54 protein-coding genes and 2 pseudogenes are annotated in these 55,779 nt (G+C 71.4%); 33 read left to right on the forward strand and 23 right to left on the reverse strand.

The window, feature by feature from the left end; all coding sequences use genetic code 11:
• Window positions 1-144 precede the first annotated feature (144 nt).
• From ACFVH0_RS30225 to ACFVH0_RS30245, 5 genes are all read right to left on the reverse strand, one after another.
• Window positions 145-1,080, reverse strand: a complete 936-nt coding sequence (locus ACFVH0_RS30225; protein WP_385825327.1) for a dihydrodipicolinate synthase family protein — start codon at window positions 1,078-1,080, stop codon at window positions 145-147.
• The gene (locus ACFVH0_RS30230; protein ID WP_385825329.1) at window positions 1,077-2,066 is read right to left on the reverse strand and encodes an ABC transporter ATP-binding protein; all 990 of its coding nucleotides are present in this window, start codon (window positions 2,064-2,066) and stop codon (window positions 1,077-1,079) included. Before ACFVH0_RS30230 ends, ACFVH0_RS30225 begins: the two co-directional genes overlap by 4 nt.
• Complete coding sequence (locus ACFVH0_RS30235) at window positions 2,063-4,030, reverse strand: dipeptide/oligopeptide/nickel ABC transporter permease/ATP-binding protein (protein ID WP_385825331.1); 1,968 nt, start codon at window positions 4,028-4,030, stop codon at window positions 2,063-2,065. The genes ACFVH0_RS30230 and ACFVH0_RS30235 overlap by 4 nt, the downstream gene beginning before the upstream one ends.
• 1 nt (window position 4,031) lies before the next feature.
• A complete protein-coding gene (locus tag ACFVH0_RS30240) occupies window positions 4,032-4,982 on the reverse strand; it encodes an ABC transporter permease (RefSeq protein ID WP_124721262.1) in 951 nt (316 codons plus the stop codon).
• A 186-nt stretch (window positions 4,983-5,168) separates the two neighbouring features.
• Entirely contained in the window at window positions 5,169-6,764 is a 1,596-nt protein-coding gene (locus ACFVH0_RS30245) for an ABC transporter substrate-binding protein (RefSeq protein ID WP_385825333.1), read from the reverse strand.
• Window positions 6,765-6,946: 182 nt separating this feature from the next.
• On the opposite strand from ACFVH0_RS30245, the gene ACFVH0_RS30250 reads away from it, so the two are divergent.
• The 5 genes from ACFVH0_RS30250 to ACFVH0_RS30270 all read left to right on the forward strand — a co-directional run bounded on the left by ACFVH0_RS30250 (window position 6,947) and on the right by ACFVH0_RS30270 (window position 13,000).
• Entirely contained in the window at window positions 6,947-7,678 is a 732-nt protein-coding gene (locus ACFVH0_RS30250) for a FadR/GntR family transcriptional regulator (protein ID WP_385825335.1), read from the forward strand.
• Between the two features lie 161 nt (window positions 7,679-7,839).
• Window positions 7,840-8,847, forward strand: coding sequence for an acetylxylan esterase (locus ACFVH0_RS30255; RefSeq protein WP_385825337.1), 1,008 nt, complete (start codon window positions 7,840-7,842; stop codon window positions 8,845-8,847).
• Between the two features lie 15 nt (window positions 8,848-8,862).
• Window positions 8,863-10,161: a GDSL-type esterase/lipase family protein gene (locus ACFVH0_RS30260; RefSeq protein ID WP_385825339.1), complete on the forward strand. Its 1,299-nt coding sequence runs from the start codon at window positions 8,863-8,865 to the stop codon at window positions 10,159-10,161.
• 108 nt (window positions 10,162-10,269) lie between these two features.
• Entirely contained in the window at window positions 10,270-11,709 is a 1,440-nt protein-coding gene (locus ACFVH0_RS30265) for an exo-alpha-sialidase (RefSeq protein ID WP_385825341.1), read from the forward strand.
• Between the two features lie 61 nt (window positions 11,710-11,770).
• Window positions 11,771-13,000 carry an FAD-dependent monooxygenase gene (locus ACFVH0_RS30270; protein WP_385825343.1) on the forward strand — a complete coding sequence of 410 codons (1,230 nt, stop codon included), beginning with the start codon at window positions 11,771-11,773 and terminating at the stop codon, window positions 12,998-13,000.
• 10 nt (window positions 13,001-13,010) lie between these two features.
• On the opposite strand, the gene ACFVH0_RS30275 is transcribed toward ACFVH0_RS30270, so the two are convergent.
• Both ACFVH0_RS30275 and ACFVH0_RS30280 read right to left on the reverse strand, forming a co-directional pair.
• Entirely contained in the window at window positions 13,011-13,703 is a 693-nt protein-coding gene (locus ACFVH0_RS30275) for an ABC transporter ATP-binding protein (RefSeq protein WP_385825346.1), read from the reverse strand.
• Window positions 13,700-14,824: an ABC transporter permease gene (locus tag ACFVH0_RS30280; RefSeq protein WP_385825348.1), complete on the reverse strand. Its 1,125-nt coding sequence runs from the start codon at window positions 14,822-14,824 to the stop codon at window positions 13,700-13,702. Before ACFVH0_RS30280 ends, ACFVH0_RS30275 begins: the two co-directional genes overlap by 4 nt.
• Window positions 14,825-14,931: 107 nt before the next feature.
• Here ACFVH0_RS30280 and ACFVH0_RS30285 point away from each other — a divergent pair, with 107 nt between their 5' ends.
• On the forward strand, window positions 14,932-15,522 hold the full coding sequence (locus tag ACFVH0_RS30285) for a TetR/AcrR family transcriptional regulator (protein WP_385825350.1): 591 nt from the start codon (window positions 14,932-14,934) through the stop codon (window positions 15,520-15,522).
• A 22-nt stretch (window positions 15,523-15,544) separates the two neighbouring features.
• Here ACFVH0_RS30285 and ACFVH0_RS30290 read toward each other — a convergent pair whose 3' ends face one another.
• On the reverse strand, window positions 15,545-16,243 hold the full coding sequence (locus ACFVH0_RS30290; protein WP_385825352.1) for a FadR/GntR family transcriptional regulator: 699 nt from the start codon (window positions 16,241-16,243) through the stop codon (window positions 15,545-15,547).
• A gap of 165 nt (window positions 16,244-16,408) precedes the next feature.
• Between ACFVH0_RS30290 and ACFVH0_RS30295 the strand changes: the two genes are divergently transcribed.
• The 4 genes from ACFVH0_RS30295 (at window position 16,409) to ACFVH0_RS30310 (ending at window position 20,546) form a co-directional block, all read left to right on the forward strand.
• On the forward strand, window positions 16,409-17,368 hold the full coding sequence (locus tag ACFVH0_RS30295; RefSeq protein ID WP_385825354.1) for a dihydrodipicolinate synthase family protein: 960 nt from the start codon (window positions 16,409-16,411) through the stop codon (window positions 17,366-17,368).
• Window positions 17,365-18,339: an ROK family protein gene (locus ACFVH0_RS30300; protein WP_385825356.1), complete on the forward strand. Its 975-nt coding sequence runs from the start codon at window positions 17,365-17,367 to the stop codon at window positions 18,337-18,339. The genes ACFVH0_RS30295 and ACFVH0_RS30300 overlap by 4 nt, the downstream gene beginning before the upstream one ends.
• Window positions 18,336-19,016: an N-acetylmannosamine-6-phosphate 2-epimerase gene (locus tag ACFVH0_RS30305; RefSeq protein ID WP_385825358.1), complete on the forward strand. Its 681-nt coding sequence runs from the start codon at window positions 18,336-18,338 to the stop codon at window positions 19,014-19,016. Before ACFVH0_RS30300 ends, ACFVH0_RS30305 begins: the two co-directional genes overlap by 4 nt.
• A 63-nt stretch (window positions 19,017-19,079) precedes the next feature.
• Window positions 19,080-20,546, forward strand: a complete 1,467-nt coding sequence (locus ACFVH0_RS30310) for a sialate:H+ symport family MFS transporter (RefSeq protein ID WP_385825360.1) — start codon at window positions 19,080-19,082, stop codon at window positions 20,544-20,546.
• Window positions 20,547-20,650: 104 nt separating this feature from the next.
• On the opposite strand, the gene ACFVH0_RS30315 is transcribed toward ACFVH0_RS30310, so the two are convergent.
• The 4 genes from ACFVH0_RS30315 to ACFVH0_RS30330 all read right to left on the reverse strand — a co-directional run bounded on the left by ACFVH0_RS30315 (window position 20,651) and on the right by ACFVH0_RS30330 (window position 25,040).
• Window positions 20,651-21,109: a MaoC family dehydratase gene (locus ACFVH0_RS30315; RefSeq protein WP_385825362.1), complete on the reverse strand. Its 459-nt coding sequence runs from the start codon at window positions 21,107-21,109 to the stop codon at window positions 20,651-20,653.
• A 37-nt stretch (window positions 21,110-21,146) separates the two neighbouring features.
• Window positions 21,147-22,490 (reverse strand): MFS transporter, encoded by a 1,344-nt coding sequence (locus tag ACFVH0_RS30320; protein ID WP_385825364.1) that lies wholly within the window; start codon window positions 22,488-22,490, stop codon window positions 21,147-21,149.
• A 283-nt stretch (window positions 22,491-22,773) separates the two neighbouring features.
• The gene (locus tag ACFVH0_RS30325; RefSeq protein ID WP_385825366.1) at window positions 22,774-24,003 is read right to left on the reverse strand and encodes an acetyl-CoA C-acetyltransferase; all 1,230 of its coding nucleotides are present in this window, start codon (window positions 24,001-24,003) and stop codon (window positions 22,774-22,776) included.
• 128 nt (window positions 24,004-24,131) lie between these two features.
• Window positions 24,132-25,040 (reverse strand): LysR family transcriptional regulator, encoded by a 909-nt coding sequence (locus tag ACFVH0_RS30330; RefSeq protein WP_385825368.1) that lies wholly within the window; start codon window positions 25,038-25,040, stop codon window positions 24,132-24,134.
• Window positions 25,041-25,278: 238 nt separating this feature from the next.
• On the opposite strand from ACFVH0_RS30330, the gene ACFVH0_RS30335 reads away from it, so the two are divergent.
• The 4 genes from ACFVH0_RS30335 to ACFVH0_RS30350 all read left to right on the forward strand — a co-directional run bounded on the left by ACFVH0_RS30335 (window position 25,279) and on the right by ACFVH0_RS30350 (window position 29,238).
• A complete protein-coding gene (locus ACFVH0_RS30335; protein WP_385825432.1) occupies window positions 25,279-26,196 on the forward strand; it encodes a CoA transferase subunit A in 918 nt (305 codons plus the stop codon).
• Window positions 26,197-26,246: 50 nt separating this feature from the next.
• Window positions 26,247-27,050 carry a CoA-transferase subunit beta gene (locus ACFVH0_RS30340; protein WP_385825370.1) on the forward strand — a complete coding sequence of 268 codons (804 nt, stop codon included), beginning with the start codon at window positions 26,247-26,249 and terminating at the stop codon, window positions 27,048-27,050.
• 130 nt (window positions 27,051-27,180) lie between these two features.
• Window positions 27,181-28,734: a 3-hydroxyacyl-CoA dehydrogenase gene (locus ACFVH0_RS30345; RefSeq protein ID WP_385825372.1), complete on the forward strand. Its 1,554-nt coding sequence runs from the start codon at window positions 27,181-27,183 to the stop codon at window positions 28,732-28,734.
• Window positions 28,735-28,845: 111 nt separating this feature from the next.
• On the forward strand, window positions 28,846-29,238 hold the full coding sequence (locus ACFVH0_RS30350) for a VOC family protein (protein WP_385825374.1): 393 nt from the start codon (window positions 28,846-28,848) through the stop codon (window positions 29,236-29,238).
• 38 nt (window positions 29,239-29,276) lie between these two features.
• Here ACFVH0_RS30350 and ACFVH0_RS30355 read toward each other — a convergent pair.
• Window positions 29,277-29,969, reverse strand: a pseudogene (locus ACFVH0_RS30355) (helix-turn-helix domain-containing protein); the annotation flags it as partial.
• 52 nt (window positions 29,970-30,021) lie between these two features.
• On the opposite strand from ACFVH0_RS30355, the gene ACFVH0_RS30360 reads away from it, so the two are divergent.
• Window positions 30,022-30,450, forward strand: a complete 429-nt coding sequence (locus ACFVH0_RS30360; RefSeq protein ID WP_385825433.1) for a CU044_2847 family protein — start codon at window positions 30,022-30,024, stop codon at window positions 30,448-30,450.
• Window positions 30,451-30,457: 7 nt separating this feature from the next.
• Here ACFVH0_RS30360 and ACFVH0_RS30365 read toward each other — a convergent pair whose 3' ends face one another.
• The gene (locus tag ACFVH0_RS30365; RefSeq protein ID WP_385825435.1) at window positions 30,458-31,561 is read right to left on the reverse strand and encodes a YihY/virulence factor BrkB family protein; all 1,104 of its coding nucleotides are present in this window, start codon (window positions 31,559-31,561) and stop codon (window positions 30,458-30,460) included.
• A gap of 104 nt (window positions 31,562-31,665) precedes the next feature.
• Here ACFVH0_RS30365 and ACFVH0_RS30370 point away from each other — a divergent pair, with 104 nt between their 5' ends.
• From ACFVH0_RS30370 to ACFVH0_RS30435, 14 genes are all read left to right on the forward strand, one after another.
• Window positions 31,666-33,303 (forward strand): acyl-CoA dehydrogenase family protein, encoded by a 1,638-nt coding sequence (locus tag ACFVH0_RS30370; RefSeq protein ID WP_385825376.1) that lies wholly within the window; start codon window positions 31,666-31,668, stop codon window positions 33,301-33,303.
• 235 nt (window positions 33,304-33,538) lie between these two features.
• Complete coding sequence (locus tag ACFVH0_RS30375; RefSeq protein ID WP_385825438.1) at window positions 33,539-34,837, forward strand: GAF domain-containing protein; 1,299 nt, start codon at window positions 33,539-33,541, stop codon at window positions 34,835-34,837.
• 101 nt (window positions 34,838-34,938) lie between these two features.
• Window positions 34,939-35,532: a GNAT family N-acetyltransferase gene (locus ACFVH0_RS30380; protein WP_385825378.1), complete on the forward strand. Its 594-nt coding sequence runs from the start codon at window positions 34,939-34,941 to the stop codon at window positions 35,530-35,532.
• 227 nt (window positions 35,533-35,759) lie between these two features.
• Window positions 35,760-35,843 (forward strand): putative leader peptide, encoded by an 84-nt coding sequence (locus ACFVH0_RS30385; RefSeq protein ID WP_317864749.1) that lies wholly within the window; start codon window positions 35,760-35,762, stop codon window positions 35,841-35,843.
• Between the two features lie 114 nt (window positions 35,844-35,957).
• Entirely contained in the window at window positions 35,958-37,655 is a 1,698-nt protein-coding gene (locus ACFVH0_RS30390; RefSeq protein WP_385825380.1) for a nitrite/sulfite reductase, read from the forward strand.
• A complete protein-coding gene (locus ACFVH0_RS30395; RefSeq protein WP_124721237.1) occupies window positions 37,652-37,831 on the forward strand; it encodes a hypothetical protein in 180 nt (59 codons plus the stop codon). The genes ACFVH0_RS30390 and ACFVH0_RS30395 overlap by 4 nt, the downstream gene beginning before the upstream one ends.
• Entirely contained in the window at window positions 37,828-38,529 is a 702-nt protein-coding gene (locus ACFVH0_RS30400; RefSeq protein WP_385825382.1) for a phosphoadenylyl-sulfate reductase, read from the forward strand. Before ACFVH0_RS30395 ends, ACFVH0_RS30400 begins: the two co-directional genes overlap by 4 nt.
• Window positions 38,529-39,098: an adenylyl-sulfate kinase gene (gene cysC / locus ACFVH0_RS30405; protein WP_356481176.1), complete on the forward strand. Its 570-nt coding sequence runs from the start codon at window positions 38,529-38,531 to the stop codon at window positions 39,096-39,098. Before ACFVH0_RS30400 ends, cysC begins: the two co-directional genes overlap by 1 nt.
• Window positions 39,095-40,030, forward strand: coding sequence for a sulfate adenylyltransferase subunit CysD (gene cysD, locus ACFVH0_RS30410; protein ID WP_385825384.1), 936 nt, complete (start codon window positions 39,095-39,097; stop codon window positions 40,028-40,030). The genes cysC and cysD overlap by 4 nt, the downstream gene beginning before the upstream one ends.
• Window positions 40,031-41,374, forward strand: a complete 1,344-nt coding sequence (locus ACFVH0_RS30415; RefSeq protein WP_385825386.1) for a sulfate adenylyltransferase subunit 1 — start codon at window positions 40,031-40,033, stop codon at window positions 41,372-41,374.
• Between the two features lie 244 nt (window positions 41,375-41,618).
• Window positions 41,619-42,734 (forward strand): aliphatic sulfonate ABC transporter substrate-binding protein, encoded by a 1,116-nt coding sequence (locus ACFVH0_RS30420; RefSeq protein ID WP_385825388.1) that lies wholly within the window; start codon window positions 41,619-41,621, stop codon window positions 42,732-42,734.
• A 42-nt stretch (window positions 42,735-42,776) separates the two neighbouring features.
• Entirely contained in the window at window positions 42,777-43,568 is a 792-nt protein-coding gene (locus ACFVH0_RS30425) for an ABC transporter ATP-binding protein (RefSeq protein ID WP_385825390.1), read from the forward strand.
• Entirely contained in the window at window positions 43,555-44,445 is an 891-nt protein-coding gene (locus tag ACFVH0_RS30430; RefSeq protein ID WP_385825392.1) for an ABC transporter permease, read from the forward strand. The genes ACFVH0_RS30425 and ACFVH0_RS30430 overlap by 14 nt, the downstream gene beginning before the upstream one ends.
• A gap of 8 nt (window positions 44,446-44,453) precedes the next feature.
• Window positions 44,454-45,218 (forward strand): sirohydrochlorin chelatase, encoded by a 765-nt coding sequence (locus tag ACFVH0_RS30435; protein WP_385825394.1) that lies wholly within the window; start codon window positions 44,454-44,456, stop codon window positions 45,216-45,218.
• 12 nt (window positions 45,219-45,230) lie between these two features.
• On the opposite strand, the gene ACFVH0_RS30440 is transcribed toward ACFVH0_RS30435, so the two are convergent.
• On the reverse strand, window positions 45,231-45,836 hold the full coding sequence (locus ACFVH0_RS30440; RefSeq protein WP_385825396.1) for a DsbA family protein: 606 nt from the start codon (window positions 45,834-45,836) through the stop codon (window positions 45,231-45,233).
• 101 nt (window positions 45,837-45,937) lie between these two features.
• Between ACFVH0_RS30440 and ACFVH0_RS30445 the strand changes: the two genes are divergently transcribed.
• On the forward strand, window positions 45,938-47,158 hold the full coding sequence (locus tag ACFVH0_RS30445) for a hypothetical protein (RefSeq protein WP_385825398.1): 1,221 nt from the start codon (window positions 45,938-45,940) through the stop codon (window positions 47,156-47,158).
• A gap of 84 nt (window positions 47,159-47,242) precedes the next feature.
• Here ACFVH0_RS30445 and ACFVH0_RS30450 read toward each other — a convergent pair whose 3' ends face one another.
• From ACFVH0_RS30450 to ACFVH0_RS30460, 3 genes and pseudogenes are all read right to left on the reverse strand, one after another.
• Window positions 47,243-47,836: a TIGR03086 family metal-binding protein gene (locus ACFVH0_RS30450; protein ID WP_385825400.1), complete on the reverse strand. Its 594-nt coding sequence runs from the start codon at window positions 47,834-47,836 to the stop codon at window positions 47,243-47,245.
• Window positions 47,837-48,007: 171 nt separating this feature from the next.
• Entirely contained in the window at window positions 48,008-48,202 is a 195-nt protein-coding gene (locus ACFVH0_RS30455; protein WP_385825402.1) for a hypothetical protein, read from the reverse strand.
• Between the two features lie 547 nt (window positions 48,203-48,749).
• Window positions 48,750-49,385 (reverse strand): annotated as a pseudogene (locus tag ACFVH0_RS30460) (FAD-dependent monooxygenase); the annotation flags it as partial.
• A 125-nt stretch (window positions 49,386-49,510) separates the two neighbouring features.
• Between ACFVH0_RS30460 and ACFVH0_RS30465 the strand changes: the two are divergent.
• The 3 genes from ACFVH0_RS30465 to ACFVH0_RS30475 all read left to right on the forward strand — a co-directional run bounded on the left by ACFVH0_RS30465 (window position 49,511) and on the right by ACFVH0_RS30475 (window position 51,817).
• Window positions 49,511-49,927: a hypothetical protein gene (locus ACFVH0_RS30465; protein ID WP_385825404.1), complete on the forward strand. Its 417-nt coding sequence runs from the start codon at window positions 49,511-49,513 to the stop codon at window positions 49,925-49,927.
• Between the two features lie 112 nt (window positions 49,928-50,039).
• Complete coding sequence (locus ACFVH0_RS30470) at window positions 50,040-50,909, forward strand: aldo/keto reductase (RefSeq protein ID WP_385825406.1); 870 nt, start codon at window positions 50,040-50,042, stop codon at window positions 50,907-50,909.
• Window positions 50,910-50,926: 17 nt separating this feature from the next.
• Window positions 50,927-51,817, forward strand: a complete 891-nt coding sequence (locus tag ACFVH0_RS30475; RefSeq protein WP_385825408.1) for an ABC transporter ATP-binding protein — start codon at window positions 50,927-50,929, stop codon at window positions 51,815-51,817.
• Window positions 51,818-51,820: 3 nt separating this feature from the next.
• On the opposite strand, the gene ACFVH0_RS30480 is transcribed toward ACFVH0_RS30475, so the two are convergent.
• The 5 genes from ACFVH0_RS30480 to ACFVH0_RS30500 all read right to left on the reverse strand — a co-directional run bounded on the left by ACFVH0_RS30480 (window position 51,821) and on the right by ACFVH0_RS30500 (window position 55,756).
• A complete protein-coding gene (locus ACFVH0_RS30480) occupies window positions 51,821-52,222 on the reverse strand; it encodes a DUF4440 domain-containing protein (protein ID WP_385825410.1) in 402 nt (133 codons plus the stop codon).
• Window positions 52,219-52,824, reverse strand: coding sequence for a DUF1697 domain-containing protein (locus ACFVH0_RS30485; RefSeq protein ID WP_385825412.1), 606 nt, complete (start codon window positions 52,822-52,824; stop codon window positions 52,219-52,221). Before ACFVH0_RS30485 ends, ACFVH0_RS30480 begins: the two co-directional genes overlap by 4 nt.
• A gap of 121 nt (window positions 52,825-52,945) precedes the next feature.
• A complete protein-coding gene (locus tag ACFVH0_RS30490; RefSeq protein WP_385825414.1) occupies window positions 52,946-54,148 on the reverse strand; it encodes a S8 family serine peptidase in 1,203 nt (400 codons plus the stop codon).
• Window positions 54,149-54,517: 369 nt separating this feature from the next.
• Window positions 54,518-55,561, reverse strand: coding sequence for a cytochrome P450 (locus ACFVH0_RS30495; protein ID WP_385825416.1), 1,044 nt, complete (start codon window positions 55,559-55,561; stop codon window positions 54,518-54,520).
• Between the two features lie 114 nt (window positions 55,562-55,675).
• Window positions 55,676-55,756, reverse strand: a complete 81-nt coding sequence (locus ACFVH0_RS30500) for a tryptorubin family RiPP precursor (protein ID WP_350985409.1) — start codon at window positions 55,754-55,756, stop codon at window positions 55,676-55,678.
• Window positions 55,757-55,779 lie beyond the last annotated feature (23 nt).

Here is a 55,779-nt window from a genome sequence, read left to right on the forward strand (position 1 = left end):
GGCCGGCCCCCCCCCCCCCCCCCCCAAAACACTCCTCCGCCGGGGGGTGTTTTCCACCCACTCCTCGTCTTTCAACCCTACCCCGGCTCACCCTCCCTCGGCTCGCTCCCCCCGCCCCACCGCTGTTCTTCGGTTCGGGCGGGTTCACACCCGGCTGAGACCCGCCCGGTCCAGGCAGGCCGCGATCTCGGCGGTCTCCGCCGCGTCCAGGCGACGCATCGGCGCACTCATCGTGTTCGTCCCGATGATCCCGCGCAGCATCAGTGCCGTCTTGAAGGCGCCGAGGCCCGCAGCGGTGGCGGACGCCGTGCCGGGACGGGCCGCGCGGATGATGTCGAAGAGCTCGACCAGGCGGTCCTGTTCGGCCCTGGCGGCGGACCAGTCGCCCCGTACCGCCGCCTCGTGCAGTCGTACGTAACCGTGCGGATCCACATTGCCGAGCCCGGGGACCGAGCCGTCCGCCCCGGCCAGCATCATCGCGTCGACCACCAGTTCATGCCCGGTGAGCACGGAGAACTCCGGGAGTTCACGGGCTCCCATGGCCAGGCGGCGGAACGATCCGTCGTCGCCGCTGGAGTCCTTCACCCCGGCCAGCACGCCGTCCGCGGCGAGCGGCAGCAGCAGTTCGGGGTCGAGCTTGCTGTGTACGCAGACCGGTACGTCGTACGCCAGGACCGGCAGGTCGAGGGCGGCGGCGATGTCGCGGAAGTGGCGGTCGATCTCGGTGGGGTGCGTGCGTGTGTAGAAGGGGGCGGTGACGACCACGGCGTCGGCGCCGAGTCCTTCGGCGGCGCGGGCCCGCTCGATCGCCCGGCCGGTGGTGGTCTCGATCGCTCCGACGAGCACCGGGACCTGGCTGGCACAGGCGGAGGTGATGACCTCGATGACCTCGTCCTGCCGGCCGGGCGTCAGATAGGCGGTCTCGCCCGAGCTGCCGAGCGCGAACAGGCCGCTGACGCCGCCGTCGAGCAGATGCCCCACGACCCGCTCCAGGGAGGGGCGGTCGATCTCGCCGTCCGCGGTGAGCGGGGTGACGACGGGCGGGATCACGCCGGTCCAGCGGGGGTTCCGGGCGGTCATACGGTGCTCCTTGCGGATGGTACGGAGGGGGCGGGGCTCTGGGGGTGGACGCAGTGCCGGCGGTGTCCGTCCGGGCCCGACGTCGCGGCGGGGAAAGCCGTGGCGCAGGCGTCGTCCGCCTTCCAGCAGCGGGTGCGGAACGGGCAGCCGGACGGCGGGTTGGTGGCGGAGGGGACGGGGCCGGTGAGCACGATGCGCTCGGTGGTCTCCAGCAGGCTCGGGGTCGCGGAGAGCAGTGCCTCGGTATAGGGGTGCGCCGGAGCGCCCGCCACATCGGCCGCCCGCCCTTCCTCGACGATCCGGCCGAGGTAGAGGACGGCGAGGCGGTCGGCGAGGTAGCGCACCGTCTGGATGTCGTGCGAGATGAACACCATGCCGAGCCCGAGGCGTTCCCGCAGGTCGACCAGGAGGTTGAGGACCTGGGCGCGTACGGAGACGTCGAGGGCGGAGGTCGGTTCGTCGGCGACGATCAGTTCCGGTTCGAGGGCCAGGGCGCGGGCGATGGCGACGCGCTGGCGCTGGCCGCCGGAGAGCTGTCCGGGAAGGGCGCCGAGGGTGTGGCCGGGCAGGCCGACCAGGTCCAGGAGCTCCTCGACGCGGGCCTCGCGCGCCTCGCGGGTGCCCCGTCCGTGCACGTCGAGCGGGTCGCGGAGGATCCGGCGGACCGTGAGCCGGGGGTTGAGGGCGGTGGACGGGTCCTGGAAGACGACTCCGACGGCGGAGCCGAAGTCGTCGCGGCGCTCGGCCGCCGACATCGCCCACAGGTCGCGGCCGTGGAAGCGGACCTCGCCCTCGGTGGGCTTCTGGAGTCCGGTCAGCACCCGGGCCAGGGTGGACTTGCCGCAGCCGGACTCGCCGACCAGGCCGACGATCTCGCCGCGCCGGACCTCCAGGGTGGCGTCGGTGAGGGCGTGCACGGCGTCCCGGCGGAAGAGCCCGCCGCTGCGTGCCTTGTGGCGTACGTGGACGCCGTCGATCCGGATCACCGGGCGCTCCCTTCCAGTTGTGCGGCCTTCGCGGGGTGGTGGCAGGCGAAGCCGTGGTCCTTCGTGGTGTCGGGTGCGGTGAGTTCGGGCGCGGTGGTGCGGCACAGGTCGGTGGCGGCGTCGCAGCGCGAGGCGAAGCGGCAGCCGGTGCCGAAGCCCTGGGGCGCGGGGACGATGCCGCGGATCTGGTGCAGCCGGTCGGCGCCGGCCTCCAGGGAGACGACCGAGCCGAGCAGGCCGCGGCTGTAGTGGTGGGTGGGGCCGGTGAGTACGGAGCGGGTGGCGCCGATCTCGGCGAGGCGGCCCGCGTACATCACGGCGACGCGGTGCGAGAGGTCGCCGACGAGGGCGAGGTCGTGAGAGACGAGGACCATGGCGAAGCCGAGTTCGTCGCGCAGTTCCATGAGGAGTTCGACGACCTGGGCCTGGACGGTGACGTCGAGGGCGGTGGTCGGTTCGTCGGCGATGAGCAGGCGGGGGTCGCGGGAGAGTGCCATGGCGATCAGGACGCGCTGGCGCTGGCCGCCGGAGAGCTCGTGGGGGTAGCTGCGCAGGGTGCGTTCGGGGGCGAGGCCGACCAGTTCCAGGAGTTCGGCCGGGGTCTTCGTGCCGCCGCGTGAGGTGAGCTGCCTCAGCTGGGTGCCGACGAGGACGGACGGGTTGAGGGAGGAGAGCGCGTCCTGGTAGACCATCGCGATCTCCGGGCCCATCAGTGCGCGGCGTTCCTTGGGAGGGAGTTCCAGGAGGTTCTGGCCGCGGTACAGGATCTCGCCGCCGACCTCGGCGTTGCGGGCGAGCAGGCCCATGACGGCGAGGCTGGTGATGGACTTGCCGCAGCCGGACTCGCCGACCAGGCCGAGGGTCTCGCCCTCGTGGACGGTGAAGTCGAGCGAGTCGACGACGGGGATCTGCCCGTAGCGGTCGGGGAAGCGGATCGACAGGTCCCGTACGACGAGCAGTTCGGCGGCGTCGTCCGGTACGGGGGTGATGGCCGGTCCGGTGGCGCCGATGCGGTCGGCGAGCCTGGTGAGGGCGGCGTCGATGTCCGCGGTGGAGGTGGCCTCGACCGGGTCGGGGGCGGTGGAATCGGTGGGGTCGGCGGCTGCCTTGGCGCTGCTGGGCGCGGCGGAGGCGTCGGTGAGGCCCTCGGAGAGGATGTTGAGGGCGAGGACGGTGATCAGCAGGGCGAGGCCGGGGAAGAAGGTGGCCCACCAGCCGCCGGCGAGGAGGATCTGCCGGCCGTAGGCGAGGACGCTGCCCCAGCTGGGGTCGGGGTCCTGCACTCCGGCGCCGATGAAGGAGAGGCTGGCCTCGAAGATGATCGCCTCGGCGACCATGACGGTGGCGAACACCATGACCGGGGCCATGCAGTTGACGGCGACGTGGCGGAGCACGATGTAGCCGCGCCGGGCGCCGATGACCTTCTCGGCGGCGACGTAGTCCTCGCCGTACTGGGAGAGCACATTGGCGCGGACCACGCGGGCCAGTGACGGTGTGTAGACGAAGGCGATGGTGAAGATGATCACCGGGACGCTGGTTCCGAAGACCGCGACGAGGACGGCGGCCAGCGCGATCGGCGGGAACGACATCACGACGTCGAGGGTCCGCATCACGGACTCGTCGCCGAGCTTGCGCGACGTGGCGGCGATCGAGCCGAGCAGCGCACCGGCGATCAGCGCCACGGCGGTCGCGCCGAGGCCGATGACCAGCGAGTAGCGGGAGCCGTGCACGACGCGGGCGAAGACGTCGCGGCCGGCCCGGTCGGTGCCGAACCAGTGGGCGCCGCTGGGTGCCTGCACCGGGGTGCCGGTGGTCAGCGGGTCCTGGGTGAACAGTGGGGCGAGCACGGCGCCGAGTACGACGACGATCAGTACGCCGAGGGCGATGCGGGAGGTGACCGGGAGGGAGCGGAACGCGATGCCCGGTCGGGACAGTTTGTTGGCCAGACGGCCGGTGGCGAACATGTCACACCGTCCTGATGCGCGGGTTGACCAGCAGATAGAGCAGGTCGACGATGACGTTGACCACCAGGAACGCGATGGCGATGGTCAGTACGGTGCCCTGGACCAGGGCGACATCGCCGCCGGTGACACCTTCGAGGATGAGCTTGCCCATGCCGGGCAGGTCGAAGATCGCTTCGATGACGACGGCGCCGCTGAGCATGTAGCCGACCTTGATGCCGAGCACGGTCAGCGGGGTGACGAGCGCGTTGCGCAGCACCGAGCGGATCACCAGCAGCGGGGGGAGGCCGTTGCCACGGGCGGTGCGTACGTAGTCGCGGTCGAGTTCGGCGACCATCGAGGTCCGTACGAGACGGGCGAGGGACGCGGAGACCGGGAGTGCGAGCGAGATCGCGGGCAGGGCCATGGTGGTGAGCCAGCCGCTGAAGGAGTCGGCCGGATTGGTGTAGCCGCCGGTCGGGAAGATCCGGGTGTTCAGCGCGAACTGCTGGATGAGGAGCACCCCGAGCCAGAAGGACGGGATGGCGACCCCGGCCATGGAGACGACCCGGAACAGCTGGTCGGGCCAGCGGTCCCGGTACATCGCGCCGACCACTCCGAACAGCACGGCGAGCACGACCGCGAGGAGCAGTCCGAGCAGGGTCAGCTGGAGGGTGAGCGGGAAGGCGGCCGTGATCCGGTCGGCCACGGGCTGGCTCGGCGGGACGGTCATCCCGAGGTCGAGGTGGAGCAGTTGGCCGAGGAAGTGGAAGTACCTGACCGGGAGCGGGTCGTTGAGGCCGTTGGCCTCGGCGAAGGCCGCACGGGCCTCGGGGGTGGCGCTCTCCCCGAGCGCGTTGAAGGCCGGGTCGACCGGCGAGAACTGCAGCACCACGAAGACGAGCAGCGCGATGCCGAGGATCATCACCGGCATCATCGCGACGCGGCGCAGCGCGAGCCGGAGAAAAGCAACCATCGTCGGGTTCCTTGCGGTTGGGCGGTCTGGCGGTCCTGGCACGGGGCCGGGGGCGCGGGGTGCCGGACCTGTCTGTCGGCCACCTGTGACATGTCACGGGATCGGTGTCCGCTGTCGGGCGGCTCGGTGACATGTCACAGGTGGCCTGCCACAGGTGGCCTGTCACGAGTGGCCTGTGCGCTTCGGTCAGGCGCGGCTGACGTCGAGGAAGGAGAGGCCCGTCGTGGGCAGCGGCTTGAAGCCGGGGAGGGCCTTCTCGTTCCATGCGGTGGGCAGCTTGCGGTGGAGGATCGGGTACAGCGCGGCCTCGTCGGCGACGATGTCGGTGACCTCGCCCCACAGCTCCTTGCGCTTGGCCTCGTCGGCGGCCCGGGCGGCCTTGTCGAGGGTCTGCCTGACCTTCTTGTACGCCGCGGACTTGCCCCAGCCGTAGCGGCTCTCGGGCCAGAATCCGTAGTAGAACCAGCGCAGCAGGAGGTCGGCGTCGTTGCCGAAGACGGACGGGTCGCCGGGGGCGACCAGCACCTCGAAGGCGCCCTTGTCGACCTTGGCGTACTGGGCCGGGGACTGGGCGATGTCGAGGGTGACCTTGACGCCGGCCGCCTCCCAGCTCTCCTTCAGCAGCGGGGCGATGTCCTTGACCCAGCCGGTGTCGGTGGTGAGGACGGTGAAGGAGAGGTTCTCGACGCCCGCGTCGGCGAGCAGCTTCTTGGCCTTCGTCACGTCGTGGGTGTAGACGGTGGCGGCCTTGCGGTAGTCGGGGTGGGTGGCGGGAACGTACCCGGTGGCGGCTGCCGCGTTGCCCACCATCGCCGTCGAGATGATCTTCTCGGTGTCCAGTGCGTAGTGCAGCGCCTGGCGCACGCGCTTGTCCGCGAACCGCTTGTCGGCGGTGTTGAACATCAGGAAGAGCAGGCCGAAGGACTGCACGGACTCGGTCTTCGAGGCGCCGGCGAGGCGCTTGACGTCGATGTAGGGGACGTCCTCGATGGCCTGGACCCGGCCGGACTCCATGGCGCTGACGCGGGCGGACTGGTCGGACATCAGCCGCCAGATCATCTTCTTCGCCTTGGCCGGGTGGGGGCCGTTGTACTTGTCGTACGCCTCGAAGACGATCTTGTCCTCGCGGGTCGCCTCGATGAACCGGTACGGTCCCGAGCCGACCGGCTTGGCGTCGAACGCCTTGGGGTCCGGCTCGACGATCTTCTTCGGAACGATCCGGGCCACGGCGATGCGGGACGGGAAGAGCGCGAAGGGGTACTTCAGCTTGAACTCGACCGTGCCGGCGTCGATGGCCTTCACCGTGTCGACGAAGGGCACGAACTGCGCCATGAGCGAGGCGTTCTTCGGCTCCAGGATGCGTTCGAAGCTGAACACCACGTCGTCGGCGGTGACCGGCGATCCGTCGTGGAAGGTCGCGCCCTTGCGGAGCGTGGCCCGGTAGGTGGTGGCGTTGATCTTCTTCGGCAGCTCGGTGGCAAGTGCGGGACGGGCCACGAGTGTTGCCGGATCGAGATCCACGAGGCCCTCGAAGATGTGCATATTGGCGGCGTACGGAGTCGCGCCCGAGGTGATCATCGGGTCGAAACCGGTCGACAGGGGGTACGAGAGACCGGCCTCGATCAGGTCGCTGCCGCTGCCCTTGTCCGCCGTGCCGTCGGCGGTCGATGACGGGCCGCCGCAGGCGGACAGGCTCGCCGTGATGGCGGCTGCGGCACCGATGGCGCCGGTGTATCGCAGGAAGGTGCGGCGCTCGACACCGGCTGGTCTCAGCTCGGGCACGGGTCCTCCAGGGACGTCGAAGGTGGAACGTGAGGGGGTTCTGGCGGGGAAGCGATGGGGGCGGGACGCAGGATCGCGAGGGATCAGGAACCCTGGGCATCGGACGTCAGATGTCTGATGCCTTGATAGCGTGGGAACGTAGCTGGACAATCGAGAGGGGTCAAGAGGTGGGGAGTTCACATATGTCCGGTGCGAAGCCCGGCCGGCAGCTGCTCCGGCAGGAAGTGGTCGAGGGCATCAAGCGCTACATCCTCGAAGAGCGCCTCCGCCCCGGGGATCCGCTGCCCACCGAACCGGCCCTGTGCGAGGCGCTCGGCGCCAGCCGCTCCAGCGTCCGCGAGGCGGTCAAGATCCTCGCCGCGCTGGACATCGTGGAGGTGCGGCACGGACACGGCACGTACGTGGGCAGGCTGAGCCTGTCGGCCCTGGTGGAGAGCCTGACCTTCCGCGGACTGCTCTCCCCCGACGACGACTTCCAGGTGATGGCCGACCTCGTCGACGTACGCGAGCTCTTCGAGCGCGGGATGGCCGACCGGATCGTCTCGCTGCTCAGCGAGGAGCAGCTCGACAGGCTGGACGGCCTGGTCACCACGATGCGCAGGACCGGCGCCCAGGACGGGCACGGCTTCGTCGAAGCGGACCGGGCGTTCCACGCCCTGCTGGTGGCACCGCTCGGCAATGAACTGATCGGCCAGCTCTCGATGGCCTTCTGGGACGTGTACGCGATCGTCGCGCCGCATCTCGACGGGTTCACGCACGCCGACGAGATGGCGACGATCGCGGCCCACCAGAACATCGTGGACGCCGCACGGGCCGGGGACATCACCGGTTTCATGAAGGCGCTGGGCGAGCACTACGCCCCGGTCAGGCGCCGGATCTCCGAGGCCCGCGCCCGCGACAGCGCCCTGGACTGACCGGCGGATCGGTGCCACCGGCCCCGGCCCGTGATCCGCCGGCCGGGCCCTTGACGGCCGTCGCGATGACTGCCTAGGGTCCGTGTGCCGCCAGGACATCTGACGTCTTCTGTCTCGATGCCCGGCGTTCACACCCCGGCGCTTCCCAGGAGGGCACCTCCATGCCGTTGACGGACCTCTCGCTCGCGGACTGCCGCGAATACCGGCCCGAACTGCCGGTTCCGGACGGCTTCGACGCCTTCTGGTCGAGCACCCTGAGCGAGGCGCCCGCCGCCGGCGGTCCGGTGCCGAAGCCGGTGTTCGCGCCCGTGGACACCGGGCTCACCCAGATCCGTACCTACGATGTGACATTGCCCGGCTTCGCCGGACGTCCGGTCCACGGCTGGCTGCACCTGCCGGCCGGGGCCACCGAACCCCTCGGCTGCGTGGTCGAGTTCCTCGGGTACGGGCGTGGGCGCGGCCTCGCGCACGAGAACACGCTCTGGGCGTCCGCCGGTCACGCACACCTGATCATGGACACCCGCGGCCAGGGCTGGTCGGCCGCGGGCGGCTCCACCGCCGATACGGACGCCGGTGCGGCCGGCACCGTACCCGGCTTCCTCACCCGCGGCATCGAGAGCCCCGAAACGTACTACTACCGGCGGGTGTTCACCGACGCGGTGCGCTGTGTCGAGGCGGTGCGCGAGCACCCCGCGGTCGATCCGGACCGGATCGTCGTGACCGGGGTCAGCCAGGGCGGCGGGATTGCCCTGGCGGTGTCGGGGCTGGTGCCGGGGCTGGCCGGGGTGATGCCGGATGTGCCGTTCCTCTGCGATTTCCGGCGCGGCGCGGAGATTTCGGGCCGGCCGCCGTACACCGAGATCGCCGAGTATCTGAAGCTCCACCGCGACCGCACCGGGACGGTGTTCACCACCCTGTCGTACTTCGACGCGGCGCTGCTCGCCACCCGTGCCACCGCTCCCGCGCTGTTCTCGATCGCGATGATGGACGAGATCTGTCCGCCCTCCACCTGCTTCACCGCGTACAACCACTACGCGGGGCCCAAGGACGTACGCGTCTACGAGTTCAACGGGCACGAGGGCGGCACGGCGTATCAGCAGCGGGAGCAACTGGCCTGGGTGCGCTCCCTGTTCGCAGGCCCGCCGTCGGGGCGGGCCGGCCACTCCTGACCGGAGGCACCTTCCGTGCGCAGACGATCCATGCTTCTCGCCGCCGGCACGGCAGCCCTGAGCGCACCGTTCGGCGGCCACGCCTTCGCCGCCGCTCCGGGCGGCGGCCCGCTCCTGGACCACGACACCCCCGTGGACCTGGACGGCAGCGAGTATGTCGACCTGTCGAACCGGGTCGGCGCACTCGCCCCGCTCACCGCGGGGACCATCCTCGTCACCTTCCGCACCACCAGCCACAACGAGGCGATGACCCTGCTCAGCGCCTCCGATCCGACCGAGCCCTCCTCCAACATCACACTGAACCTGAGCGGCGGCGCCCTTCAGTTCTCCGTGCGCGAGAAGGGTGCGGTGCTGGTCAATGTCATGACCAGGACACGCTATGACGACGGTCTGCTTCATACCGCCGCCGTCACCGTCGACTCCTCCGGCACCCGGCTCCACGCCGGCGGACGCACCGTCCTTGAGACAGCGAGGCACCCCTTCTTCGCCGCCGTCCCGGGTCTGGGCGCACTCGCCCTGGGCCGCAATCTCGACAGCGACCACCCCGGCGGCGAATGGTTCTGCACCGGCACCATCGAGCGGGCCGCGGTCTGGGACCGGGTGCTGGGCGAGGCCGAACTGGTAGCGCACAGCCCCCGTCCCGACCTCGCCGATCTGGGCAGGATCTCCACGGTCCTGAACAGCGACACGCCCGCCACCTGGGTCGTCACCGGTGACAGCATCACCCATGGCGCCCTGCACACCAACGGCTGGCGCAGCTACCCGGAGCACTGGACGGAACGGGTCCGCTGGGAGCTGGGCGAGCCGAAGAACCGTGACTTCGTGATCGATTCCGGCGTGAGCGGCGCCACCAGCGCCGAACTCGTCGCCATGTTCGGGGAGCGGGTCGCCGCCTTCTCGCCGCGGGTGGTCTCGATCATGATCGGTACGAACGACATCGCGACGTCCGGCCTCGGCCCGGAGGCCTACCGGGCCAATCTCCTCTCGCTCGTCGGCTCGGTGCGGGCGCTGCCCGGCTCGCCGGTGCCGGTGCTCCAGTCGCCCAACCCGGTCGATCCGGCGAAGTGGCCCGGCCGGGTGGGACTTTCCCGGTACGCGCAGGTGATGGGCGAGGTCGCGGCGGCGCAGAACGTGGTGTTCGTCGACCACTACGACGACTGGCTGAACGGCAACGGCGGCCAGGTCCCGCTGTCGCTGCTCAATGACGGGCTCCACCCCGACGAGCGGGGCCACCACCGCCTCGCACTGAAGATGATCAAGGACTTGCGGGTCTTCGACCCCGGCAGCCGGGTCTGTTCACTGCGCGTCCCGTAGCGGCACGCGCGAGTCCGCGCCGGCCCGCACCCGGCCTCCGTCCCGCCCTCGCGAGAAGCACCTTCCCTTCCAAGAAGCACATCCCCCTTCCGAGAAGAGAGATCGTCCATGCAGCGAAAAGTCTCCGTCGCCCTGCTCAGCGCCGCCATGCTGGTGGTCACCGCGACCGGCGCCGCCGGCGCCGCCTCCCCCGTCCCCGGTCAGCTGACGTCGCAGGATCTGACCGTCGACGGGGTGGGCTCGCCCCACTACCGCATCCCGGCGCTCACCACCTCGGTCAAGGGCACGGTGCTCGCGGCCTACGACGCCCGCCCCACCCTCGGCGACCTGCCGGGCAACATCTCCATCGTGCTGCGCCGCAGCACGGACAACGGTGTGACATGGCAGCCGCAGCAGGTGGTCCGCAAGGACGCCGCGCCCAAGGGCTACGGCGACCCGAGCCTGCTCGTGGACCGCACCACCGGCCGGATCTTCCTGTTCTACGCGGCCTCGGTGAACCAGGGCTTCTTCGGCTCGGGCACCGGCAACGACGAGAGCGACCCCGATGTCCTCCAGGCCGACTACAGCTACTCCGACGACGACGGGGTGACCTGGACCCATCGCCGTATCACCAAGCAGATCAAGAACCCCGCCTGGGCGGGCATGTTCGCGGCCTCCGGCGAGGGCATCCAGCTGCGCCGGGGCCCGTACAAGGGACGGCTGATCCAGCAGTACGCCGTACGCGTCAACGGCGCCAACCACGCCGCCAGCGCCTACAGCGACGACCACGGCGAGACGTGGAAGATGGGCAATCCGGTCGGCCCCGGCGGCGACGAGAACAAGACCGTCGAGCTGTCCGACGGCAGGGTGATGCTCAACAACCGCTCGAAGCCGTACCGGACGATCGCGTACTCCACCGACGGCGGGGTCAACTACACCCCGTTCACCCAGGACACCCAGCTCACCGACCCGGCGAACAACGCCTCGGTGATGCGGTACGCCCCCGATGCCGCACCGTCGGACCCGCAGTCGTCCTGGCTGCTGTTCAGCAACACGGAGGACGCCTCCGCGCGGCGCAACCTCACGGTGAAGATGTCCTGCGACAACGGGAAGACCTGGCCGATCCGGAAGGTCGTCGACCCTGGCGCCGCGGCCTACTCGACACTGACCCGGCTCGCCGACGGCCGCCTCGGACTCCTCTACGAGCGGGCCGACTACCAGCACATCACCTACTCGTCCTTCGACCTGAAGTGGCTCGGCGGCACCTGCGCCGACATCACGATCACCCCGCCCGCGGCACTCTGGGCAGGCACTGCCGCCGAGGTGACGGTGCGGGTGGTCAACCGGATGGACGTGCGCCGTGACCGGGGCACCATGGATCTCACGGTGCCCGGCGGATGGACGACGAGCCAGGTCGTCGTCCCGGCGCTCAACCCGGGCCAGGGGGCCAATGTGAAGGTCCCGGTGACGGTCGCCGCGGGCGCCTCGGGCAGTGTCCCGCTCACCGCCACGTACCGGGCGAGCGGCAAGCAGGCGTCCGGCAGCGCGACGGTGACCGTGACCCCGTAGCGGCCCGGCCCTCCGGGAGGCGCCGCGTCCTGTCCCGCACCGGCCCCGCACGGGTGCGAGGATGAAGACCTCCAGCACCTCCCGGAGCGTCGGAACAGGCGGTGGCACGGTGGCAGTGACGGGTTTACGCATCGGGGTGGTCGGCGGCAGCATCGCCGGCTGCGCGATGGCCGTCGCGGGGGCGCGGGCGGGGGCGGACGTCACCGTCCACGAGCGCAGCGACGGCGAGTTGCAGGACCGGGGTTTCGGCATCGTCATCCCGCCGCCGCTCCACCGGGAACTGGTCGCGGGCGGGTATCTGGGCGCGGACATGCCGACCACCCCGGTCGCCACCCGGGTCTGGCTGGCACGGGCACCGGGGCGGCGGTCGGCGCGTGAACTGGCCCGGCAGCAGGCCCCGGTGGCACCGTGCAACTGGGGGCTGCTGTGGCGGGCGTTGCGCGCCAACGCCGGGGGTGGTGCCTACCACCGCGGGCGGCCCGTCGCCTCCGTCGGGCGTACGGCCTCCGGTGGCGCCGTGATCCGTACCGAGGACGGCGAGCGGGAGTACGACATCGTCGTCGGGGCGGACGGGCACCGGTCCGTCACCCGCGCGCTGGTCGCACCCGAGGTGCGGCCGGTTCCCGCCGGGTATCCGGTCTGGCGGGGCACGATCCCGTCGAGCGCGCTGCGCGACCATCCGAAGCAGCTGGAACTGCTGGAGTCCGCCTGGGTCACCCTGGGCTTCCCCGGCGGGCACGGTGTCTTCTATCTGATCCCGGGGGCGGCCGCGGGCTCGCGGCTGCTGGCGTACGCCGTCTACGCCTCTCCCCCGGCCGCGGACACCCCGGTCCTCGCCGCGTATGTGCGGGACATCGCCGAGGAGCACTTCCCCGCCGAGTGGGCCGACATCGTCGCCCGGGGCGAGCACACCTCCCAGGCGATCCACCCGGTGGCCGACTTCGTGGTGCCCAGGGCGGCAGAACCCCCCTTCCTGCTGGCCGGCGACGCGGCGAGCGTGACCCGGCCGCACACCGCGAGCGGGGCGGTCAAGGCGCTCCAGGACGCGCTGTGTCTGGAACGGTCGCTGCGCGCCTGCGCCTCGGCCGCCGAGGCGTTGCACCGGTACGCGGACGAGCGTTCCGCCGAGGGGGCCCGCCTGGTCGGCCTCGGCCGCAGGCTGGGGCGTGCGTTCGTCGAGAACACGCCCGACTGGCAGGCGATGGGGCCCGCCGAGGTGGAGGCGCTGAGCCGTGCCGCGCTGGACGGCGACGACAGCTATCTGTACGGCAGCGTCCAGCGGCGGCGGTAACGGGGCGGGTTCAGCTGCCGGGCGGTACGGACGGGGCCGTGTCAGCGGTCAGCGCGGCCATGTCCACGACCCGGTCGGCGGCCTCCGCCACGGCCGGGTCGTGGGTGGCGACGACCGTGACGCAGTCGTCCTGGCGGGTGCGCTCGGCGAGGAGCGCGGCCAGTTCACCGGCCTGCGAGCGGTCGACGGCCGCAGTCGGTTCGTCGATCAGCAGCAGCTTCGGGGAGAGGAAGAGCGCACGGGCCAGGGCGACGCGCTGGCGTTCGCCGCCGGAGAGCTGTTCGGGGCGGTGGCGCAGGCGGTGGCCGAGGCCCACCCGGGTCAGGGCCTCCTCGGCGCGGGACCGGTGCGCGCGGGGGCGTTCGCCGCTGATGTACACGGCGGCGAGCAACTGGTCGACGGCGGCCAGTCCGGAGAGCAGGTTGCCGCTCTGGAACATGTAGCCGATCCGTTCCCGGCGGGCCTTGGCACGCTGGGCGTCGGTGAGCCCGGCGAGGTCCTCGCCGTCCAGCAGGACCTGCCCTGCGGTGGGCCTCAGCAACGCTCCCGCGACGGCGAGCAGCGTCGACTTGCCGGAGCCCGACGGGCCGACGAGGGCCGTCATGCGGCCGGGTCCGAAGGTGGCGTCGAGTCCGTCGAGGACGGTGGTACGGGCGTCGGCACTGCCGAACTCGACGGTGACACCGGTCAGTTCGAGGCTCATCGGTTGGCTCCCAGCATGGTCAGCGGGTCGGCTCGGGTGACCCGGCGCAGGGTCAGGACGGTGCCCGCGAGGCCGACGGCCACGACGGTGCACATGGTGCCGGCGAGGGTGGTGGCGGGCAGGCTGAACGGCACCTGCTCACCGACCAGCAGCCCGACCGCTCCGGCGAGCACGGCGCCCGCCGCGGTGCCGAGGACGACGACCAGGGCCGCCTGGAGCACGGTGTGGGCCAGCAGCCGTCGGCGGGAGGCGCCCAGTGCGCGCAGCAGGGCGAGTTCGGGCTGCCGCTGCACGGTCCACACGGCGAAGAAGGCGCCGACCACCAGCGGGGCGATCAGGTAGAGGAAGACCTGGATCGAGTTCATGGTGACGCGCTCGCCGGTGTAGCCGGGGGCCGCCTCGTACGCCTTCTCCTTGGTGAGGGTGGTGGTGGAGTGCCGGGCGTCGAGGGTGGCGGCCGGGGCCTCGGCCGGCGGGGTGCGCAGGGCCAGGGCGCTGAACTGGTCGGGGATCGCGGCGGCCGCGGACGCCGGGGCGCCAGGGGTGCTGAAGCGGATGCGCTGCCAGGTCTTCAGCGGGACGTAGGCGACGGGCACATGGCCGTAGCTGGAGCGCTCGGTCAGCCCGACGACGCGCAGTTCGATGCCGAGCCGGTCGATGATCAGGGTGTCGCCGACGCGTACGCCCTCGTCGGCGAGTTCGGCGGACATCACGATGCTGTCCGCCTTCCCGTCCGTGAGGCCGTCGCCGTCGGTGACCGAGGGGTTGAGGAAGGAACCGGGCTCGACGCCGAAGGCGGCGAGGTCGACCTCGGCGCCGCGGTTCGTGGTGCCGCGGGTGATGGAGACGCCCAGCGGGGTCGTGTCGGTGTCCGCGTCCGCGCGCCAGGCGGCGGCGGTCTTCTCGTCGAGAAGGCTGCGGGCGAACTGGTCGGACCGGGCGTCCGAGGAGAAGACCAGCTGCGAGGCCGGGAGGCGGCGCAGCGCGGAGATGGTGTCGTCACCCAGGCCGGTGGTGAAGCCGGAGACGATGCCGACGAGTGCGGCGACGAGCACCACGACGGACCCCATGAGCAGGAAGCGCCCTCGGGCGGCACGCAGCTCCAGCAGAGCGAGGAACACGGCGGTTCCCTTCGGTGGATCGATGTTAGGGACGGTGTGTCGCCAACATAGACGATAGGGACGCCGCGTCGCCAAGTGGGGTCGGAAGCGCGCCCTAGACTGGGCCGGTGCCCAGGATCAGAGCCGCCACCGTCGCCGAGCACCACGCCCAGCAGCGGCTGGCCCTGGTGCGGGCGGCGCGCGATCTGCTGGAGGGCGGCGACGCCGAGGCAGTGACCTTCACCGCGGTCGCCAGGGCCACGGGCCTCGCCCGCAACAGCCTGTACAAGTACTTCCCCGGCCGCCCCGAGCTCCTCGCCGCCGTCGTCGAGGACGCGATGCCCCGCTGGACGGACGCCATCCGGGCGGGCATGTCGGCGGCCGGCACGCCCGAAGAGAAGATCGCCGCCTATGTCTCGTCCCAACTGGAGCTGGTGCGTGGCGGGGAGCACCGGATCGCCCAGGCGCTGGCCGGCGTCCGGGACGCGGCAGTGGTGCGGGAGAGCGCGATGCGGGCGCACCGGGAGCTGCTCACCCCGCTGATCGGCGCGCTGACCGAGCTGGGCGAGGAGGACCCGCGGCGCACGGCGCTGCTCCTCCAGGGGATCGTCAACGCGGCGACGACGGCGATCGAGAACGGTGACGACCCCGAGGCCGTGACGGACCGGGCGGTGCGGATGGCCGTCACCGCGATCACCGGGGCGACGCCGGGGCGGTGAGGAACCGGGCGGGCGCGCCCGGCTACCGGTCCGGTGACGGTTCCAGGCGGGTGCGGATGCCGTCGAAGTGGGTGCGCATGGCGCGGGCCGCCCGTTCGCCGTCGGCCTCGGCGACCGCCTCGACGATCTCGCGGTGCTGGGCGCAGGTGGTCACCGGGTCCTGATGGCCGTCGTCGAGGTCTTCGCGCACCCGGTCCATGGCCGCCCAGAACGCGTCGAGCACCTCGCTGAGCAGGTGGTTGTCGAGCGAGGCGTAGAGCGCGAGGTGGAAGGCCCGGTCGGTGGAGCGCGCCACCCGGCCGCCGTCGCGGGCCTCGGACTCCATCCTCGCGACGAGACCGCGCAGCACGTCGAGGTCCTCGTCGGGGATGCCGGCCGTGACGGCGCCGACCAGACCGGCCTCCAGCGCCTCCCGGACCCTCATCAGCTCGAAGAGGCCCGGTTCGCCCTGCCGGTGACGGACCGCCGCGCGGAAGGCGAGCCCTTCGGCGAAGGGGGACAGCGAGAGCGAGCCGACGAAGGTCCCGAAACCCCGGCGGATTTCCACGACGTTGACCGCCTGGAGCGCCTTGAGGGCCTCGCGCACCGAGACCCGGCCGGCCCCGAAGAGGTCCATCAGTTCGGCCTCGGTAGGCAGTGCGTCGCCGGGGGCGAGCCCGCGTTCCAGGATCAGTTCCTTGACCTGGCGCTCTATGTCCTGAGCCATGGTGGGGCGCGCCACAACAACCTCCCGGGGTGCGATTGCCCCTTGACCGTTCGCAGGAGCATCTGTTTAAGGTGAGCCGGACATAGGACATCTTACGTCTCACGTCTCGATCCGTGCAGCCGTTCCGGGCCATGGATCGGCCCGCCGACCGAGCCATCGACCCGACTGGAGCCCCTCACCATGTCCCTGACCTCACCGCTGCACGGCGTCGTCCCGCCGGTCTGCACCCCGCTCGATCCCCGGGGGGACGTCGACACCGCGTCCCTCGCCCGCCTCGTCGGGCACCTCATCGACGGTGGTGTGCACGGGCTGTTCGCGCTCGGGTCCACCAGCGAGGTCGCCTACCTCACCGACGAGCAGCGCGCCACGGCGCTGTCGACCGTGGTCGAGGTGACCGACGGCAGGGTTCCGGTGCTGGCCGGTGTCATCGACACCACGACCGCGCGCGTCATCGAGCACGCCAGGTCGGCCGCCGGGCTCGGCGCGGACGCCCTGGTCGCGACCGCGCCGTTCTACACCCGCACCCACGGCAACGAGATCGCCCGGCACTTCAGGCGGCTGCGCGCGGCGGTCGACCTGCCGCTGTTCGCGTACGACATCCCGGTCGCGGTGCACAGCAAGCTCTCCCCCGCGCTGGTGCGCGAGCTCGCCGAGGACGGCACGCTGGCCGGTCTCAAGGACAGCAGCGGCGACGAGGGCGGACTGCGCCGCCTGATCGTCGAGCTGGGTGGACGAAACGGCCGCGCGGACGGCCCGGCGCCCCGGTTCAGCATCCTCACCGGCTCCGAACTCACCGTGGACGCCGCCCTGTTGGCCGGGGCCGACGGCGTGGTGCCCGGCATCGGCAATGTCGACCCGGCCGGTTACGTACGGCTCTACGACGCCGCGCGGGCCGGGAACTGGAAACTGGCCGCCGAGGAGCAGGAGCGGCTGGTGGAGCTGTTCGCCATGGTCGACGTCGGCCCGGAGGCGGACATGGGCCGCAGCTCCTCGGCGCTCGGCTCGTTCAAGGCGGCGCTCCAGCTGCTCGGCGTCATCGCCTGCGGTGACACGGCCTTCCCGCAGATCCAGCTCGGCGCCGAGTCCGTCGCCCGGGTCGCCGAGCGCCTGCGCGGCGCCGGTCTGCCGCCGGTCCGATGAGCGACGACCGCTCCCGGCCGTCCGCCGGTGGCACGGGTGCCACGGTGATCGGGCTCGACCTCGGCGGTACGAAGATCGCCGCCGCGCTGTTCGGCCCGGACGGCACGGTCCTGGCCAGGCACACCCGGCCCACCCCGGCCAGGGACGGCGCGGCGGCCGTGCTGGACGCGCTCGCCGGGGCGGCCGCGGCCGTCGACGCGGGGCGGCTGGCCACGGCGCTCGGGATCGCGGCGGCCGGGGTCGTCGATCCCCGTACCGGCATGGTCACCAGCGCCACCGACTCCATCCTCGGCTGGGCCGGCACCGCACTGGGCGCCGGCCTGGCGGACCGTACCGGATACCCGGTGGCCTGCGACAACGACGTACGCGCCACGGCCGGACCGGAGCTCGCGGCGCTGACCGCGCAACACCCGGGACGCGGCTCGCTGCTCTTCGCGGCGATCGGTACGGGGGTGGGCGGCGCGGTCGCCGTGGACGGGCGGATGCTGCACGGCGCCTCCGGGCTCGCCGGGCACCTCGGCCATCTGTCCAGCCCCGAGGCGGCCGGGCTGCCCTGCACCTGCGGCGCGACCGGGCACCTGGAGGTCATCGCCTCCGGGCCCGGCATCGCCGCCCACTACGCGCGGCTGACCGGCGCCCCCGTGGACCGGCTCGAAACCGTCGCCGCCCGCGCCGCCCAGGGCGACGCGGCGGCCGTCCGCGCCATCACCACCGGTGCCGCCGCCACCGGCCGGGTGCTCGGCGGGCTCGCCAACGCGCTGGGGCCCGACCGGGTCGTCGTCGGCGGCGGGGTGCCGCGGATCGGCCCGCTGTACGGGGACGCCCTGACCGCCGCCCTCACCGCGGAGCTGATGCCGCCGCTGCGCGGGCTCGTGCCCCGGGCGCCGCGGTTCGGCGTCGACGCGGCGGTGCTCGGCGCCGCTTCCCTCACCACCACACTTCCCCTCCACCACCCGGGAGTCCTTCGATGACCGCTCAGGAACTGGCCGCCTCCCTGCGGGGCAAGCTGATCGTGTCCTGCCAGGCACCCCCCGGCGACCCGATGCGGGAGACCGGCACCCTCGTCCGGCTCGCCCGGTCGGCCGTCGCCGGAGGCGGCGCCGCGATCCGTGCCAATGAGCCGGAGGTCGTCGCCGCGATCGCCGGGGCCGTGGATCTCCCGGTCATCGGCCTGTGGAAGGACGGCGATGTCGGCGTCTACATCACCCCGACCGTCCGGCACGCCCTGGCGCTGGTCGAGGCCGGTGCCGATGTCGTAGCGGCCGACGCCACCGACCGGCCGCGCCCGGACGGCTCCGCCTTCGCCGAGCTGATCGCGGCGGTGCACGGCGCCGGCGCGCTGGTGATGGCCGATGTCTCCACGCTCGCCGAGGGCATCACGGCGGCCGGGCAGGGCGCGGACTTCGTCTCCACCACGCTCTCCGGCTATGTGCCGGGCACACCGGAGCAGTCCGGACCCGATCTCGGCCTGGTCGCCGCGCTCGCCGCCGCGATCGACGTCCCGGTGGTCGCCGAAGGCCGCATCAACACCCCCGAGGACGCCGCCGAGGCCCTGGCACGCGGCGCGCACAGCATCGTCGTCGGCACCGCCATCACCGCACCCACCGCCCTGACCGCCCGCTTCGTGGCGGCCATCGCCCGGCCCTGACCTGCCCCCACCACGCGGGCCGGCCGCTCAACGACGAGCGCCGTCCCGCATCCTGGAGTCACCGTGCAGACCACACCACCCGCCAAGCTCCGCTGGTACCGAGAAGTGAGCGGCACCCAGTGGAAGTCGTTCCTCGCCGCCTGGATCGGCTATGTACTCGACGGCTTCGACTTCGTGCTGATCACCCTCGTGCTCACCGAGATCAGTGACGACTTCGGGCTGAGCACGGTGCAGGCCGCCAGCCTGATCTCCGGTGCGTTCATCACCCGCTGGCTGGGCGGTGCGGTGCTCGGCGCCATCGGCGACCGGTACGGCCGCAAGCTCTCCATGGTCCTGAGCATCCTGCTCTACTCGCTCGGCACCTTCGCCTGCGGATTCGCCTGGAACTACCAGAGCCTGTTCGCCGCCCGGCTGGCCATCGGCATGGGCATGGCCGGTGAGTACAGCGCCAGCGCCACGTACGTCATGGAGAGCTGGCCGGCCAGGCTCCGCAGCCGGGCCAGCGGCTTCCTGATCTCCGGGTTCTCGGTCGGTTCGGTGCTCGCCGCGCAGGTCTACAACTGGGTGGTGCCGTCGCTCGGCTGGCGGTGGATGTTCTACCTCGGCCTGATACCGATCGCCATCGCGCTGTGGATGCGGCGGGCGCTGCCGGAGGCCGAGGAGTGGACGGAGAGCGTCGCGGAGCGGGGGGCCAGGCCCAACCCGTTCCGGCCGCTGTTCTCGACCCGGGGCCGGGCCGTGGTCAATACGGTCCTGGTGGTCGTGGCCACCGTGTCGCTCTTCCTGGTCTTCACCCCGGGCGGGGCCGGGATGGTTCCGGTGCTCTCGGTGGTCGCCGGGCTGACGCTCGCGGCGTTCGCCGTGCAACTGGGCGGGAAGCGCGGCTGGGTGCTCTATCTGTCGATGATCGTGACGCTGTTCTTCGCGTTCCTCTACTCGTGGCCGATCCAGGCGCTGCTGCCCACGTATCTGAAGACCGAACTCGGCTACTCCACCGGCCAGGTCACCGACGTCCTCTACTTCGCGGGCTTCGGGACCATGGTCGGCTGCTGGACCGCGGGCTTCCTCGGCGACCGGATCGGGGCGAAGAAGGCGTACGCGCTGACCCTGCTCGCGTCGCTGGCGTTCGTCTACCCGGTCTTCGCCGTGCACGGCAATCTGCTGCTGCTCGGCATCCTGCTGTTCCTGCTCCAGGCGACCAGCTTCGGCATCTCCGGGCTGCTGCCCCGCTACATCGGCGGGCACTTCCCGACCGCGAGCAGGGGGGCGGCGCTCGGCTTCACGTACAACGTGGGGGCGCTGGGCGGTGCGGTGGCACCGGTGCTGGGGGCGCATCTGGCGTCCGGGATGGATCTGGGGCAGGCGCTGGCCGTGCTGACCTTCGCGGGCACGGTGATCGTGGTGCTGCTGGTCGGGTTCGACGTACCGGCCCGGCTGAACCGGCTCACCGATCCGGACGCCGAGCGGGACCATCTCGCGGAGACGGCGGCGGAGCGGGACACGGCCCCGCGTACGACGGCCTCCGGCTGAGACGTCGGGGCCGCACGGACGCGGGACGGGGAACGACGGGACGGCGCGGAACGCGGCGGTGTGGGGCGCGGCGGTGTGGGGAACACCGTCCCGCCCCGCCCGTCCTACGGGTAGAAGTGGGTCAGCGACCGGGCCACGCAGGCCGGCTTCCCGGACCCTTCGAGCTCGAAGGTGAACGCCCGCGCCATCTCCACACCGCCGCGCGCGACCTCCTTCACCCCGGCGACCGCGGCGTGCAGCCGGACCCGGCTGCCGACCGGCACCGGAGCCGGGTGACGGACCCGGTCGAGCCCGTAGTTGAGGGCGCGGCCCACCCCCTCGACCCGGAGCAGTTCGGCGAACATCGGGATGCCCCAGCTCAGCACCATGTACCCGTGGGCGATGGTCCGCCCGTACGGGCCGGACGCGGCGCGCTCCACGTCGGTGTGGATCCACTGGTGGTCCCCGGAGACCTCCGCGTAGGCGTCGATGAGTTCCTGGGTGATCTCCTTCCAGTCGGAGCGCCCGAGGTCGCGCCCGTCCAGCGCGAGGATCTCCGGGATGCCGTTCACGGTCAGCGGCATGGCGGCCGTCCTCTCGTCTCTTCTCGTGGGGCGGGGGTCAGACGGCGGCGGCAGCGGCGCGGGCCACGGCGACGGGCTCGGCGGCCTGCTCGTCGTGGTCGGGACGCTTGAGCAGCAGGAGCATGCAGCCCAGGGTCAGCGCCACCTGGAAGACGGCGTAGGCGATGACGGCGGTGATCGAGCCGGTGCGGTTGAGCAGGAACTGGCCGATGATCGGGGTCGTGCCGCCGAGCAGCGTCCCGCAGAGCTGGTAGCACAGGGAGATTCCGGTGTAGCGCAGGTGGGCCGGGAAGCGGCTGGCGAGCATGCCGGCCAGGGCCGCGTAGTAGAGGCAGTGCGGGACGGTGGCGACGGCGACGCCGAGCATCGCGAGACCGTAGTTCTCGGTGCGGATCAGCAGGAACATCACCGGCATCAGGATCAGTTCGGGCACCAGCATCACGGTCACCGCGCGGGACCAGCTCTTCATGCGGGTGGCGATCAGGGCGCCGAAGGGCTGGACGATGATCTGGGTGATGTTGGCGACGAGGATGATCGTCAGGAACGAGCTGCGGTCGAAGCCGAGTGCCGAGGTGGCCCAGGACAGCGCGAACGTCGACTTGAAGTAGGTGGCCGACAGACCGATCGTGCAGGCGCCGATGCCGAGGACGATCAGCATGGGCTGGGTGCGCAGGACCTCGGTCAGCGGCAGCTTGACGACCTCCTTCTTCTCGATGAGCTTCGCCATCGCCGGGGACTCGGCGACCTTCAGCCGGACGAGGAGTCCGACGATGACGAGGGCGGCCGAGAAGAGGAACGGCACCCGCCAGCCCCAGGAGACGAACGCGGCGTCGGGCAGCTGGCTGATCGCGAGGAAGCTCAGGGTGGAGAGGGTGTTGCCGACCGGCGAACCCTGCTGGGCGAACGCCCCGTACAGCACCGACTTGCCCTTCGGGGCGTGCTCGGAGGCGATCAGCACGGAACCGCCCCACTCGCCGCCCAGTCCGATGCCCTGCACCATGCGGATGGCGACCAGCAGGATCGGGGCGGCTATGCCGATGGACGCGTAGCTCGGCAGCAGACCGATCGCGGTGGTCGAGATGCCCATCATCAGCAGGGTGATGACCAGGGTCTTCTTGCGGCCCAGGCGGTCGCCGTAGTGACCGAAGACGATCCCGCCGATGGGCCGGGCGAGGAAGCCGACCCAGAAGGTCGCGAAGGCGACCAGGGTTCCCACCGGGCCGTCCAGCTCGGGGAAGAACACCTTGTCGAAGACGAGCGCGGCCGCCGTCCCGTAGATGTAGAAATCGAACCATTCGATGGTCGAACCGATGAAAGCACCGAATCCGGCACGGTTTGCGGCTCTTGTGCGCTCTCGTGCGCTGGCGGTGGACGCACTCATGGTGGCTCCCGTGAACGTCATTGATCGAACGGATGGCAGGGGACGAGCAAGGGCGTCGCCCGAGACGCCCGTCGCCGCGCGGGACTGCGTGGGACTGCGTGGGAACGCCTGTTGGCGTTCGGGGATGCGTGTGGACGCACCGGTGAACCGGGGAGGGGCCGCGGCGGTGGGGGTGATGGCGTTACGGTGCCAGCCGGGACCTAGAACGGTCCAATACTGAATTACTGGTGCAGTGAGACGCGTGACGTCTCACTGCACCGGTGGCGCCTGCGGCGGCCGGATCTCAGGCCGCGATCCGCTCGAAGATCGCGGCGAGACCCTGCCCGCCGCCGATGCACATGGTCTCCAGGCCGTACCGCGCCTCGCGGCGGTGCAGTTCGCGGGTGAGCGTGGCGAGAATCCGGGCGCCGGTGGCGCCGACCGGGTGGCCGAGGGAGACGCCGGAACCGTTGACGTTGATCCGCTGCTCGTGGTCCTTCTCGCCGAGGCCCAGCTCGCGGGTGCAGGCCAGCACCTGGGCGGCGAAGGCCTCGTTGAGCTCGATCAGATCGAGGTCGGCGAGGGTGAGCCCGGCGCGGTCGAGAGCGGCACGGGTCGCCGGGACGGGGCCGATGCCCATCGTCGCGGCGGGCACCCCGGCACGGGCGAAGGAGACCAGCCGGACCAGCGGGGTGAGGCCGAGCCGTTCGGCGGTGGCCGCGCTCGTGACCAGGCAGGCGGCGGCCGCGTCGTTCTGGCCGCTGGCGTTGCCCGCGGTGACGGTCGCCTCCGGGTCGGACTTCGCCATGATCGGGCGCAGCGCGGCGAGTTGTTCGGCGGTGGTGTCGGGGCGGGGGTGCTCGTCGGCGGTGACGACCGTCTCGCCCTTGCGGGTGCGTACGGTGACGGGGACGGTCTCGGCGTCGTACCGGCCCTCGGCCGCGGCCCGGCCGGCCCGCTGCTGGGAGCGCAGGGCGAGGGCGTCCTGGTCGGCGCGGCTGATGCCGTACTCGCGCCGGAGGTTCTCGGCGGTCTCGATCATGCCGCCGGGTACGGGGTGGTTGACGCCGCCCGCGGTGACCCTGCCCCGGGCCAGCGAGTCGTGGAGCTGGAGGCCGGGGCCCTTGATGCCCCAGCGGCCGTCGTGGGTGTAGTACGGAGCGGCACTCATCACATCGACGCCGCCCGCGACGACGACCTCGCTGAAGCCGGCCCGGATCTGCATCGCCGCGTCGAGCACGGCCTGGAGGCCCGAGCCGCAGCGGCGGTCGACCTGCGAACCGGTGACGGTCTGGGGCAGCCCGGCGTCGAGGGCGGCGACCCGGCCGATGGCGGGGGCCTCGGCGGACGGGTAGGAGTGGCCGAGGATCACCTCGTCGACGGCGGCGGGGTCGATACCCGTACGGGCCACGACCTCGGCGATGACGCGTGCGGCGAGTACGGCCGGCGTCTGCTGCGCGAACACTCCGCCGAACCGGCCGATGGGGGTACGCAGTGGTTCACAGATGACGACATCGAGCTGCTGGTCGGGCACGGCGTGACCTTTCGGTGGCGAGGGCGTTTGCCGCCGACCCTTGCACCCGGCGACTGAGTCGGTCCAATATCCAGTTCACCCTGGTTCAAGACGTGGCGCGTCTCAATGCGGCGTCGGCCTGCGGTGGTTCATCCCACGGCCGGGCCCGTCGGCGTGGGCAGGGCGTCCTCCGCCACGGCGAGTACCGCCCGCAGCGCGGCGGAGGGGTTGTCGGCCCGCCAGGCCAGCGCCGCCTGGAGCCGGATCGGCGGGCCGGACAGGGGCCGGTAGACGAGTCCGTTCTGCTGGATGTGCTGGACGGAGGTGACGGTGAGCGTGACGCCGACGCCCGCGGCGACCAGCGCCAGGATGGTGTACGAGTCGGGCGCCTCCTGGACGACCCGGGGGTTGAATCCGGCGGCCTCGCAGGCCGCCACCATCGCGTCGCGCACCGTGGAGCCGGTGTTGGCGGGGAAGGAGACGAAGGGTTCCTCGGCCAGGACGTCGATGGGAACGCTCTCCAGCCGGGCGAGCCGGTGGTCGAAGGGCAGCGCGCAGACCAGCTCCTCCTCGTCGATCACCCGGTACGCCACTCCCGGCTGGGTCACCGGCAGCCGGACGAAGCCCAGGTCGAGGGAGCCGTCCGCGACCCGGTCGAGGGCGACGTTGGCGTAGGTCTGGCCCCTCATGACCAGTTCGAGGGCGGGGTGGGCGGCGCGCACGGCCCTGGTGAGGTGCGGCAGCGTCTCGTGGCTGGAGGCGCCCGCGAAGCCGATGGTGACTCGGCCGTACTCACCGCGGCCCGCCGCCTTGGCGGCGCGCACCGCGGTGTCCAGATCGTCCAGGACGGTGCGGACCGGCTGGAGGAAGGACTCCCCCGCGCTGGTGAGCCGCACCGACCGGGTGTTGCGTTCGAAGAGCTGGACACCCAGCTCCTTCTCCAGCTGGCGGATCTGCTGACTGAGCGGCGGCTGGGCCATCTGCAGCCGCTTCGCGGCCCGTCCGAAGTGCAGTTCCTCGGCCACGGCGACGAACGCGGACAGATGACGCAGTTCCATGCGCGCTTCCCCTCGGCCACCGGTCGTCGCCGACCGGACCCATTGAACGGACCCCCTGAGCGGACCCACCGAACGGACCCACCGATCCGATTCATTAATCAGATGTCTCGATACGACCTTAATTTGGTATTGGACAGCAATCAATGGCCGCTGACACGGTGGGGCGACGCGCATACCCAGGACGCGCCAGCAGAGCCGGAGGAGCACCGTGGCCACGACGGACCGGAAAGACAAGACGATGTCGATGAAGGCGGCGATCGCCGCCTTCGTCCATGACGGCGGCACCGTCTGTCTCGAAGGCTTCACCCATCTCGTCCCGACCGCCGCAGGTCACGAGATCATCCGCCAGGGCCGCCGGGACCTCACCGTGGTCCGGATGACCGCGGACATCGTGGTGGACCAGATGATCGCCGCGGGCTGTGTCTCGCGGCTGGTCTCCTCCTTCGTCGGCAACTCCTCCGCCGGGTCGCTCGGCGAACTGCGCCGCCGCATCGAGACCGGTGAGCCCGCGCCGCTCGCCTTCGAGGAGTACAGCCACTACGGGATGATCTGCCGCTATCTGGCCGGTGCGCAGCGGCTGCCGTTCCACCCGCTGCGCAGCTACGGCGGCAGCGACCTGCCGTCCGTCAACAGCGGTCTGCGCAAGGTCACTTCGCCCTATCCCGGTCCGGACGGCGAGCCCGAGCAGATCTACGTCGTACCGCCGGTCAACCCGGACGTGACGATCATCCACGCCCAGCGCGCCGACCGCGGCGGCAATACTCAGATGTGGGGCCTGACCGGCATCCAGGCCGAGGCGGTGTACGCGGCGGAGCAGGCGATCGTCGTCGTGGAGGAGATCGTCGACGACGAGGTGATCCGTTCGGACCCGAACCGTACGCTCGTCCCCGCCCACGCGGTCGACGCGGTCGTCGTCTGCCCGCGCGGCGCCCACCCGTCCTTCGCGCAGGGGTACTACGACCGGGACAACGCGTTCTACCGCGCCTGGTCGCACATCAGCAAGGATCCGCAGCGGCTCCAGGACTGGCTGGCGGAGTGGGTGCTCGGCACGGCCGACCACGCGGAGTACGTCGACAAGCTCGGTGAGGAGTTCTGGGCGGGCCTGGCGGTCGGCGAGGCGCTGAGCCTGCCCGTGAACTACGGGCGTCGGCTGTGAGCGGGCGGACCGCACGGCCGACGGAAACGGAACAGAAGAGGGAACGCCCCATGACGACGACCACGAGCACGACCACGACCACGACCACCGCACCGGACACCATCACCTCCTCGGAGCTGCTCTCCGTCGTCGCCTCCCGCGAACTGACCTCGCGCCGCACCGTGTTCGCCGGTATCGGCCTGCCGACGCTCGCCACCGAGCTGGCCCGTCTGACGGTCGCCCCGGAGATCGAGGTCGTGTACGAGTCCGGGGTCTGCGGCGCGCATCCCTCGCACCTGCCGGAGACCATCGCCGACGCGGTCCTGATCACCGGTGCGGAGGCGGTGCTCCCGATGCCCACGCTCTTCGGCTGCGTCCTCCAGGGCGGCCATATCGACGTGGGGTTCCTGGGCGCCGCGCAGATCGACCGGTGGGGCAACCTCAACACCTCCGTGATCGGCGACTGGGACCGCCCCTCGGTCCGGCTGCCCGGCTCCGGAGGCGGCATCGAGGTGATGGCCAACTCCCGTGAGGTCTTCGTGGTGATGCGCCGCCACGATCCGCGCTCCTTCACCGAAACCCTGGACTTCTGCACCACGCCCGGACCGGACCGGGCACTGGCCGAGGGCATCCGGCCGCTGGGCGCCGGAGTCACCCGGGTCATCACCGGACTGGGCATCCTGGCCCGCGTGGGCGTCGGCGAGGAGCTCCATCTGGTCGCCGTCCACCCCGGTGTCACCGTCGAGCAGGTACGGGCGGCCACCGGCTGGGACCTGAAGGTGGCCGACACGGTCGGCACCGTCCCGCCGCCGACCGCGGCCGAACTCCGGCTGCTGCGTGAGGACGTGGACCCGGACCGCGTCTATCTTCGCTGAGACGGATCACATGTCACACCCGTTCGCTTGGACGGGTCACATGTCACACCCGTCGGCTTGGACGGATCACATGTCACACCCGCCGACCCGGACGGATCACATGTCACACCCCGAGAGGACCGCAACCGCCATGCGTATCAGGATCGTCGGCGCCGGGGCCATGGGCCGCGGCATCGCCCAGTGGGCGGCGACCGCCGGACACACCGTCGAACTGTGCGACGTGCGCACGGAGGCCGTGACGGCCGCCGTGGACTTCGTACGGTCGATGCTCGAACGGGCCGTCCAGAAGGGCCGGATGTCCGCCGAGGACAGCGCCGCCGCCCTGGAGCGGCTGATCCCGCTCGACGACCCGTGGGCGCAGGGCCCGGACGTCGAGCTGGTCGTCGAGGCCGTGCGGGAGGACCTCGACACCAAGACGGAGGTCTTCGGCCGGCTGGAGAAGGCGCTGCCCGCGACGGCCGTCTTCGCCACCAACACCTCGTCCCTGTCGGTCACCCGGATCGCCGCGGCGCTGGAGGACCCGACTCGCCTGGCCGGGCTGCACTTCTTCAACCCGGTGCCGCTGATGAAGATCGTCGAGATCGTGCCCGGCGCCGCCACCCGCCCGGAGATCCCGCCGGCCCTCACCGCACTCGTCGAGAGCTGCGGCCACCGCGCGGTCACCGTCGCCGACACCCCCGGCTTCCTCGTCAATCACGCCGGGCGCGGGCTGGTGACCGAGGCGCTCGCACTGCTGGAGGAGACGGCCGGCGATCCGGCGGACATCGACCGGATCGCCCGAGACGTACTGGGCCTGCGAATGGGCCCGTTCGAGCTGATGGACCTCACCGGCCTCGATGTGACGGCCGCGGTGATCGACTCGATCTGGCAGGGCTTCCGGTACGCGGACCGGCTCCGCCCCTCCTACCTCACCCCGAACCGGGTGGCGGCCGGGCTGCACGGCCGCAAGACCGGGCACGGCTGGTACGCGTACGGCCCCCAGGCGCCCGCCCCCGCCCCCGAGCCGCCGGTCACCGGCGACGCGGACCGTCCGGTGTTCGTCCACGGCACCGAGGGGCAGGACCGGGACGCGGCCGCGCTGCGGACCGCGCTGACCGCCGCGGGCCGCGTGGTCGAGACCGGCGACCGGCCGTCCGCCGGGGCCCTCGTGCTGGTTCCGCTCTGGGGCACCACGGTGGCCGGGGCGGTCGCCGGACACGGGCTGCCCGCGGGGCGCACCTTCGGCGTGGATCCGCTGCCCGCGGCCGGCCGGCGCCGGGTGCTGGCCGTGACCCCGGCTGCGGACCCGGCCGCCGCACGTGACGCCCGCGCGGTGCTGGCCCGTGCGGCACAGGGCGAGGAGCCGTGGGCGGTCTCGGTGGTGCGGGACACCGCGGGCTCGGTCGCCCAGCGGCTGCTCGCCTCGATCGTGTCGGTCGCGGCGGGAATCGCGGAGCGCTCCATCGCGGCTCCCGCCGACATCGACCTGGCCGTCACCGCCGGGCTCGGCTACCCCGTCGGCCCGCTGGCCTGGGGCGACCGGATCGGCGCGGACCGGATGCTGGAGCTGCACCGGGCCCTGCACCGCACGACGGGCGATCCGCGCCATCGCCCGAGCCGCTGGGTCACCGAACGCGCACAGCTCGGCCTCGCCCTGACGGACCCGGGCACATCACCCGCCGACTGCGTGGCCGACGCGACGTAGGCGTGGTGGCGAACGGGTGCTGCCAGGGCTCCCCCGGCAGCACCCGTCCCGCGTACCGGCCATGTCCGATTCGTACAAGACCCGCGCCGCGGCCCGGCATACGGTCGGAGCATGACTCCACGCATGGACGCGATCGGCATCGTCACGGCGGATCTGGCCGCATCGCTCACCTTCTACCGCCGGCTCGGCCTCGACATCCCGGCCGGAGCGGAATCCGCACCTCATGTCGAAGTGACGCTCCCCGGCGGGCAGCGGATGCTCTGGGACACCGAGGACGTCGTCCGCTCGTTCGACCCCGGATGGACCGCGCCGACCGGCGGTGACCGTCTCTCACTGGCCTTCCTGTGCGACAGCCCGGCGGAGGTGGACGCGGTGTACGACGACCTGACCGGCGCGGGATACCGGGGACATCTGAAGCCGTGGGACGCGGTGTGGGGGCAGCGTTACGCGACGGTCCTCGACCCGGACGGCTGCGCGGTGTCGTTGTTCGCCGCCAACGGCTGAGGCGGCAGGCCCCAACTGCTGGAACGAGGCAGACCTCAGCGGGCCAGGTAGGCGGTCAGGGTGGTTCCGGCCAGGTCGCGCATCTCCCGGGCGAGATGGGCCTGGTCGGTGCAGCCCGCCTCGACCGCCGCCTCGGCGTACGGCGCCCCGGACCGGGCGAGGGCCAGCGCGCGCTGAAGGCGCAGGACCCGGGCGAGCGTCTTGGGCCCGTAGCCGAAGGCCGCGAGCGAACGGCGGTGCAACTTGCGGGCGCCCAGACCGGCCCGGTGCGCGGTCTCCGCGACGGACCATCCGGCGTCGAGCCGGTCGGCGACGTACCGCATCACCGGGTCCGGCGGCGCGGTGTCGGCCGCCCGGCGCAGCGCGACATCCTCCAGCGCGGCAGCCGGGTCGGCTGCCTCGGCGAGTTGTTCGGTGAGTACCCGGACCCGGCCTGCCGGCCACAGGTCGGCGAGTTCGACGCGGCGGTCGCGCAGCTCGTACGCCGCCACCCCGAGCAGCGTGGGGGCCGTGCCGGGCGCGAACCGGATGCCGGCGCACCGCCCTCCGGCCGGGGCGGACGGCGTCACGGCACGGCTGTCGGGGCCCGCGACGAGCAGCCGGCCACCGGTCCAGAGCAGGTCCATGCAGCCGTCGGGCAGCACCGGATGGACCGATCCCTCCGGCACGCTCAGCGTCCACACGATCGCACCGTCGAACCGCGACGTCCGCTCTTCGTACCTGTCTCCCATGCCTCACACGCTAATCTCGTCGGCGAACGGAATCAGCTTCCCGGGGACGGTCATGACGGCACTGATGGAGTTCACCACCGAGAGCGGCGCGACCGTCACGGTCGAGGTCGACCGGCACACGCCGGGCGCGCAGCTGGTCGCGCTGGGCGACGACAACACCCTGGCCAGAGCCGGACGTACGTTCGACAGCGCGCTGACGGGAATCCGGTCGGCGGCGGAGTCCGCCCTCGCGGTGTTCCGGGACGGCGCCCTGAAGCCGGACGGGGTGGAGCTGGAATTCGGGGTGAAGATCACGGCGGAGGCCGGCGCGGTGATCGCCAAGAGCTCGGTCGAGGGGCATCTGACGGTCAAGCTGTCCTGGTCCCCCGGCGCGACACCGGCGGTACCCGAGGCACCGGCGGTACCCGCGGCACCCACGACTCTGGCGGTACCCGCGGCACCCGCGGAGCCGACCGTGCCGGCGCCCACGCCCGCGCCGTAGAAGCCGCTCAGCCGCCGGACTCCTCGTCCCGCTTTTCCGGGTCCGGCTTCTCCGGCTCCTTGTCGCGGCTCGGTTGCAGCCTGGACTTCACGTCGTCCGGCGGCAGGAACTTCGACCAGCGCTCGGGAAACTCGGAGGGCATGTAGGGGCTGTCGCCGACGTCGCTCCCGTCGTCGTCGTCATCGTCGTCCCAGTCCTCCTGGTTCCCGGCCTGCGTCCGGGCGACGAACTCCGCCGCCTGGGCCGCCCGTACCCGGTCGTTCGCCGCACGGGCGGCGGCCGTCGCCAGCGAGGGCCAGACCCGGTCGATGGCCGCGTTGACCGCCGCGCCCACCAGCACCGCGAACGCGGAGATGCCGATCCACAGCAGCACGGCGATCGGGGCCGCCAAGGAGCCGTAGATCGTGGGCCCCTCGACCGTACTGGTGAGGTAGATCCGGAGCAGGAAGCTGCCGAGCACCCACATCGCCAGCGCGACCAGCGCGCCCGGCATGTCCTCGATCCACGGCGAACGGACCGGCACGGACACGTGGTAGAGCGTCGTCAGGAACGCGATCGACAGCAGGATCACCAGCGGCCAGTACAGGACGCTTATGAGCTCGGTGCCCCACGGGACGAACTCCACGACCCGGTCGGGGCCGACGACCAGCAGCGGCAGCACGACGGCGCCGAGCAGCAGCGCGACGACGTACAGCAGGAAGGCGAGCAGCCGCGTCTTGACGATGCCGCGCTGGCCGTCGAGTCCGTACATCACGGTGATCGTGTCGATGAAGACATTGACCGCGCGGGAGCCGGACCAGAGCGCGATGGCGAAGCCGATCGAGATGACATCGGGCCGGGCACCGGTGGAGACGTCCGCCAGCAGCGGCTTGGCGAAGTCGTTGACGCCCCGCTCGCTGAGCACGGTCTGCGCGGCGTTGAGGATGTTGCGCTCGATGGAGGCGACCGTGGTGGTGCTGGTCCACTCGTCGACGTATCCGAGCAGTCCGATCAGGCCGAGGAGCAGGGGCGGCAGGGACAGCAGGGTGAAGAACGCCGCCTCGGCGGCGAGCCCGAGAATGCGGTACTCCATGCACGAGTTGACGGTGTCCTTGAGCAACTGCCAGGCCATCTGCCGCTTGGATACGTTGCGGTAGAGGACTCGGGCCCGGTGGAGCCGACCCGGTGGCCGCTCGGGTGTTTCGTTTGCTGCCTGCACATCCTTACCGTATCGGCATGGCAGCCACCACCCACACCGTGTCCAACCAGGTACCGCCGCTGACCGGCTACGACGTCTTCGGCACCGACCGGGTGCTCACCGAGGCCGTGCAACGTCACACAGCACCCGCGCTACTGGCCGAAGTCCGGGGCGAACTCGGTGAGCTGGGCCGGGCCGCGGGCTCCGCCCAGGTACAGGAGTGGGGTGCGCAGGCGAACGCCGATCCGCCGGTGCTGCGTTCGCACGACCGGTACGGCCATCGCATCGACGAGGTCGAGTTCCATCCGGCATGGCACCGGCTGCTCGGCCACGCGGTCGGCTCGGGCCTGACCGGTGGCTGGGGCCGGCCCGGCGGCCACGTACGGCGGGCGGCCGGCTTCCTCGTGTGGACGCAGGCCGAGGCCGGGCACGGCTGCCCGGTGTCGATGACACACGCGGCGGTGCCCGCGCTGCGCACCGATCCGGAGCTGGCCGCCGAGTGGGAGCCGCTGCTCACCTCAAGGGTGTACGAGCGGGGGCTGCGGCCCGCCGCGGGGAAGGCCGGGGCGCTCCTCGGGATGGGGATGACGGAGAAGCAGGGCGGCACGGACGTACGGGCGAACACGACCCGGGCCGAGCCGCTGGCCGCGGCGGGCGAGTATCTGCTCACCGGGCACAAGTGGTTCTGCTCGGCGCCGATGTCCGACGGCTTCCTGGTGCTGGCGCAGGCGCCCGGCGGACTGACGTGCTTTCTGCTGCCCCGGGTGCTGCCCGACGGCACCCGCAACCCCTTCGCGATCCAGCGGCTCAAGGACAAACTGGGCAACCGGTCGAACGCCTCGGCCGAGGTCGAGTTCGACGGCAGCTGGGCGCGCAGGGTCGGCGAGGAGGGGCACGGGGTGCGCACCATCATCGAGATGGTGGCGGCGACCCGGCTGGACTGCGTGGTCGCGTCGGCGGCGCTGATGCGGCAGGCGGTGGCGCAGGCGATCCACCACTGTACGTACCGCAGCGCGTTCGGCGGGGTGCTGGTCGAGAAGCCGCTGATGCGCAATGTGCTGGCCGATCTGGCGCTGGAGTCGGAGGCCGCGACGGTGCTGGCGATGCGGCTGGCGGCGGCGTACGACGACGGGTCGGAGAGCGAGCGGGCCTTCCTGCGGATCGCGGTGCCGGCGGCGAAGTTCTGGGTGACCAAGCGGTGCACACCGGCGGTGGGCGAGGCTCTGGAGTGTCTGGGCGGAAACGGTTACGTCGAGGAGTCCGGGATGCCCCGGCTGCTGCGTGAGGCGCCGCTCAACTCCATCTGGGAGGGCACCGGGAACGTGCAGGCGCTGGATGTGCTCCGGGCGCTGCAGCGTGAGCCGATGGCGCTGAACGCGTTCCTCCAGGAGGTCGGCAGGGCGCGCGGGGCCGATCACCGGCTGGACGGGGCGATCAAGGACATGCTGACGGAGCTGGCCGATCTGGAGGGGATCGAGGCGCGGGCCCGCCGTCTTGCGGAGCGGATGGCGCTGGTGCTCCAGGGTTCGCTGCTGGTGCGGTGGGCGCCGCCGGAAGTGGCCGACGCGTTCTGCGCGTCACGGCTGGGCGCGGACCGGGGCGCGTCCTTCGGGACGCTGCCGCACACCCTGGATCTGGCATCGGTCGTCGCACGGGCGCGGCCCGTCGCGCACTGAGAACCGCCCCGCGCACAGCAACGGAGGGTGGTGCTGCGCCGACACGGCACCACCCTCCATGTTGTGCACGCCGACGATGGAACCAGGGCTCCGCCGCGCGGTGTTCCACCACTCTCGTACGGACCCGCACCCTCTCGCCAGAGTTGCAAAGGGTTGCAACCATTGTGCGGAGTGCGCGGTACCGGGCCCCTCGCGGCGGCAGGATGGGGCCGTGGATCGTCGAGTCGGCCCTGGCATGTGGGGGGAAACGAGAGTGGAGACCAGCGCCTCAGGGGTGCCCCGGCCTGCTGTCCCGCAGACCGCGGGGGCCGCCCGTGCGATCCACCGGGCCAGGGAAGCCGCGCTCGTCGGCGACCGCCCGGCGGTCGCCCCGCGGGCCGAGATCGGTGCCTCGTGGGACCGGGTGCTGCGCAGCGGCATCGATCCGGACCAGTCGACCGAGAGCCCGCTGCTCGATGTGGACGAGATCGAGCACCGTCGCCGGAGCTCGACGCTGGGCGAGGTGATGCCGCTGCTCAACGACGGTCTGGTCGCCCTGGCGGACGCCGCCCAGCAGATCATGGTGGTCACCGATGTGGAGTGCCGGGTGCTGTGGCGCCGGGGCAACGCGGGGGTGCTGCGCCGGGCGGACGACGTCTGTCTGGCGGAGGGCGCGGCCTGGGCGGAGGAGAGCACGGGGACGAACGCGATCGGTACGGCACTGGTCTCCCGCGTCCCGGTCCAGGTCCATTCCTCGGAGCACTTCGTCCGCACGCTGCACAGCTGGACGTGTGCGGCGGCCCCGGTCCGTGACCCGCGCGACGGCAGGATGATGGGCATCGTCGACATGAGCGGTCCCGCGTCCACGTTCCATCCGACGACGCTCGCCCTGGTCAGTTCGGTCGCCAGGCTGGCGGAGAGCGAGATCAGGAACCGGCATCTGCAGGCGATCGACCGGCTGCGTTCGGTGGCGGCGCCGCTGGTGTGCCGGCTGGGCGGCCGGGCCCTGGCGGTGGACACCCACGGCTGGCTGGCCGCGGTGACCGGGATGCCGCCGGTGGACCGGCTGCCGCTGCCCAAGTCGTTGCGGCCGGGCCGGGTGTGGCTGCCGTCGCTCGGCATGTGCCGGGTCGAGCCGCTGCCCGGCGGCTGGCTGATCCAGGTCGCGGAGGGGCCTTCGGACGGGGCGCCGCAGCGGGTGGTGCTGGATCTGAGCCGTCCCCGCGGTCTCACGGTCAATGTGGTGGGTGCGGTGGGCACCTGGACGCAGCGGCTCTCGCCGCGCCATGCGGAGCTGCTGTACGCCCTGGCGCTGCACCCGGAGGGGCGTACGGCGTCCGAGCTGGCCCAGGACATCTTCGGCGACGCGACCCGGACGGTGACGGTGCGGGCGGAGATCTCCCGGATGCGCCGCCATCTCGCCCAGGTGCTCGCGCACCGCCCGTACCGCTTCGGTGAGGACGTCGAGGTGGAGGTGATCCACCCGGACCACCCGGCCGATCTGCTGCCGCACTCCACGGCTCCGGTGGTGGTCAGGGCGCGTACGGCCGACTGAGGGGGCCCGCGGCGGATCCGGGCCCGCTCCGCCGGCGGTCCGCCGTCCGCGCTTCGGGACCGGCTTTGGCGCAGGCGGCGGGGCATGGTTCCCTGGCAGCCATGAACAACCCCGCACACAGCACCGCCGCCACCGCCGAAGTGACCATCTGGTCCCTGGAACAGACCTCCCCCGACGACCTGCGGCCCGCCGCGGTCCCGGAGGGCGATGTGCGGATCGTGCGGTCCGAGATACCGCTCCCCGAGTTCAGCCGGTTCCTCTACACGGCGGTCGGCGGCGACATCCGGTGGACCGACCGGCTCGGCATGACGTACGCGCAGTGGCAGGAGGCCCTGGACCGGCCGGGGGCCGAGACCTGGGTGGCGTACGCGAACGGCACCCCGGCTGGCTACCTGGAGCTGGACCCGCAGGACGAGGGCACGGTCGAGATCATGTACTTCGGGCTGATCCCGGCTTTCCGGGGACGCCGGATCGGCGGTCATCTCCTCTCCTACGGGGTCGCCCGGGCCTGGGACCTGGCGGAGCGCTCGCCGGAGCGGACGCCGACGAAGCGGGTGTGGCTGCACACCTGCTCCAAGGACGGCCCGTACGCCATGGACAACTATCTGCGGCGCGGTTTCCGGCTCTTCGACACGAAGGTGGAGCTGGAGCCGGAGGTGGAGACGCCGGGTCCGTGGCCCGGGTCCGGGCGGTAGGTACGACAGGAGGGCGGCCCTCCGCTCGCGCTGCCGCGTTCCGTTGACGGACGCTCGCGCTGCCGTGTTCCGTTGACAGACCGTGGGGGGGGATTGCGGCCATTACGGGCGGTTCGACCCGGACACTTTCCGTGACGAGCGCCACAGTGTCTCGCATAGCGGGACACTCTCGTCCACATCTTGGATAGTGGTGGACTGGCCCGAGATTCGCGTGCCACGCTTCCGTCATGCCTGGAACTGGAATTGCCTTGGTGAGTCGACGCCACGTCGACCTCGGCCGTGTGTCCAGCGCCATCTGTCCGGCGAGCTGAGAGTCCCAGCACCGCCGCGATCCCCTTTTCTCTGCAAACCCTGCGCACCGCCGCGCCTCAGCGCGAGTGTGCAGTTCAGAGCCGCCCTCCTGTAGTCCCGAAGGACGTACTGTCATGGCCGCTACCCCGGAACAGCCTGCGACCACCACGCCCCGCCGCAAGGCCGGACGCCACCGTGGCGAAGGCCAGTGGGCCGTGGGGCACCACACTCCGCTCAACGGCAATGAGCAGTTCAAGAAGGATGACGACGGTCTCAATGTGCGGACACGCATTGAGACGATCTACTCCAAGCGCGGTTTCGACTCGATCGACCCCAACGATCTCCGCGGCCGGATGCGCTGGTGGGGCCTCTACACCCAGCGCAAGCCCGGGATCGACGGCGGCAAGACCGCGATCCTGGAGCCGGAGGAGCTGGACGACAAGTTCTTCATGCTGCGGGTCCGGATCGACGGCGGCCGGCTGACCACCGCACAGCTGCGGGTGATCGGCGAGATCTCTCAGGAGTACGCACGCGGCACCGCGGACATCACCGACCGGCAGAACATCCAGCTGCACTGGATCCGCATCGAGGACGTGCCGGCGATCTGGGAGAGGCTGGAGGCCGTCGGGCTCTCCACCACCGAGGCGTGCGGCGACTGCCCCCGCGTGATCATCGGCTCCCCCGTGGCCGGCATCGCCTCCGACGAGATCATCGACGGCACGCCCGCCGTCGACGAGATCCACGACCGGTACATCGGCAACAAGGAATTCTCCAACCTGCCGCGCAAGTTCAAGACCGCGATCTCCGGCTCGCCGGTGCAGGACGTGGTCCACGAGATCAACGACATCGCGTTCGTCGGCGTGGTCCACCCCGAGCACGGTCCGGGCTTCGACGTCTGGGTGGGCGGCGGACTCTCCACCAACCCGCGGCTCGCCGAGCGGCTGGGCGCCTGGGTGCCGCTGGACGAGGTTCCGGACGTCTGGGCCGGGGTCGTCGGCATCTTCCGCGACTACGGATACCGGCGGCTGCGCAACCGCGCCCGGCTGAAGTTCCTGATGGCCGACTGGGGCCCGGCGAAGTTCCGCCAGGTGCTGGAGGACGAGTACCTGAAGCGCCCGCTGACCGACGGCCCCGCACCCGAGCAGCCCAGCAGCCGCTGGCGCGACCACGTGGGCGTGCACCAGCAGCAGGACGGCCGCTACTACGTCGGCTTCGCCCCCCGGGTCGGCCGGGTGGACGGCTCCACGCTCGCCAAGATCGCCGACCTCGCGGCGGCGCACGGCTCGGACCGGCTGCGTACCACCGTCGAGCAGAAGATGATCATCCTCGATGTGGCGCAGGACCAGGTGGACTCCCTGGTCTCCGGCCTGGAGGCGCTCGACTTCCAGGTGCGGCCCTCGCCGTTCCGGCGCGGCACGATGGCCTGCACCGGCATCGAGTTCTGCAAGCTGGCCATCGTCGAGACGAAGGCGCGCGGCGCCGCGCTGATCGATGAACTGGAGCGCCGCCTGCCGGAGTTCGACGAGCCGCTCACCATCAACATCAACGGCTGCCCCAACGCGTGCGCCCGCATCCAGACCGCCGACATCGGCCTCAAGGGCCAGCTGGTCCTGGACGAGGACGGCAACCAGGTCGAGGGCTATCAGGTGCACCTGGGCGGCGCCCTGGGCCTGGAGGCCGGGTTCGGCCGCAAGGTCCGTGGCCTGAAGGTCACTTCGGCCGAGCTGCCCGACTACGTCGAGCGGGTCCTGGGCCACTACCTGGAGGAGCGCGAGGACGGCGAGCGCTTCGCGACCTGGGCGGCGCGGGCCGGCGCGGAGTCGCTGTCATGAGCGAACGCGCCGCGCCGTTCTACTGCCCGTACTGCGGGGACGAGGACCTGCGCCCGCACGAGAGCGGCCACGGCGCCTGGGAATGTGCCTCCTGCAACCGCGCGTTCCAGCTCAAGTTCCTGGGTCTGCTGACCCGGGGACTGCAGCGCAACGACGTTGAAGGGGACGGGATATGACGGACACTCTACGGACCGAGGACCTGGAGACCCTGGCCGCCCGGGCCGGCCGTGAGCTGGAGGACGCCTCCGCGCCGGAGATCCTGAAGTGGGCCGCCGACACCTTCGGCGGGAGGTTCTGCGTCACCTCCTCCATGGAGGACGCGGTCGTCGCCCACCTCGCCTCGCGCGTCTTCCCCGGCGTGGACGTGGTCTTCCTCGACACCGGCTACCACTTCCCGGAGACGATCGGCACCCGTGACGCGGTCGAGGCGGTGATGGACGTCAACGTCATCACCCTCACGCCCCGGCAGACGGTGGCCGAGCAGGACGCCGAGTACGGGCCGAAGCTGCACGACCGCGACCCCGACCTGTGCTGCGCGCTGCGCAAGGTCAAGCCGCTCCAGGAGGGCCTGACCGGGTACACGGCCTGGGCGACCGGGCTGCGCCGAGACGAGTCCCCCACCCGGGCGAACACGCCGGTCGTCGGCTGGGACGCGAAGCGGCAGAAGGTGAAGGTCTCGCCGATCGCCCGCTGGACGCAGGACGACGTCGACGCGTACGTCGCGGAGCACGGCGTACTCACCAACCCGCTGCTGATGGACGGTTACGCCTCCGTGGGCTGCGCGCCCTGCACCCGCCGGGTGCTGGAGGGCGAGGACGCACGGGCCGGGCGCTGGGCCGGCCGGGGCAAGACCGAGTGCGGGCTGCACGACTGATGACGACTGATCAGGAGACTTCGATGAGCGTGACGGAGACGGGAGCCACCATCTGGCTGACCGGTCTGCCGAGCGCGGGCAAGACCACCATCGCGTACGAACTCGCCGGGCGGCTGCGCGGCGAGGGCCACCGCGTGGAGGTGCTCGACGGCGACGAGATCCGGGAGTTCCTCTCCGCGGGCCTCGGCTTCTCCCGCGAGGACCGCCACACCAACGTCCAGCGGATCGGCTTCGTCGCCGAGCTGCTGGCGGCCAACGGCGTGAAGGTGCTGGTCCCGGTCATCGCCCCGTACGCGGACAGCCGGGACGCGGTGCGCAAGCGGCACCGGACCGAGGGCACCGCGTACCTGGAGGTCCATGTCGCGACCCCGGTCGAGGTGTGCTCCGAACGCGATGTGAAGGGGCTCTACGCCAAGCAGGCGGCGGGCGAGATCAGCGGCCTCACCGGGGTCGACGACCCCTACGAGGCGCCCGAGTCGCCCGACCTGCGGATCGAGTCGCACCGGCAGACCGTGCAGGAGTCCGCGGCGGAGCTGTACGCGCTGCTGAGCGAGAGGGGTGCGGCATGACGACCGTCGCGACCGTGTCCGAAGGCACCGACAATCCGTACGCACTCAGCCACCTGGACTCCCTGGAGTCCGAGGCCGTGCACATCTTCCGCGAGGTGGCGGGCGAGTTCGAGCGGCCGGTGATCCTGTTCTCCGGCGGCAAGGACTCCATCGTGATGCTGCATCTGGCGCTCAAGGCGTTCGCGCCCGCGCCGGTGCCGTTCACCCTGCTGCACGTCGACACCGGGCACAACTTCCCCGAGGTGCTGGAGTACCGCGACCGTACGGTGGCCCGGCACGGGCTGCGGCTCCATGTCGCCTCCGTGCAGGAGTACATCGACGCCGGGAAGCTGCGCGAGCGCCCGGACGGCACCCGCAACCCGTTGCAGACCGTTCCGCTGACCGAGGCGATCCAGCAGCACCGCTTCGACGCGGTGTTCGGCGGCGGGCGCCGCGACGAGGAGAAGGCGCGCGCCAAGGAGCGGGTCTTCTCGCTGCGCGACGAGTTCTCCCAGTGGGATCCGCGCCGCCAGCGCCCCGAGCTGTGGCAGCTGTACAACGGCCGGCACGCCCCCGGTGAGCATGTCCGGGTGTTCCCGATCTCCAACTGGACCGAGCTGGACGTCTGGCAGTACATCGCCCGCGAGGGCATCGAGCTCCCGCAGATCTACTTCGCCCATGAGCGCGAGGTCTTCAACCGCAACGGCATGTGGCTCACCGCCGGTGACTGGGGCGGTCCCAAGGACCACGAGAGCGTCGAGACCCGGCAGGTGCGCTACCGCACGGTCGGCGACATGTCGTGCACCGGCGCCGTCGACTCGGACGCGACGACGCTGGACGACGTGATCACCGAGATCGCCGCCTCCCGGCTCACCGAGCGGGGCGCGACGCGTGCCGACGACAAGATGTCCGAGGCCGCGATGGAAGACCGTAAGCGCGAGGGGTACTTCTAAATGTCCACACACACCCAGCATGCGGAGCAGTTGTCGACCACCACCCTGCTGCGGTTCGCCACCGCGGGGTCCGTCGACGACGGCAAGTCCACCCTCGTGGGACGTCTGCTGCACGACTCCAAGTCGGTCCTCACCGACCAGCTGGAGGCCGTCGAGCACGCCTCGCGCAGCCGGGGCCAGGAGGCGCCCGACCTGGCGCTGCTGACCGACGGGCTGCGGGCCGAGCGCGAGCAGGGCATCACCATCGATGTCGCCTACCGCTACTTCGCGACACCGCGGCGCCGGTTCATCCTGGCCGACACCCCGGGGCATGTGCAGTACACCCGGAACATGGTGACCGGCGCCTCGACGGCCGAGCTGGCCGTCGTGCTGGTCGACGCCCGCAACGGGGTCGTCGAGCAGACCCGCCGGCACGCCGCCGTCGCGGCGCTGCTGCGGGTGCCGCACGTGGTGCTGGCCGTCAACAAGATGGACCTGGTCGACTACGCGGAGCCGGTGTTCGCCGCGATCGCCGAGGAGTTCACCGCGTACGCCGCTTCGCTGGGCGTCCCGGAGATCACCGCGATCCCGATCTCCGCGCTGGCCGGTGACAACGTCGTGGAGCCGTCCGCGCACATGGACTGGTACGGCGGGCCGACGGTCCTGGAGCACCTGGAGACGGTGCCGGTCAGCCATGACCTCACCGCCTGCCACGCCCGGTTCCCGGTCCAGTACGTGATCCGGCCGCAGACCGCGGAGCACCCCGACTACCGGGGCTACGCGGGCCAGATCGCCGCCGGCGCGTTCCGGGTGGGCGAGGCCGTCACCGTACTGCCGTCCGGCCGTACCTCGACGATCGCCGGGATCGACGCGCTCGGCGAGAGCGTGGACATCGCCTGGGCGCCCCAGTCGGTGACCATCCGGCTGGCCGACGACATCGACATCTCGCGCGGCGACCTGATCGCACCGGCCGACGACGCGCCGGCGGTCACGAGGGACGTCGAGGCGACCGTCTGCCACGTCGCGGACCAGCCGCTCTCCGTCGGCCAGCGGGTGCTGCTCAAGCACACCACCCGCACGGTCAAGGCGATCGTCAAGGACATCCCCTCGCGCCTCACGCTGGACGACCTCTCCCAGCACCCGGCGCCCGGACAGCTCGTCGCCAACGACATCGGCCGGGTCGTCGTCCGTACCGCGGAGCCGCTCGCGCTCGACGCGTACGCGGACTCCCGGCGCACCGGATCGTTTCTGCTGATCGACCCGGCGGACGGCACCACGCTGACGGCCGGCATGGCGGGCGCCTCGTTCGCCGCCGCGGCCGAGTCCGGTGCGGCGCCCGCGGACGACGCGGAGTGGGACTTCTGATGACCATCGACATCTTCTCCACGTTCGCGAAGGAGGGCGGCCGCATCGGCAGCGGCGCCCTCGGCAGCGGCCAGGGCGGGGTTGCGCGATGTGCGCGATGACGTACGCGCACCGCCTGCGCGCCCACTCGCTCCAACCGCACGGCCCGCACCGCCAGTTCAGACGAAGACCTGCCGACCTCCCGGCCGCGTCCCCGTAAGCACCGAGGGACGCGCGCACCGGGCCAACGAGAGGAAAACCTCCCGTGCCTGCCCCCCGTACCACGCTGCGCCGCAGCCTCGCCGCTGTCGCCGCCCTCCCGTTGCTCGCCGTCGCGCTCACCGCCTGCGGCTACGGCTCCGAGGCGAAACAGGACGGCGTCAAGGCGGCGGACGCCCCGGCCGGCGGCAAGAAGCTCTCCACGGACACCGTGAAGATCGGCTACTTCCCGAACCTCACCCACGCCACGGCCCTGGTCGGTATCCAGGAGGGCATCATCGCCAAGGAGCTCGGCTCCACCGCGGTCAAGCCGTCGACGTTCAACGCCGGTCCGTCCGAGATCGAGGCGCTCAACGCGGGCTCGATCGACATCGGCTTCATCGGCCCCTCGCCCGCCATCAACGGCTTCACCAAGTCCAAGGGCAAGAGCCTGCGGATCATCGGGGGTTCGGCGTCCGGCGGGGTGAAGCTGGTCGTCAACCCGAAGAAGATCAAGACCCTGGACGACCTCAAGGGCAAGAAGATCGCCACCCCGCAGCTCGGCAACACCCAGGACGTGGCCTTCCTCAACTGGATCTCCGAGAAGGGCTGGAAGGTCGACGCCAACAGCGGCAAGGGCGATGTCTCGGTGGTCCGCACGGACAACAAGGTGACGCCGGACGCCTACCGTTCGGGTTCCATCGACGGTGCCTGGGTGCCCGAGCCGACCGCCTCCAAGCTGGTCGCCCAGGGCGCGAAGGAACTCCTCGACGAGTCGACGCTGTGGCCGGACAGGAAGTTCGTGATCACCAACATCATCGTGTCGCAGAAGTTCCTCGCCGAGCACGGGGACGTCGTCGAGGCGGTGCTGCGCGGCACGGTCGCCACCAACGCGTGGATCAACGCCAACCCGGACAGGGCGAAGGTCTCCGCCAACACCGCGCTCAAGGAGCTGAGCGGCAAGGCGCTGCCGGCCGAGATCCTCGACCCGGCCTGGAAGTCCGTCCAGTTCATCGACGATCCGCTGGCCGCCACGCTCGACGCCGAGGCCGAGCACGCGGTGAAGGCCGGTCTGCTGGAGCAGCCGGACCTGACGGGCATCTACGACCTGAAGCCGTTGAACAAGATCCTCAAGGCCGCGGGCAAGCCCGAGGTCGCCGACGCCGGTCTGGGCGTCAAGTAAGAGCGTCCGGCACCCGAACAGGATTCCCAGGAGGTGACGACCATGGCGACCACCACGCTCACCAAGGCCGAGGACCGCACGGCGGTCGGGCACGCCGCCCGCATCGACCACGTCTCGAAGTCCTTCGGCGGACCGGAGGGGCAGCAGCTCGTCCTGGACGACATCACACTCGATGTCGCTCCCGGCGAGTTCGTCACCCTCCTGGGCGCCTCCGGGTGCGGGAAGTCGACCCTGCTCAACCTGGTGGCCGGACTCGACCGCCCGACCGCGGGGTCCATCGAGACCCCCGGCGGGCGGCCGGCCCTGATGTTCCAGGAGCACGCCCTCTTCCCGTGGCTGACCGCGGGCAAGAACATCGAACTCGCGCTGCGGCTGCGCGGCGTGCCCAAGTCCGACCGCCGCACCGAGGCGGAGCGGCTGCTCGAACTCGTACGGCTCGGCGGGGCGTACGGGAAGCGGGTGCATGAGCTCTCGGGCGGCATGCGGCAGCGGGTGGCGATGGCCCGCGCGCTCGCCCAGGACAGCCAACTGCTGCTGATGGACGAGCCGTTCGCCGCTCTCGACGCCATCACCCGGGACGTGCTGCACGACGAGCTGACCCGGATCTGGCGCGAGACGAACATCTCGGTCCTCTTCGTCACGCACAACGTGCGCGAGGCGGTCCGGCTCGCCGAGCGGGTCGTCCTGCTCTCGTCGCGGCCGGGCCGGGTCGCCCGGGAGTGGACGGTCGACATCGACCAGCCGCGCCGCATCGAGGACACCGCGGTGGCCGAGCTGTCCGTAGAGATCACCGAAGAACTGCGTGGGGAGATCCGCCGACATGGCCAGCACTGAGACCGCCGCCAAGGACAACGCCCAGGACCTGGCGGGCCTGGAGGCGGGGCTGGACGCACTCGACGCGGTGCGGGTCAGCCGGACCCCGGTCCGCGAGGTGCTGGTGCGCAAGGTGCTGCCGCCGGTCGTGGCGGTGGTCCTGGTGCTCGCCGTCTGGCAGATCCTGATCTGGGCGAAGGTCACCGACGACTACAAGCTGCCGTCGCCGTCCCTGGTCTGGGGCGAGGTGACCGACGCCTGGGCGCAGGGCACCCTGCTCGGCTTCATCTGGACCAGCGTCTCGCGCGGTCTGCTCGGCTTCCTGCTGGCGCTGGTCATCGGCACTCCCCTGGGACTGCTGGTGTCGCGCGTCAAGCTGGTGCGGGCCGCGATCGGCCCGGTGCTCTCCGGGCTCCAGTCGCTGCCCTCGGTGGCGTGGGTGCCCCCGGCGGTGATCTGGCTGGGCCTCAACGACAGGATGATGTTCGCGGTGATCCTGCTGGGCGCGGTCCCGTCGATCGCCAACGGTCTGGTCTCGGGTGTCGACCAGATCCCTCCGCTGCATCTGCGGGCCGGCCGGACGCTGGGCGCCACCGGGCTGCGCGGCACCTGGCACATCGTGCTGCCGGCCGCGCTGCCCGGCTATCTGGCGGGCCTGAAGCAGGGCTGGGCGTTCTCCTGGCGTTCGCTGATGGCCGCCGAGATCATCGCCTCCTCACCCGATCTGGGGGTGGGCCTGGGCCAGTTGCTGGAACAGGGCCGGGAGACCAGCAGCATGTCGATGGTGTTCCTCGCCATCATCCTGATCCTCACCGTCGGCATCGCGATCGACCTGCTGATCTTCAGTCCGCTGGAGCGGTGGGTGCTGCGCAGCCGCGGCCTCCTCGTCAAGAACTGAGTACGACCATGACCGCTCCGGTGCTCCTCGTCATCGCCCACGGCAGCCGCGATCCTCGGCACGCGGCGACCGTCCACGCGCTCACCGCGCGGGTACGGTCGCTGCGGCCGGGGCTGCGCGTGGAGACGGGCTTCCTGGACTTCAACGCACCGTCGGTGCCTAGGGTCCTGGAACGCCTGGGCACGAAGGCCGCGCAGGAGGTCATCGCCCTCCCCCTCCTCCTCACCCGGGCCTTCCACGCCAAGTCCGACATCCCGACGGTGCTGCACGAGGCCCGGACCAGGCTGCCCCGGCTGCGGGTCGGGCAGGCCGAGGTGCTCGGCCCGTCACCGCTGCTGAACTCGGCGCTGGAACGGCGCCTGCGAGAGGCCGGGATCCGTCCCGGTGACCGAAGCTCGACCGGGCTCGTCCTGGCCTCGGCGGGCTCCACGGACCCGGAGGCGATCGCAGTGATCGCTGAAATCGCGCGGGAGCTGCGGCACACCGGTTGGTGTTCCGTGCGGCCTGCGTTCGCCTCCGCCACATCTCCCGGGGGCTTCCCCCGTACCGAGGACGCGGTACGGGCCCTGCGGGCCGAAGGCGTGCGCCGGGTGGCGGTGGCGCCGTACGTCATCGCTCCCGGCCGGCTCCCGGACCGGATCGCCGAAGGGGCGGCCGGCGCGGACGTGCTGGCCGATGTACTGGGCCCCGCACCGGAGTTGGCGCGACTGCTGCTGACCCGTTACGACGAGGCCCGCGGCGCGGCCGCCCGGCCCGCGGCGCTCACCGCCTGACCCGGCCCCCGCTCACCCCACGTCCAGCCGGCCGGTACGGGTCCGCTTGAGCTCGAAGAGGTCCGGGCTTCCGGCGAGCACCCGGAAACTGTCGAAGAGCCGGCCGGCCTCCTCGCCGCTCGGTGCCGCCCGCAGGACGGGCCCGAACCACACCGCCCCGTCGACATGGATCGTGGGCGTACCGACGTACGCGTCCGCCTCCGGGTCCTTGCCCGCGTCATGGCTGCGCCGGAGTGCTTCGTCGTACGCCTGCGAGTGTGCGGCGTCGGCGAGCGAGGCGGGCAGCCCGAGCTCCGCCAGGGACTCGGCGATCACCTCGTCGAAGTCCTCGTTCTTCTGCCGGTGGATCCGGACGCCCATCGCCGTGTAGAGATCACGGAGCACACCGTCGCCGTGGGCGTCCGCCGCGGCGACCGCGACGCGCACCGGACCGATGGACCTGTCGACCAGGTCCCGGTACCAGTCGGGGAGTTCATTGCCGATGTTGTGCAGGTGGAGACTCATGACACGGAATCGGAGATCGATGTCGCGCTGCTGCTCGACCTCCAGCATCCAGCGGGAGGTGATCCAGGCGAACGGGCAAGCCGGGTCGAAGTAGAAGTCGACGGTTGTTTTCATGTCCCGACCCTAGCCGGACATTGGCACCACACTCCGGGCCATTCATGACCCCATCCACTGGGCCACTTCGGCGAGCACATCCCGCTCGCTAGCATCTCCCGATGCGAACCATCGACACACTGATCCCGCAGGCCGGCCGGGCCGACACCACGGCCCTGGGCGAGCACGACGCGGACGAACTCGCCGCGTACGCAGCCGATCCGGCGCATCCGTGGTGGCGCCGCAGGCCCTGTGTGATCGCGCTGACCGGCCGGGTGCCGGAGCACCGCGTCGCCGGACTGATCGCCCGCATCCGCGACCCCGACGACGTCGGCGAGGTCCGCATCGCACTCCTGGACCTCCTCGCGGACCGCACGGAACTCCTGCCCTGGCTCAGCCACAAGGACCGGCGGAAGGAGAGTTCGTACGGTGTGCCCGCGGCGATCCTCAAGGCGCGCGGGCTGCTCGGTGACCGTTCGGCGGCCGGCGAACTGGCGACGCTGGCGGCCCAACCGTGGCCGCGCTTCCGGGCGATCGGCGAGGCCGGACTGGACGCGCTGGTCGCCCGGTACGGCACGGGGACGATCCTGGCCGACGTGGGTGAGGCCCGCCCCGAGGACCGTATCTTCCGCGTCCGCGCCCTGCACCGCGCCGGCCAGGACATCACCACCGCACTCGCGGACCCCGACCGCGCGGTCGCCTACAACGCCCAGTCCCTCCTGACCGACCCGGCCCGGATCCGCGACTACCTCCGTCCCGGCGGGGCACCGACGCCCGAGGCCAGGCTGTGGGCCGCGTACGCCCTGCACCGCCTGACCGGCGACGCCGCCGAGACCCGGGCGATATACGACTCGCTGGGCCGCCCCCGGGTGGAGGTGGACTCCCTTGACGACGAACTGCGCGGCGCGATCCTCCAGGAGTACGGCCACGACTGCGAGGAGAACAGCGACCCCCGCTGGCGGGTGGAAGCCATCTGCGCCGCCCCGCTCCCCCCGCCTGACGAGGACGGCCGGCTCCGCCGGGCCATGACAGCGCTCACCGCGGCGGGCCTGACACCCGAGCCCCCGGTCTCCTGCGGTGAGGCCAACAGGCAGGGCGGCGGCACCTACCACGTCATCAGGTCCGGCGAGAGCGAACTCTCCGTCAGCACCCTGGGCCGTTTCGTCACCTCGGACGAGGACGACCGGACGACCCGCACGGCCCGCACCGCCCTGGAGTCGGCCGGCTTCCGCTGGATAGACCCGGCCACGGCCGCGATCCGGGTGACCGGACTCTGCGTCTACTACTTCGGCAGCCGCGAACCCCTGAACGTCGAAACCCTGCTCTTCTACTGGCAGGACTAGGGGCTTTCGTCCGGATCATGATCATGCCGGGCTCGCGTGCCCCGCTGCCGCAGGAGGCATCCGGGTGATCGGGCGGGGACGCGCTCAGGCGGAGGAGGTTCCCGTCCAACGCGGGTCTCGTCCGCTGTGGGCCAACGCCCGCTCGAACGCCGACGCCGATGCGGGCACCGTCACCTCGTCGGCGAAGCCGTCGTACTGCCGGTAGAGCGCGGCGGTGCTGTCGACGACGCCGAGCACGTAGGCGGCCGCCTCGTCGGAGAGCCGGAACTCCTCCCCCACGGCACGGGCCACGTCCCACCCGTGCAGGGCCGTCTCCTCGATGAGCATCGCGGCGATGTCGGCGGCGGGCGAGGCCGATCCCCCGAGGTCGACCTCGCCCTCCCAGACCGCCGGGTCCGCCCAGGCGGCAACGGCACGGTCCAGCTGTTCGGCGTACTGCTGCGCCCAGTCGGCGTCGGCGGTGAAGTCACGCGTGGTGAGCTCCTCCGGAAGATCCGTGCGCAGGGCCCGGTGCTCCAGGCCGTGGGAGGTGTACAGCACCCAGTGGTTGACGAGCCCGCGCACGTCCCAGTCGCCGCAGGGCGTGTTCGGCGCGTCGAGCTGCCCGGCGCTGATGGATCGGGCGATACGGGCCGCCTCGGCGGCGACTTCGGTCATGTGCGCGTGCTCGTTCTTCATGCCCCTCAGGCTATGACCGCGTTCCGCCCCCGGATTGAAGAAAAGCGACACGCTCCGCAAGCCGATCCGATCGCGGCCGGGAGCCGGACTCCGGCGGGCTGGGATGCGGGCGGGGCAGGACCCGCCCGCACGCCGGCCGGCGTGATCAGCGGCCGCGAGCAGGGGCTGTGCTCAGCGAGTGCGAGTCCGTTGCCATGCCGGCATCAGCGACCGCAGGCGCTCGGTGCGCTGTCGCACACGCTCGAAGAACGCTCTCTCGTCGGCCTCCAGCTCGGCGAGCAGTTCCAGGTGGAACGTCCACGCGTCGACGCCGATCTCGTACGGACACGCGGCGCACCGGCGCCGCCCCGCCCGTGACGGTCCCAATTGCCGATTGCACCAGGGGCAGTTCACCGGCATCCGTATATCCGGGTGGCTGGGTGTTCCCGCAGCCCCAGCACGTCCACCAACCGCCGACGTTCCGACTCATCTGGTTGCCGCATTTGGCACACTTCATGGTGCCGTCCTCTCTCGCGGGTGGGTGTGGCAGAGACAGACGCAGTGCAGACGTTCCGTCGTGCTGTCGGCCGCGGATATCGTCTGCCTGCCGGGACAGAGGCGGCACGCACCCACCCGGCGGAGGTCGGCGGCCGGGCAGCACTCCTGGTACACGTTGATCGTCATCGTCTTCGCCATCGCGGGTACGCCCCTGTCGCAACCAGTGAGTCGGGTACGGACGACCGTAGGGATGGCGTATGCGTGCACACCAGCCAAGTGCAGTTATGCGCACACACTTCCCTCGTTAGGGATGCTCGGCGCGCGCGGCCTTGACGGACCCCGTCCACCGCACCGCGGTGACGCACCCTGCTCGCAGTCCCGCTCGGCATGGCCCGGCCGGCAGACCTCCGGAACAGCGGCTTCGACACCGCTTGCGTCAGTCGGGCATCTCGGTGGTCAGCAGTTGCTCGGCGCCGCCCTCAAGGAGCCGGGCCATCTCGGTCGACCTGGGAAGCATGGTCTTTTCGTAGGTATGGATGGCGTCGTCGACGGTGGCCGCGTCGGCGAGGGCGAGGGCCAGGTCGGCGGCGTCGAGCATGGCGAGGTTGACGCCGACGCCGAGCGGGGGCATCAGGTGGGCGGCGTCGCCGAGCAGGGTCACCGTGGGGTTGTGTTCCCAGGTGTGCGGGACGGGCAGGGCGAGGATCGGGCGGCTGGTGTAGGGGCCGTCGTTGTCGCTGATCAGCCGGCGCATGGCGGGCGACCAGTGGGCGAAGCGTTCCAGGAGCAGGGAGCGGATTCCGTCGGTGTCCCGGGGCGTCAGGCCGCTTGCCCGGATCCAGTCGGCCGGGACACGCTGGATCAGGTGGACGCGGATGTGGTTGCCGCCGTTGCGCTGGGCGAACATGCCGCGATCACCGTCGGCGGCGTGGGCACCCCCCTGGCCGACCAGCTCCGCGATCTCGGGGTGACGGATTTCGACGTCGTCGAACCACGCCTCCAGGAAGCTCACACCGCTGTATCGGGGGATGGCCGGGGAAACCGCCGGACGGACCCGGGAGTACGCCCCGTCAAGGGCCTCTCGTTCGGGCAAGGCTTCAGCTGTTCGTCATCCCGCCGTCCGCCCGCGGCCATCCATGTCTTCGGCCGCGCTCGTACCGTTCCCCCGGTCCGATCGACCGGCATCCTGGAGGGAACATGCGAGACCGCATACGGATCGCCCGCCGCGCGGCGGCGGTGCTCATCGCGCTGGTGGCGGCGGGGGGAGCCACCACCGTTCCGGCGGTGGCCGCGCCGGCCGGGATCACCCGGGCCGCGGCGGCGCCGGCACCGACCGGGTTGGTGTACAGCTATGACGCGGCCACCGAGCAGGTCACCGTCCGGTGGGATCCGAAGGACGTGGCCGACACGGTGACGACGGGGTATCGCGAGGGGGGTTGCAGCGGGCCCACGACTGCCGATGGGCCGTGCTTCATCCGGGCTTCGGGGCCGTTGCTGACCGGCAACTCGTTCACGTTCCGCCTGGCGGCCGGCCGGACGTTGTACTTCCGGGTGTACGCCGAGGACGCGGCGCACCGGACGACCGGCTCGGCAATCCTCACTGTCACCACCTGAGCCGGCCCCGGTATCCGGCCCCGGCGCTCGCCAGGCCGTTCCCCGACCGGACCGGAACGAGGGTCGGGGCGGTGGCGGATTGCCGGGCGGGGCATGGTTCTAGCATTGCGGGATGTCATCCATGCCACGGCCGCTCGACGATACGTTCCTGCTCGGCGGCGAGGTGCCCGTACGGCGGCTCGGCCACGGCACCGCGCAGCTGACCGGACCCGGATACTGGGGGCCGCGCGGCGAGCGGGAGGATGCCGTGGCCGTGTTGCGGGCGGCCGCCGAGCAGGGGGTCACGCTCTTCGACACCGCCGACAACTACGGGCCGGGGCTGGCCGAGGAGCTCGTCGCCGAGGCGCTCCACCCGTACCGCGACGATCTGGTGATCGCGACCAAGGGCGGGGTGGTGCGCACGAGCGATGCCGCCTGGCACGTCGCGGGTCGGCCGGAGCAGTTGCGGGCGATGTGCGAGGCCAGTCTGCGACGGCTGCGGACGGACCGGATCGACCTCTACCAGCTGCACCGGCTGGACCCGGAGGTACCGATGGCCGACCAGTTGGGCACGCTGGATGCGCTGCGGCAGGAAGGTAAGATCCGGTACATCGGTCTGGACACCCTTACCGCCGACCAGCTGGAGCAGGCTCTCTCCCTGACCGGGATCGCCTCGGTGCAGAACCGGTTCAATCTCCTCGACCGTTCCTCGGACGCGGTACTGAAGGTGTGCGAGGCCCACGGCCTGGCCTTTCTGCCCTGGTTCCCGCTGGCCAACGGCGCTCTGACCGGCGATGCCGCAGCGGCTCTCGCCGGGATCGCCGATCGGCACGGTGCCACCCGCGGGCAGATCGCCCTCGCCTGGCTGCTGCACCGGTCCCCCGTGCTGTGCCCGACCCCGGGCACCGGTTCGACCGTCCATCTGGCGGAGAACCTGGGGGCCCGGGAGATCCGGCTGTCCGCCGAGGACCTGAGCAGCCTGGAGGCGCTCGCACCCGCATGAAGAGGGAGTACCCGCACGTGGCCACCATTCCTGTCACTTCCACCGTCCCCGCCCCTGCCGCCGCTCCCGCACCGGGGCAGGCTGCCGACGAAGCCGCAGTCCCGGTGATCCGGGCCGACGGTGTCTCGCTCGTGCGGGAAGGCAATGTGCTGCTCGACTCGGTCTCGCTGACCGTGCGGAGCGGTGAGCACTGGGCGCTGCTCGGCGCCAACGGTGCCGGGAAGAGCACCCTGCTGGGGCTGCTCGGCGCGGTGAACCATCCCACCCGGGGGGTGGTGGAGGTCCTGGGACGTACCCTCGGCCGGGTCGATCTGCGGGAGCTGCGGTCACTGCTCGGGCATGTCAATCCGCGGCATCCGCTGCGTTCTCCGCTGTCGGTGCACGAGGTGGTGCTGACCGGTCTGACCAACTCGGTGGAGCCGGTGCCGCGCCGGTCGGTGAGCGAGGAGCAGCGGGACCGGGCGGAGCGGCTGCTGAAGATGCTGGGCATGGGCGGTAAGTCGGGGTCGCGCTGGCCCGCGCTGTCGCAGGGCGAGCGGGGTCGTACGCTCATCGCCCGCGCTCTGATGCCGCAGCCCCGGCTGCTGCTGCTCGACGAACCGGCCACCGGTCTGGATCTCGCCGCGCGTGAGCAGTTGCTCGACAGTCTGGACGTGCTGCGCGAGGAACATCCCGAGCTGGCTACGGTCCTGGTCACCCATCATCTGGAGGAACTGCCCGCGTCCACCACGCATGCGCTGCTGCTGCGGGGCGGCCGCTGCCTGGCCTCGGGTCCTGCGGACGAGGTACTGACCACGGACCGGGTCAGCCACTGTTTCGGGCATCCGGTGAAGATCTCCCGCACGGACGGCCGGTGGGCGGCGCGGGCAGCGCGGGCGCAGCGCGTCGAGCCGACCGCCGGCCGCTGACCGCTAGCCGCTGGTGCCGGTGTCCGGACCGGCATCCGCGGCGGAGCCGAACGGGGTCGCCTGGTGGAAGTACAGCTCCCAGCCCGATTCGGTCAGCCGCCACACCGAGCTGCGGTGGGCCAGGTGTCCCTTCGTCTCGGTGTCGTAGGTGAGGTGGACGAGGCCGTCGGCGAGCTGGACCCCGCTCATCCGGGACGCGGTCATCTGGCCGGGGCGCGGGGCGTCCGCCGCGGTGAGCGAGGCGATCATGGTGTCGCGGTCCCAGACCCGGCCGGACGAGTCGATCTCACGGTAGTCGGGGTGCAGCACCTCGGCGAGGAGGTCGGCGGAGGCGCGCACGGCCGGGTCCAGGAGGCGCAGCTCGCCCTCGACCGCCGCCGCCACGCCGGGGGACGGTTCGGTCATGCCGGGGCTCCGTCGTGCGCGGGTCTGCCGTGTGCCGGTCCGTCCTGTGCCGCTCCCGGTGGTGCTGTCATCCGCACCAGCTTCTCCACCGTGTTCCAGTTGCGCGAGGTGGCGACGAGCCCCTTGGTCACGGAGGTCCGGGACAGTGCGTCGGCGAGCTTCGAGCGGCCCAGTCCGTCGGGGGCGTAGAGGTAGAGCGCGCGATCACCGAGGCCGAACGCCTCGGGGAGATAATCCGCCGGGTCGATCCGGGCGAAGCGGTCGGCGTCGACGGGCCGGTCGTAGTACGTGATGTGGAGTTGCCTGCCTTCGAGTTCGGCGGCCGGGAACGGGCAGGCCGCCGCAACTGCGGCCAGGTAGGCGCCGTCCCGGACCAGGCAGGGTACGGGGAAGCCGAACCGCTTCTCGATCGCCTGCTCCAGCTCGGCGGCGAGTGCGTTCTCGTCGTCCGAAGCACTGCTGAAGACGGCGTTGCCGCTCTGCAGATGGGTATGGACGTCCCCGTGTCCCAGTTCGGTGAGCAACGAACGGAGTTCGGCCATCGGAACCCTTTTGTGGCCGCTCACATTGATCCCGCGCAACAGCGCCGCGTACATCGTCATGGGCACACCATAGGACGATCTCTCAGCACGGAGCGGCCGCCGCGCCCCGTGGGGGAGGGCGCGGCGGACGCCGATTCCGTTGTGCCGGGCATCCTTCACCCGGTCACGGCTGCGGGGTCGTTTACTCGACGACCTTCAGCAGCTTGTTGGGGGTGCCCTCGGTCGCGTTGGAGATCGCGTCGGGGGTGGCTCCGTCGGTCAGCGCGGTGGCGACCTCCTCCGGCGTGGCGTCCGGGTGGCCGGCGAGGTAGACGGCGGCGGCACCGACGACGTGCGGGGTCGCCATGGACGTACCGGAGATGGTGTTGGAGGCGTCGTCGCTGTCGTTCCAGGACGAGGTGATGTCCGAGCCCGGAGCGTAGATGTCCACGATCGAGCCGTAGTTGGAGAACGACGACTGCTCGTCGTCCACCGTGGACGAGGCGACCGTGATGGCTTCCGGGACACGGGCCGGGGAGCTCTCGCTCGCGTCGGAGGAGTCGTTCCCGGCGGCCACCGCGAAGGTGACGCCGGAGGCGATGGCCTTCTGGACCGCGGCGTCGAGCGCCTCGTCCGCGCCGCCGCCGAGGCTCATGTTGGCGACGGAGGGGCCCTCGTGGTTCTCGGTGACCCAGTCGATACCGGCGACGACCTGCTCGGTGGTGCCCGAGCCGGAGTCGTCGAGCACCCGCACGGCGACGATCTTGGCCTTCTTGGCCACACCGTAGGTCGCACCGGCGATGGTGCCCGCCACATGGGTGCCGTGGCCGTTGCCGTCGTCGGCGCTGTCGTCGTTGTCCACGGCGTCGTAGCCCGAGCTGGCCCGGCCCTCGAACTCGTTGTGCGTGGTACGGACACCGGTGTCGATGACGTACGCGGTGACGCCCTCGCCCGCGCTGTCCGGGTAGGTGTACGCGTTGTCGCCGGCCGTCTCGGTCTGGTCGATCCGGTCCAGGCCCCACGACGGCGGGTTGTCCTGGGTCTCGTCGATGTGGAACTTCTTGTTCTGGACGACCTTGGACACGGCCGGGTCGGCCGCCAGGCGCTTGGCCTCGGTGAGCGAAAGGCCGCTGGCGGAGAAGCCGTTGATGGCGGAGCTGTAGTTGCGCTTCAGCTTGCCGCCGTACTCCTTGGCGAGCTCCGCCTTGTCGGCCTTCTCGTTCAGCATGACGATGTAGCTGCCCGAGACGGCGTTCGCCGCGTTGGCGCCGTAGACGGTGCCCATCGCGGAAGCGGGGGTGGCGCCGGCGAGCGAGGTGTTGAGCAGGGTGACTCCGGCGGCCGCGGCCACCGCGGTTATCGCTGCGGTCAGCTTGATCCGGCGTGCGCGCTTGTGAATTGCCATGAAGAGGGGTCTCCTCGTCATTCTTTGTGGGGGGATTGACCCCCGGCCGGAAGATCTCCGGGGGTTGGCTCGAAACCCTCGCCGATTGACGCGCCCAGATCAAGACCTTCATGCGGCTGTGACTTACTCAACAAAGTTTCGTAATAAGAAACCGGCCAGCCGCGCCCAAGTCGGGCACCGTCGCCGCAACATCCGCCCCACGGACCGGGGTTACGGCTCGACCGGCGCACTTCGCATGCGGGAAGACGAACCCCGTCCGACCGTGCGGCCGGACGGGGGGACGGCTGGATTCCACCCCCGCGTTCACAGAGCCCTCACGAGGTCATCAAATTGAGTTCGGACTCGGGTACGGGGGCCGGTCGCGGATCCTCAGGGGCGGACGACCCGGACGTCGGCGACCCCCATCAGTCCGGCGAGCGGAACCTTCGCCGCGGTCTGCTCCGGACTCGCCGTCAGACCGTCGCCGCGCAGCATGTCGAGCAGCATCTCGGCGAGCGGCATCACCATGTGCCGGCCCCAACAGCGTTCGGAGGCATGCCCGAAGGGGAGGTAGCCGGGCTGGTCGTCGGGGTCGAGGCTGTCCCAGCGCTCTGGGCGGAACTCGTCGGGGTCGTCCCAGAGCGCGGGATCCCGGTGGCTCAGCAGCGGCAGGAGCAGGATGTCGTCGGCCGCGCCGATCCGGGAATCGAGGGCCGGGTACTCGGGTGACGCCCTTCGCAGGATGTTCCAGGAGGGCGGCAGCAGACGCATGGCCTCGTACAGGATGTTCCGGTTCGAGGTGTCGTCGTCGAAGGGCGATCCGAGCCAGAGCGCGTTGGCGACGAGCGTCGAGACGGTGAAGCAGACCGGGGCCGCCGCCCGCCGGTAGAGCCCCATCGCGTAGCGGCGGTCGCTGTAGTTCCCGGCCTCGGCGGTCAGGCCCGCGATGGCGGAGACGGATGCGCCGGGGCGGAGACGGCCCGGCAGTGCCGCCCCCGCGGCGATGACCGTCCAGGTGAGTTTCGGCGTGAGCTCCAGCGCGCGGTCCATGAGGATGCGCAGCCGGTACGGGTCGCCCTCCAGGACCAGATCGCGCAGGAACACATGGCCCACGTGCGGCCATTCACCGGAGAGGTCGACCTTCCCGACGGGCTTCTTCAGCGCCGTCCGGACGTCCCGGCCGATGGCCTGCATGACCGTGGACGCCTCGGTGCGCGGGATGGACCGCCCGTGCAGGGGCTTGAACGTGGGGCGCTCGTCCTCGGTGGCCGGCCTGGCGGCGAGTATCCGGTCGGTCAGCTCGGCCCCGGCCACACCGACGGTGCCGGGATCGAGGCGGAAGACCTCCTCGCCCCGGTGATCTCGCAGGAGCGCCTGGAGTCTCGGCGCGAAGACGACGTCCCGGGCGCGGCTGCCGGTACCGGACATGTACATCGGTGGTCTCCAAGAAGCGGGAAGGGCCCGCGCCCGGCGGGCCGATGAGGCCTGGCCGGACACGGGCCCGAATCGACTGACCGTGTCCCTCGGAACGAAGGACCGCCTGTCGGCTTAGTACCAGTGGTACCAGGCGTACGCCTTCAGGCTCTTCTCCGGCGTCATCTTGTCCTTGAGCAAGAAAAGGAACTTCACAACAGCACCTCCATCTTTTACTC

The organism is Streptomyces sp. NPDC127117, assembly GCF_042677325.1.
GTDB lineage: Bacteria > Actinomycetota > Actinomycetes > Streptomycetales > Streptomycetaceae > Streptomyces.

Coding starts and splice junctions, on each gene's coding strand:
- ACFVH0_RS30330 (WP_385825368.1), bottom strand. CDS start 25,040: ATGGAACTGCGTCATCTGTCCGCGTTCGTCGCCGTGGCCGAGGAACTG.
- ACFVH0_RS30305 (WP_385825358.1), top strand. CDS start 18,336: ATGACCGCTCAGGAACTGGCCGCCTCCCTGCGGGGCAAGCTGATCGTG.
- ACFVH0_RS30425 (WP_385825390.1), top strand. CDS start 42,777: ATGGCGACCACCACGCTCACCAAGGCCGAGGACCGCACGGCGGTCGGG.
- ACFVH0_RS30270 (WP_385825343.1), top strand. CDS start 11,771: ATGAAGACCTCCAGCACCTCCCGGAGCGTCGGAACAGGCGGTGGCACG.
- ACFVH0_RS30490 (WP_385825414.1), bottom strand. CDS start 54,148: ATGGCAATTCACAAGCGCGCACGCCGGATCAAGCTGACCGCAGCGATA.
- ACFVH0_RS30300 (WP_385825356.1), top strand. CDS start 17,365: ATGAGCGACGACCGCTCCCGGCCGTCCGCCGGTGGCACGGGTGCCACG.
- ACFVH0_RS30265 (WP_385825341.1), top strand. CDS start 10,270: ATGCAGCGAAAAGTCTCCGTCGCCCTGCTCAGCGCCGCCATGCTGGTG.
- ACFVH0_RS30255 (WP_385825337.1), top strand. CDS start 7,840: ATGCCGTTGACGGACCTCTCGCTCGCGGACTGCCGCGAATACCGGCCC.
- ACFVH0_RS30435 (WP_385825394.1), top strand. CDS start 44,454: ATGACCGCTCCGGTGCTCCTCGTCATCGCCCACGGCAGCCGCGATCCT.
- ACFVH0_RS30335 (WP_385825432.1), top strand. CDS start 25,279: ATGTCGATGAAGGCGGCGATCGCCGCCTTCGTCCATGACGGCGGCACC.
- ACFVH0_RS30415 (WP_385825386.1), top strand. CDS start 40,031: ATGTCCACACACACCCAGCATGCGGAGCAGTTGTCGACCACCACCCTG.
- ACFVH0_RS30390 (WP_385825380.1), top strand. CDS start 35,958: ATGGCCGCTACCCCGGAACAGCCTGCGACCACCACGCCCCGCCGCAAG.
- ACFVH0_RS30235 (WP_385825331.1), bottom strand. CDS start 4,030: ATGTTCGCCACCGGCCGTCTGGCCAACAAACTGTCCCGACCGGGCATC.
- ACFVH0_RS30365 (WP_385825435.1), bottom strand. CDS start 31,561: ATGGCCTGGCAGTTGCTCAAGGACACCGTCAACTCGTGCATGGAGTAC.
- ACFVH0_RS30225 (WP_385825327.1), bottom strand. CDS start 1,080: ATGACCGCCCGGAACCCCCGCTGGACCGGCGTGATCCCGCCCGTCGTC.
- cysD (WP_385825384.1), top strand. CDS start 39,095: ATGACGACCGTCGCGACCGTGTCCGAAGGCACCGACAATCCGTACGCA.
- ACFVH0_RS30370 (WP_385825376.1), top strand. CDS start 31,666: ATGGCAGCCACCACCCACACCGTGTCCAACCAGGTACCGCCGCTGACC.
- ACFVH0_RS30385 (WP_317864749.1), top strand. CDS start 35,760: ATGCCTGGAACTGGAATTGCCTTGGTGAGTCGACGCCACGTCGACCTC.
- ACFVH0_RS30350 (WP_385825374.1), top strand. CDS start 28,846: ATGACTCCACGCATGGACGCGATCGGCATCGTCACGGCGGATCTGGCC.
- ACFVH0_RS30295 (WP_385825354.1), top strand. CDS start 16,409: ATGTCCCTGACCTCACCGCTGCACGGCGTCGTCCCGCCGGTCTGCACC.
- ACFVH0_RS30250 (WP_385825335.1), top strand. CDS start 6,947: ATGTCCGGTGCGAAGCCCGGCCGGCAGCTGCTCCGGCAGGAAGTGGTC.
- ACFVH0_RS30240 (WP_124721262.1), bottom strand. CDS start 4,982: ATGGTTGCTTTTCTCCGGCTCGCGCTGCGCCGCGTCGCGATGATGCCG.
- ACFVH0_RS30480 (WP_385825410.1), bottom strand. CDS start 52,222: ATGACCGAACCGTCCCCCGGCGTGGCGGCGGCGGTCGAGGGCGAGCTG.
- ACFVH0_RS30445 (WP_385825398.1), top strand. CDS start 45,938: ATGCGAACCATCGACACACTGATCCCGCAGGCCGGCCGGGCCGACACC.
- ACFVH0_RS30315 (WP_385825362.1), bottom strand. CDS start 21,109: ATGCCGCTGACCGTGAACGGCATCCCGGAGATCCTCGCGCTGGACGGG.
- ACFVH0_RS30275 (WP_385825346.1), bottom strand. CDS start 13,703: ATGAGCCTCGAACTGACCGGTGTCACCGTCGAGTTCGGCAGTGCCGAC.
- ACFVH0_RS30380 (WP_385825378.1), top strand. CDS start 34,939: ATGAACAACCCCGCACACAGCACCGCCGCCACCGCCGAAGTGACCATC.
- ACFVH0_RS30440 (WP_385825396.1), bottom strand. CDS start 45,836: ATGAAAACAACCGTCGACTTCTACTTCGACCCGGCTTGCCCGTTCGCC.
- ACFVH0_RS30375 (WP_385825438.1), top strand. CDS start 33,539: ATGTGGGGGGAAACGAGAGTGGAGACCAGCGCCTCAGGGGTGCCCCGG.
- ACFVH0_RS30360 (WP_385825433.1), top strand. CDS start 30,022: ATGACGGCACTGATGGAGTTCACCACCGAGAGCGGCGCGACCGTCACG.
- ACFVH0_RS30450 (WP_385825400.1), bottom strand. CDS start 47,836: ATGAAGAACGAGCACGCGCACATGACCGAAGTCGCCGCCGAGGCGGCC.
- ACFVH0_RS30400 (WP_385825382.1), top strand. CDS start 37,828: ATGACGGACACTCTACGGACCGAGGACCTGGAGACCCTGGCCGCCCGG.
- ACFVH0_RS30320 (WP_385825364.1), bottom strand. CDS start 22,490: ATGAGTGCGTCCACCGCCAGCGCACGAGAGCGCACAAGAGCCGCAAAC.
- ACFVH0_RS30395 (WP_124721237.1), top strand. CDS start 37,652: ATGAGCGAACGCGCCGCGCCGTTCTACTGCCCGTACTGCGGGGACGAG.
- ACFVH0_RS30485 (WP_385825412.1), bottom strand. CDS start 52,824: ATGACGATGTACGCGGCGCTGTTGCGCGGGATCAATGTGAGCGGCCAC.
- ACFVH0_RS30495 (WP_385825416.1), bottom strand. CDS start 55,561: ATGTACATGTCCGGTACCGGCAGCCGCGCCCGGGACGTCGTCTTCGCG.
- ACFVH0_RS30470 (WP_385825406.1), top strand. CDS start 50,040: ATGTCATCCATGCCACGGCCGCTCGACGATACGTTCCTGCTCGGCGGC.
- ACFVH0_RS30340 (WP_385825370.1), top strand. CDS start 26,247: ATGACGACGACCACGAGCACGACCACGACCACGACCACCGCACCGGAC.
- cysC (WP_356481176.1), top strand. CDS start 38,529: ATGACGACTGATCAGGAGACTTCGATGAGCGTGACGGAGACGGGAGCC.
- ACFVH0_RS30345 (WP_385825372.1), top strand. CDS start 27,181: ATGCGTATCAGGATCGTCGGCGCCGGGGCCATGGGCCGCGGCATCGCC.
- ACFVH0_RS30465 (WP_385825404.1), top strand. CDS start 49,511: ATGCGAGACCGCATACGGATCGCCCGCCGCGCGGCGGCGGTGCTCATC.
- ACFVH0_RS30430 (WP_385825392.1), top strand. CDS start 43,555: ATGGCCAGCACTGAGACCGCCGCCAAGGACAACGCCCAGGACCTGGCG.